Source organism: Cellulomonas sp. RIT-PI-Y (genome assembly GCF_025642745.1).
GTDB lineage: Bacteria > Actinomycetota > Actinomycetes > Actinomycetales > Cellulomonadaceae > Cellulomonas.
The window spans coordinates 53,637-96,333 of the sequence record NZ_JANZKP010000007.1; the positions used below are offsets into that span (position 1 = coordinate 53,637).

The window sequence follows — 42,697 nt, forward strand, 5'->3', positions numbered from 1 at the left end:
TGTGATAGTTTTACAACATGTCGGAGCCGGGCGTCAACGATCGCGACGACCTGGTGTTCAAAGCCCTCGCCTCGCCGGTCCGGCGCCGGATGCTCGACACCCTCAAGGCGGGGTCCTGCACCACGGGTGAGCTCTGCGCGGCCTTCCCGGACCTCGACCGCACCACGGTCCTGCAGCACCTGCGGGTGCTCGAACGGGCCGAGCTGGTGACCGGTCGGCGGATCGGCCGGGAGCGGCACCTCACCCTGGCCCCGCTCCCGATCAAGCGCCTGCACGACCGGTGGATCGGCGACTACGCGCGCGCCGCCGTCGACCTGCTCGACGAGCTGGACCGCGAGGGCTGACGCCGGCCGGCGCGGTCCGGCCCGCCACGCCGTTCACCCGACGCCGGACCGTCAGCGGGGCTCGGCGGGCACGGCGGCGCGCCGCATCCGGTCCGCGGTCTCCCGCATCAGGTCGCGCAGCTCGTCCGGGGTCTCGACCACCACCTCGCACCCGAGGGCCGCGATGACCGCGGGGATCCAGTCCAGGCGCTCGGCGTGGATCTCCGCGCGGTGCCAGCGCCGGTCCGGGTCGGGCTCCCCCGGCCCGGCCGCCAGCGGTTCGATCCGGGCCACGCTCGACGGGAGGTGGTCGCGCAGCCGGGCCGCACTCGCGTCGACGTGCAGCACGACCCGCCAGCGGTAGTCGGCGTCGGCGAAGCGATCGGTCAACCCGGCCTCCGAGACGGGCTCGGCGCGGGCGGGGAACGTCGTGCAGCGGGCGCGGGCCGTGCGGATCCGGTCCACCCGGAACGTCCGGTCCTCCCCCGCGTCCGCGTCCGTGGCCACCAGGTACCACCGGCCCACGTTCGCGGCCAGGCCGTGCGGGTGGATGTCACGTCGAGAGGGTGCGCCCCGACGGTCCTGGTAGCGCAGGTCCACCACCCGACGGGATTCGACCGCCTCGGCCAGGGTCAGCAGCACGCCGGGATCCGGCAGCCCGTCGCCCGTGCCTGGGCGAGCCCGAGGAACACCGCGACCGTCTCCTCCGCGGTGAACACGATCGGCAGCACCCGCGACCCCGTCGCGAGGCGATAGCCGCCGTACCTGCCCCGGTCGGACTCCACCCGCACACCGGCCGCGGTCAGCCGCTGGACGTCGCGCCGGATCGTGCGTTCGTCGACGCCCAGCCGCTCCGCCCGCTCGGCGACACCACGCCGCTCGGCGGACTGCAGCAGATCGAGCAGGCGCAACGTCCGTGCGGTCGGATCGGCCATGACCACCATGATCCTCCTCTACCGGACGGATTCCGCCCGGTATCCGCCCTAGCGTCCGCGACGACCGCCCCCGCGACCAGCGCGGGAGGTGACCAGCGGAGGAGACACACCATGCAGCTGTCGGCCACCCGGCTCTTCACCGACGACGTCGACGCCCTCGTCGCGTTCTACGAGGCCACCACCGGCCTGCGAGCCACCCGGCTGCACCCGATGTTCGCCGAGCTGCGCACCCCGGCCGGCACCCTCGCGATCGCGAGCACCGCGACGGTGCCCGCGCTCGGTGCCGGGGTCGCGCAGGCCCGGGCGAATCGCAGCGTCGTCCTCGACTTCCTGGTCGACGACGTCGACGCGACCTTCGCCGTGCTCCGCGAGATCGTCCACACCGTCGTGGGCGAGCCGGCCGACATGCCGTGGGGCAATCGCTCCTTGCTGATCCGGGACCCGGACGGCACCCTGGTCAACTTCTTCACGCCCCTGCACCACGACGCCTGACGCGCGTCGCCAGCGCACCGCGTCCCACGGAGTACAGTGCTCGGCGAAGGCAAAACGCCGGATCCGTCCGGCGCGCACACGCGCACTCGAGGGAGTCGCCACTTCTTCCCCCGGAGGAGTGCCCCTCGTGCGCCACGCCTGGATCGCCCTGACCGGCCTGTCCGCTGTCTTCCTGGTCGAGATGCTGGACAACTCGATCCTCACGGTCGCCCTGCCGACCATCGGGCGGGACCTCGACGCGTCGGCCGACCAGCTCCAGCTGGTCACCAGTGCCTATGCCGTGCTGTTCGGCGGCCTGATGCTGACCCTGAGCGCCCTCGCCGACCGGGTCGGCCGCCGGCGGATCATGCTGGTCGGACTGGTGCTGCTCGGCGTGGCCGGTCTCGCGACCGCGTTCGTGCGGTCGGCGGACCAGCTGATCGGGGTCCGGGCGCTGATGGGGGTGGCGGCCGCGATGACCACGCCGGGATCGATGGCGCTGGCGTTCCGGCTGTTCGACGACGACGAGCGACGGGTGCGGGCCACCACGCTGATCTCCACCGTCGGCCTGGTGGGGCTGGCGATCGGCCCGACCGCCGGTGGATTCGTGCTCTCCTTCGCGCCCTGGCAGGTGCTGCTGCTGGTGAACGTACCGGTGGCGGCGCTGGCCTTCGGCTGCATCCGGCGCGGGGTCGCGGTCGACGACCCGGAGCAGCTGCACCGCGATCCGGTGGACGTGCCCGGCGGCCTGCTCGGCACCGTGGCGGTCGTGCTGGCGCTGGTCGCGCCCGCCCGCGGATCGTGGTGGTGGGCCGGGGCCGCGGGGCTGGCCGTGATCGCCTTCGTCCTGCGGGAACGGACCGCGCGGCACCCGCTGCTGGACCTCGGTCTGGTGCTCCGTCCTCTGGTCGCCAGCGGGCTGGCCTACAAGGCGGCGACCGGACTGGTGACCGCGGGGATGGGCTACCTGGTCACGCTCCAGTTCCAGCTCGCCTGGGGGTGGAGTCCCGCGCGGTCGGCGCTCGGGATGCTGCCCCAGGTCGCCGTGCTGATCGCGGGGGGCTCGCTGATCGGGCCGCTGATGCGCCGACTCGGTCTGGAGCGCGCCGCCTGGCTCAGCGCGCTGACGGTGGTGCTCGGGATCGCCGTCTACACGGTGCGCGGCTCCACGGGCTACGGCTGGGTCGTGGCGGCGCTGGTGCTGGTCGCCGCCGGGATGCGGGTCAACGGCGTGGTCGCGGGCACCAACGTGCTGCGGGGACTGCCCGCCGACCGGACCACCATCGGCGCGGCCCTGGTGGACACCTCCGCCGAGGTCGCGACCGCGGTGGGTATCGCGATCGCCGGGACGGCACTGGCCCGGCGGTTCCCCGGCGAGCTCGCCGACTGGGGCCCGGCTCAGGTGGACGCTTTCGGCCGGGTGGTGACCGTCGCCGGGTCGGTGCTCACGGCCCTGGCCGGCGTCCTCGTGCTGGTGGGCCTTCTCCGGGCACGGCACCGGACCGCCTAGGCTGCGAGCCATGTCCACCGCAGCCCAGCCGGTCTCCACGCGCAACGCGCGCTTCCAGCAGTGGCAGGCGCTGCTCACCAACCGCACCAAGCGCCAGCGACTCGGCGCGTTCCTGGTCCAGGGCGTCCGGCCGATCACCCTCGCACTGGAACAGGGCTGGACGGTCCGGTCCCTGCTGTTCGACGGCGACCGTGAGCTCTCCGGCTGGGCGCGGGACGTGCTCGGGTCGGTCGACGCGCACCGGTACGCGCTGACCCGGGAACTGATGGCGGAGCTGGGCGAGAAGAACACGGACGCACCGGAACTGATCGCCGAACTGGCCCTGCCGGACGACGACCTGGCACGGATCCCGGTGCCGGCGGACTTCCTCGGGGTGGTCTTCGACCGGCCGACCAGCCCGGGCAACCTCGGCTCGATCATCCGCTCCGCCGACGCGTTCGGCGCGCACGCGGTGATCGTGACCGGCCATGCCGCCGACCCCTACGACAGCGCGGCCGTCCGGGCCTCCACCGGATCGCTGTTCGCCCTGCCCACCGTGCGCCGGTCCTCCCCCGCGGACGTGCTCGACTGGCTGCGGGACCAGGACGTCCCGGTCCGGGTGCTCGGCACCGACGAGCGAGGCGACGCCGACGTCTTCGACACCGATCTCACCGGACCCACGCTGCTGCTGGTCGGCAACGAGACCACCGGCCTCAGCGCGGGCTGGCGAGAGGCGGTGGACCGGATGGTCAGCATCCCGATCACCGGATCGGCCAGCTCGCTCAACGCCGCCAACGCGGCGAGCGTGGTGCTGTACGAGGCCGCGCGTCAGCGGCTGCGGGCCGCCACCCGCGGCTGAACGCAGCGCTCAGGCCGGCACCATCGCGGCACGGACCTGGTCGACCAGGGCGTCCGGCACCTCGACCAGACCGTGGTCCTGCCGTGCGTGCTGGTCCACCTGGGCCAGGATCTCGTCCTCGGTGCCGGTGAACGCGCGCGCGCAGCCGGGAACGACGTCGCCGCAACGGAATGCCTTCATCAGTCTGTCCTCTCGTCGGTGTCCACGACCCGGACCGGGTCGTTCCTAGCTCCCCGCTGCGTCGCAGAGTGCGAGCATCAGGACGTCCATCGCCACGGTGCCCACCACGGAGCCGTTCATGTCGGTGCAGACCAGGGGGTCCCAGCGGCGCTGCTCGGGGCGGAGCATCGCCCGGCGTGCCACCTCGGTCAGCGACGAGCTGGGCGCCACCGTCATCGCGGGCACCCACCGTCCGGCACCGTCCCGCACCTCGACGGCCTTCCCGTTGTCCGCCAGCAGCACCTCGCACCCGTCGCGGTGGCGCCCGGCCCGCGCCGGCCGGACCACGCTGGCGATGTTGCCGGTCAGGGAGGTGCGCAAGGCCGTGGCACGGATGTGTGCGGCGTCCTCGGCGGGCAGCGCGGTGAGCATCTGCGCCTGCGGCCGGCCCAGCGCCCAGCCCTGTCCGAGCGGGACACCCATGGAGATCAGCGCCTCCAGCTCGGGCCGGGTCTCGATGCCCTCGGCGAGCAGCCACCCGTCCATCCGGCCGACCAGATCGCCGAAGACCTCGACCAGGGTGCGCTTGACCGGGTCGGTGTCGATCCCGGTGACCAGGGCACGGTCCAGCTTGACGATGTCCGGCCGCAGATCCAGCAGCAGCTGGAGCCCGGCGTACCCGGTGCCCGCGTCGTCCATCGCGATCAACGCCCCGGCGGACCGGACGCGGTCCAGCACCGCCAACGCACGGCCCGCCTCGTCCACCCGGGTGTGCTCGGTGAGCTCCAGGACCAGCCGGGACAGATCACCGGTGGACAGCAGCGCCTCCGCGACGACGTCGTCCGCCAGCAGATGCGGGTCGACGTTGACGGTCAGGAAGGTGTTCGGCGGCAGGGTGTCCCGGGTCGCGATCGCCTTGTGCAGCACCCGGGCCTGCAACGACGGGTTGTGCCCCCACCGGTGCGCCGCGGCGAACCAGACGTCCGGCGCGGCCCGCCACGGACCGGCGAACCGGGACAGCAGCTCGTAGCCGGTGACGAATCCCGTGACCAGCTCGACGATCGGCTGGGCGTGCAGCGTGTGCGTCGAGGGGTCGTCGAGCGCGCCCCGCAGCACGGCCTCCCAGCGAGGGTCGTCCACCGGGGGCGCCTGCAGCTCGACGTCGATGGTTCCCCCTCGGCTCTCCGGACGCCCGGGTGCTCCCGGGCATCCACCCCATCGACCGGCACCCCGGTCGTCTGTAGCGAAACAGGGCGAATCGCCCAGCCTTTCACCCGGCTCCGGGCTCCTCGGCCTGCCACAGCTCGATCCGGCGGCCCTCCGGGTCCAGCACCCAGCCGAACCGCCCGATGCCCGGCAGGTCCTGGACCCCGGGCAGCACCCGGGTCCCCGCGGCACGCAGCTGCGCCAGCATGGCGTCCAGGTCCCGCACCCGGAAGTTCAGCATCACCTGTTGGTCCGCGGAGCCGAAGTAGTCGGTGTCCTGGTCGAAGCCCGCGACCACCGTGGGCCCGGCCGCCTGCGGCCAGGCCGGGTCGCCGTCGACGCCGAGCGCCTCGCGGTACCAGGCGGTCAGTGCCGTGGGGTCGGCCGAGCGGACGAAGTAGCCCCCGATGCCCTCGACCCGCTCGGTCATGCCTGCGCCGACCGGTCGAGCCGGGTCCGGAGCAGGCAGAACGCGTTGCCCTCCGGATCCTGCAGGACGTGCCAGGACTCGTCGCCGGTCTGGCCCACGTCGGCGTGCCGGGCACCGAGCGCCAGCAGCCGGTCGAGCTCCTGGTCGTGGTCGCGGTCGGTGGGACTGAGATCCAGGTGCAGGCGGCCCTTCCCCGGCTGCGGGGCGTCGTGCCGGCTCAGGATGATCGTGGGTTGCAGTCCGCCGAAGCCCGTCCGCGGGCCGATCTCCAGGGTGCCGTCGTCCTCCCGGTCGAGGACCACGAAGTCGAGCACCGCGCACCAGAACTCGGCGAGGGCGGCGGGGTCACGGGTCTCCAGCACGAGCTCGCTCAGTCGACTGGCCATCGGGACGCACCTCCGGGTCGGGAGTCCGACGGTACCCGCGCGCGCCCTGGGCGCACGTCGGGTTGACTCGGGCCGTCCCCGACCGGAAGTGAGCAGATGCGCCTCGACGGATCCGACCCGTCCCTGATCGACGACGTCCGTGCCCGGGCCGCCCGGGACGACCCGCCGCGGTCCTACCCCTACGACCTGGCCGCCGTCGGCGCCCTGGGGCGGGCCGGGCTGCGTGCGATCGGGGCGATCGCGGCGATCGACCTGGTGCTGATCGCCCTGATCGTCTGGCGTCGCAGCCTGTTCGTGTCGATCGTCGGCGGGCTGGCCCTGCTGGTCGGGGTGGTCTACCTGGTGCTGATGGTCCGGCTCCGCGCCGCCACGCTCCGCCAGGTGGACCCGCACCGGCCCGTGGTCGCCGTCGGTCCGGTGGCGCTGGAGGCCCACGGCGTCGGCGCGGTGCCCTGGTCGTCGGTGGTCGGCGTGTTCGTCACCGACGTGACCGAGCGCGAGCTCGAGACGACCGCCCGGACCCGGGGCGTGGCCGCGCTCGGGCGCCGATTGACCCGCTCCGGGTCGAACGGCTGGGTCGGGATCCATCTGTTCTTCCGCGAGCACCCGGTCCGGAGCGCACCTGCGGTGAGCAGCCTTCCCCGCTGGACGCCGGGCGGCAAGGACCGCAAGGAGCGCCCGGTCGAGCACTGGGGCACCGCGGTGCTGCAGATCGACCGGATCATGGCGCCGGAGCACCAGCGCGACCTGGCCCGCGACCTGGAGGCCCGAGCCCACCGGCACGGCGTCGCATGGGCGGAGCTGCCGGAGTACGGGCCGGTCGCGGACTGGTTGCAGTCGAACGGCCTGGAGGCGCTGAACCCGGCCCGGATGGGTGCGTGGATCGCCGACGAGTACGTGCCGCCCGCCCCGACCGTCCCGTTCCCGACCGGGGTGACCGTTCCGTCCTGGGCAGAGGTGATCGCCGGTCGGCGCGAGCGCGCGGGCAAGCCGCCGCTGTGACTCACCAGTCGTGCACGCTCCCGTCCAGCAGCCGGTTCACCGGCAGATAGGCGGGTGCGTAGGGGTGCGCGGCGGCCAGCTCCTCGTCCAGCTCCACCCCCAGACCGGGCTGCTCCCCCGGGTGCAGGTGGCCGTCGGTGAAGGTGTACGCGTGCCGGAACACCCGGTCGGTCAGCGCGGTGTGCCCGCTGAACTCCTGGATGCCGAAGTTGTGGATCGCCAGGTCCAGGTGCACGGCGGCGGCCATCCCCACCGGGGAGATGTCCTCCGGTCCGTGGATGGCGCTGCGGATCTGGTGCTGGGCGGCGTAGTCGAACAGCTTGCGCAGCGGTGACACCCCGCCGAAGTGCGTCACCGCGGAGCGCACGTAGTCGATCAGGTGCTCGTCGATCAGGGTCTGGTAGTCGAAGACCGTGTTGAAGACCTCGCCGATCGCCAGGGGGGTGGTGCTGTGCTGACGGACCAGACGCAGCGCGGCCTGGTTCTCCGCCGGCGTGACGTCCTCCAGCCAGAACAGGTCGTAGGGCTCGACGGTCGCGGCCAGGCGCGCGGCCTCCTGCGGGCTCAGCCGGTGGTGCGCGTCGTGCAGCAGCGGCAGCTCGGGTCCGAACTCCGAGCGGACCGCCTCCAGCACGGTCGGCACGTGCCGGAGGTAGGCGGCGGTGTCCCAGTCCTCCTCGACCGGCAGCGCACGCTGGTCGAGCCGCACGCCGCCGTCCTCGGCGGCGATGGCGGTGCCCTGGTGCACGCCGTACACCCGCTGGAGCCCGGGCACGCCGGTCTGCACCCGGATCGCGGTGTAGCCCTCCGCCAGCCGGGCGCGCACCGAGTCGAGCAGCTCCGGGATGTCCGCGCCGTTCGCGTGCCCGTAGGTCCGCACCCGGTCGCGGGAGGCCCCGCCGAGCAGCTGGTAGAGCGGCAGCCCGGCGGTCTTCGCCTTGATGTCCCAGAGCGCGACGTCGACCGCGGCGATCGCGGCCATGGTCACCGGACCCCGCCGCCAGTACGCGCCGCGGTAGAGCGACTGCCAGGTGTGCTCGATCCGCTGCGGGTCGGTGCCGATCAGCAGCGGCACCACGTGGTCGCGCAGGTAGGAGACCACGGCGAGCTCCCGGCCGTTCAGCGTGGCGTCGCCGAGCCCGGTCACCCCCTCGTCGGTGGTGAGCTTCAGGGTGACGAAGTTGCGGCCGGGGCTGGTGACGACGACATCGGCGCTGACGATCCTCATGGCGTCATCATGTCAGCGCGCCGGGGTCCTCTCTCAGTCGTTCACCGCGGCCAGCAGCGCGTGCAGTTCGACCGACGTCGGCACCGCCTTGAGCCGTTCGACGTCGTCCTGGTCGGAGAACAGCACGGCGATCCGGGCCAGCAGGCCCAGGTGGTCGTCACCTCTCCCGGCGATGCCGACCACGAACCGCACCGTCTCGCCGCCCCAGTCCACCCCGCCGTCGTAGCGGTGCACCACCAACGCGGACCGCTGCACCGTCCCCTTCGCCGCCGTGGTGCCGTGCGGGATGGCCAGCTCGTTGCCCATGTAGGTGGACACCGTCCGCTCGCGCTCCAGCATCGCCGCGAGGTAGTCCCCGGTCACCGCACCCACGGACTCCAACAGGGCGGCGGCCTCGGCGATCGCCTCCCCCTGCGTGACGGATCCCGGACGGATCCGGACCTGGTCCGGGCCCAGCACATCGGCGGTCATCGGCTCTCCTCGGGAGGGATTGGTATGTACCACCAGTCAATCGGGTCTGGTGCTCGCTCGCAAGTGGGCTATACCATTCTGCCTACTCTCCCGCTCCGATCCCGTGAGGTGCGTGCATGTCATCCTTCGAGAGCTTGATCGAGCTCATCACGAACAACCTGTTCAGCCAGGTCGCCGTCCTGATCGGCATCATCGCCATCGTCGGCCTGGCCCTGCAGCGCAAACCTTTCGAGCAGGTCGTGGCGGGAGGGCTGCGCGCCACCATCGGCGTGGTGGTGCTGAACATCGGCGTCGAGATCTTCGTCGGCGGCCTGGTCAGCTTCCAGACCATCGTGGCCAGCGCCCTCGGTCTGGACCCGCCCACCTCCGACGCCACCCTGGCGGACTTCGGCTCCGGCAGCGGGTCGGTCGTGCCGCTGATCATCGCCGGTGGATTCGTGATCCACCTGATCATGGTCCGGCTGTTCACGGCCGCCCGCTTCGTCTACCTCACCGGCCACCTGATGTACTGGATGAGCGTCGTGATCGCCGCCAGCCTGGTCGAGGCGTTCGGCGACGTGAACCGCTGGGTGCTCGCCGCGGTCGGCTCCCTGCTGATTGCCTGCTACTGGGTGCTGCAGCCGCTGTGGACCGCGCCGCTCATGCGCAAGGTGATGGGCGACGACGAGGTCGGCTTGGCGCACACCGATTCGACGATCGCGATCGCCGCGGGCTACGGGGCGAAGGCGCTCAAGCTCGGCGACCCGGAGAAGCACGATTCCGAGCACCTCAAGCTGCCCCGCGCGCTGTCGTTCTTCAAGGACATCAACGTGTCCACCGCCTTCGTGATCGGCGTGATCATGCTCATCGCGGTGCTCTTCGCCGATGCAGGGGTGGTCGAGGCACAGATGGCCGACGCCACCGTGCTGCCCTGGGTCTGGGCGCTCCTGCAAGCACTGCGCTTCGCCGCCGGGATCGCGATCCTGCTGTTCGGTGTCCGGATGTTCCTGGCGGAGATCGTCCCCGCGTTCAAGGGGCTGTCCGAGCGGGCGCTCCCCGGGTCGAAGCCGGCGCTGGATCTGCCGGTGACCTTCACCCGCGCGCCCACCGCGGTGATGATCGGATTCCTCACCTCCACCGTGGTGTTCCTGGTGCTGATGGGCGTGTTCGCGGCCACCGGCTGGTTCGTGCTGGTGCCGCCGATGATCATGCTCTTCTTCGGCGGTGGTGCCGGTGGAGTCTTCGGCAACGCGGTCGCGGGGTGGCGTGGGGCGGTTTTCGGAGGCGTCGTGAACGGCGTGGTCCTCGCCTTCGGCCAGTGGATCGGCTGGAGTGTCTGGGGGCACACCGCGCCGGAGCTGGCGACACTGGCCGACTCCGACTGGTTCGCCGTGGGCTGGGCCCTGCGCTGGGTCGGCGAGCCGCTCTCCGCCCTCGGGGAGGGTGGTCTCTGGGTGCTGGCCGCCGTGGTGGTGTCGATGACGGCCGCGATCCTGATCCTGGTCGGGCGGCGACAGCCGGCCGTCCCCGTCCGGGAGACCGCGATCGTCGACGACGAGCCGGTCGCCGCCCCTCGCTCCGCCACCGCGACCCTGACCCGCCCGGCCACCCTCTCAGTGCTGGCGGTGTGCGGTGCCGGGATGGGGTCCAGCCTGATCCTGCGGACCACCGCCGAACGCGCACTGGTCCAGCTCGGCGTCCCCGCGGAGCTCGACCACGCCGACGTGGGCTCTGCTCGCGGCCAGCACCCGGATGTGGTGATCGGCCAGCCGACCTACCTGGCCGAACTCGGCGACATCGCCCCGCTCGTCGTGCCGATCACCAGCTTCGTCGATGTCACGCACGTCCGCGAACGGCTCGAGGCCGCGCTGACCGAGCGGGGCTGGCTGTGAGGGACAGCCTCGGCGGCTACGTCGACCGGGTGGCGGAGCGGAACCAGGCCGCGATCGAGGACGCAGCGGCCGCGATCGCGCGGAGTGCAGCCGACGGCGGGCTGGTGCGGCCGGCCGGAGCCGGGCATTCGCTGGCCGCCGTGCTCGAGACGTTCTTCCGGGCCGGTGGACTGGCCTTCGTCCGACCGATCTGGCACCCGGCGGTGCTGCCGTTCCACGGGGCCCGGGCCGCCACCGACGCCGAACGGGAGCCCGGACTGGGTGCGGCAGCCGCCGCGGAGGCCGGGATCGAGGCGGTGGACACCGTGGTGGTGTTCTCGAACTCGGGGGCGAACCCGTTCCCGGTCGAGATCGCGCAGGCCGGTGCCGCGGCAGGTGCCACCGTGATCGCGGTGACCTCGCGTGCGGCCAGCCGCTCGGCACCCCGCCGGGCCACGGCGTCGCTGGTCGAGGTGGCGGGAGTGGTGATCGACACCGACGTCCCGCCGGGCGACGTCACCTGGCCGCCGGACGATCCGGTCACCGCACCGGTGTCCAGCCTTGCCACGAACACGATCTGGACCCTGATCCTGCGTCGGGTGCACGACCTGGCGCCGGACGCGCCTCGGTGGCGCAGCGCGAACGTCGCCGGCAACGACGACTTCAATCGCGCACTCGTAGCGCGCTTCGCAGGACGGATCCCTGAACTGTGATCGGCTGGATCTGCGCCGACAGCTCGAAGCGCGACGCCGGATAGGTGGAGATCGTCCACTCCACCACCGACCCCTGCGAGGCGGTGGTGCGCACCAGTTCGAGGACGGGGACGCCGGTCGGCACACTCAGGGTGACGGCGTCCTCGTCCCGGACGATCCCGGCCCGGATCACCTGCTCGCCTGCGTCGAAGCGCACCCCGTAGTCCTCGCCGAGCACCCGGTACAGGGATTCCCGCTCGAAATCGTGTGCCTCGAGTCCCGGGAACACTGCGGTGCGCAGATGACTGCGTTCGATCGCCATCGGCGCTCCGTCGGCGAGCCGCAGCCGGGACAGCAGCGTGATCGGCTCGCCCGGATCCATCCCGAACAGCCGGGCGAGGTGGTCGCTCGCCGGGATCACCTCGAGCCCGAGGACACGGCTGGTCGCGACCAGCCCGCGCGCCGCCATGTCCTCGGTGAAGCTGGACAGTTGCAGCGGCACGCTCATCGTCGGCCGGGCCACGAAGGTGCCCCGGCCCACCTCGCGGGTGAGCTGCCCGGAACGGACCAGCTCGTCGATCGCCCGCCGCGCGGTCATCCGGGACACGCCGGTCCGGTCGGCCAGTTGCCGCTCGCTCTCGGTCGGGGTGCCGATCGAGGCGTCCGCGATCTGTCGTCTGAGCTCGTCGGCGAGCTCCTGGTACTTCGGCGTGGTCACCGCTCGATCATCCCATCGAACGCTCACCGTCCGCAGTCGCCCATCCGCTGGCCCGGACCATGTCGGCGGCGATCTCCGGCACGCGGCGCCCGTCGGTGGCGATCCGCACCGTCCGGGCGGGCGCTCCGTCGGCGAGCAGCCGGGCCACCCGCGCACTGCTCACCAGGTGCCCGTCGAGTCCGCCGCCGATCTCCCGGGCACCGAGGCGCGCCGCCACCGTGGCGTCCTCCCCGGTGAGCTCGACCAGACAGCCGCCGGGCGCGGTGGCCAGGGGTTTTCGGGCAGGATCGGGCCATGCCGATCGACGACGCGACGCAGACCACGGTGCGCGAGCTCTGGGCCGCCGGACAGGCGGTGGACCGCGCTCCGGCACCGGTGCCGGAGTCCGACCCGTGGCGCGAGGCCGATCAGGGCGCACCGCCGGACGAGACGGTGGTGTCCTTCCCCGGCACCCCGGAGGTCGAGGTCCGGCTGCACGCCGACGGCCGGGACACCGTGCTGGTGGAGACCACCGCCGACTTCGACGTCCCGCGCACGGACGTCGTGGCCCTGGTCACCGAGGTGCTCGCCGGGCGGGTGCTCCGGCGCCCCCGGGTCCGGGGGTTCCTGGGGAACATGGCGTCCGCGCTGCTGGGCAGTCCGGCACCGGCGGACGCGGAGATCCGGGTCGGCGACCGGGTGTACGCCACGCCGATCACCGCCCAGCAGCCGTTGTCCACCTGGCTGATGGCCAGGCCGCTCACCGAGGACTAGGGCGCCGTCGGCGACGGTGCCGTCGGCGGGCTCGGTCAGGGGGCCTGGTCCGGCCAGGCGGGCGCGGCCTCCGGGCACCCGGGTCCGGACAGGGAGGAGACGTCGGCCGGGCCGGGCGACGTGTACGGCGCGTCGGCGTCGACCGGCAGCCCCACCGACCCGGCCCGCGCCCCGTTCGCGTAGATGTCGACCATGCCGACCGGGACCTCGACCGTCACGGCCGTCCCCGTGGACAGGGTGGCGGCGCCGACCACCTCGTCGCCCTGGCGGCACTCGACCTGCACCGGGTCCCCGGTCGTCGAGGTCCCGGGGCAGAACGCGACGTGCTGGACCCGCGGCTGGTCCGCACCCCCGCAGGCCGCCAGTCCGAGGACCAGCACCGGCAGCAGGAGCCGGCGCCTCACGGCTGGGGCGGCTGCTGCTGACCCGGGTATCCCGGATAGCCACCGGTGGGGTAGCCGCCGGTGGGACGGCCGTAGCCCGGGTGCTGGCCCGGCTGCTGCTGGGCCGGCTGCGCGGCGGTGGGCTGGGTCGCCGGGTACCCGCTCGGCGCCTGGTACCCGGGGTAGGGCTGACTCGGCGCGGCGGCCGGTGACAGGGACTTGACCACCAGTCCGCCGGCCAGGATCGCGCCGCCGGTGAACCCCGCCATCGTGATGATCGTGCTGAACAGGCTCAGCGCGCTCCAGCCGAAGGTGTTGCCGCCGTAGTAGCTGCCCAGGGCGACGCCCTGCACCAGCAGGTAGACGAGTTGCAGCACCAGAGAGCCGCCCAGCAGGCAGAGCCCGGTGGTGATCAGTGCCTTGGCGGACGGACGTCCGGACATGCCGACTCCTCAGGGCTCGGTGAGACCGGGGTGAGGCCGGTCCGCGGTCACCGTAGCGCGCGGGTCAGCCCAGGTCGAAAGACTCGCCCACCGCCAGCCGCCGGTACTCCGCCGCCCCGCCGAGCCCGCCGACCATCCGGTCCGAGAGCCCCTTGCCCGCGTCGGACAGGATCGCGTCGTGGATCGGCACCGCGATCCGCGGCCGGACCGCCCGCACGTAGTCGATCGCCTCGCCGAGCTTCAGCCAGGGCGCGGACACCGGCACGAACAGCACCTCCACCGGGACACCGGGCTCGGTCAGCGCGTCGCCGGGATGGAAGACGACGTCGTCGACCAGGTACCCGACGTTCTCCGGTCGCGGCACGTCGCTGTGGATCAGCAGGTGCTCACGCCCGATCGTGCGCACCGCGAACCCTGCGGCGGACAGCACCTCGCCCTCGGTGACGGCGTGCACCCGGTCGAACGGCGCCCCGGCGTCGACCAGCTGGGTCGCCACCGACTCCGGGCCCCAGACCTGCAGGCCGTCCCGCTCGGTCACGGCGGCGGCCAGCGGGTCGACGGCGAGGTGGTCGACGTGGTCGTGCGTGACCAGGATCGCGTCGGCGGCGTCGAGCACGGAGAGGTCGGAGAAGGTGCCCGGGTCGATCACCAGTCGTCGTCCGTCGCGGTCGAAGGACAGGCAGGCGTGGCCCCAGGAGGTGATGGTCGTCATGCCCCCAGCATCGCCCCGTGCGGTCCACCCGTCGAATGCTCCGCACACTCCCCCGGCCAGGGCCGATACGGTACGGGGGTGCTGGTGCTCGGAGTGTGTTCACTGAAGGGCGGCGTCGGGAAGACGTCCGTGACGCTCGGACTGGCGTCCGCCGCGCTGGAGCGCGGGCTGCGGACCCTGGTGGTCGACCTCGATCCGCAGGGCGACTCGACGCTGGCGCTCGCCCCCGCACCCGCCGCGGGCACGGTGTCCGAGGTGCTGGACTCCCCCGGTCTGGAGACCCTGACCCAGGCGATCGCGGCCAGTTCCTGGGCCGACGAGGGCCTGGACGTCCTGGTCGGTTCCGCTGACTCCGCCCGGCACGACGGCTACGGCCACGACGGCAGCACCCGCGAGCTGGATCGGCTCCGGTTCGCACTCGCCTGGCTGCACTCCTACGACCTGGTGCTGGTGGACTGCCCGCCGTCGCTCGGCGGTCTGACCCGCACCGGGCTGACCGCGTGTGACCGCGCCGTGGTGGTCACCGAGCCCGGACTGTTCGCGGTCACCGCCGTGGGCCGCGCGATGCGGACCATCGACGAGCTGCGCCGCGGTCCCGCCGGACAGCTCCAGCCCCTGGGCGTGGTGGTGAACCGGGTGAAGGCGCGCTCGGTGGAGCAGGCCTTCCGGCTGGAGGAGCTGAGCGGTCTCTACGGGCCGCTGGTGCTGACCCCGTTCGTGCCGGAACGCGCCGCGTTGCAGCAGGCACAGGGTGCCGCACAGCCGGTGCACGCCTGGCCGGGTCAGGGCGCCCGGGAGCTGGCGGCCACCTTCGAGCACCTGCTGGACCGGGCGCTGCGGGCGCCGAGGGCCTAGGACCCGACCAGGACATACCCGAGGCCGAGGGCGACCGCGGGGATCAGCCAGCCCGCCGACACCATCCCGGTGAGCATGCCGGTGAGCACCAGGCGGCGTTCGGACCGCCGGGAGGCCGGCTGGTGCGCCCGCTGGACCCGTTGCCGCCGGGCCCGCCGTCGCACGCGGCGCCACCACCACCCGCCGCAGGCCAGCGCACCCACGCCCGCCAGGACCCCGGCGGTGACCAGGGTGACCGCCACCCCGTAGCGGGCCTGCCCCCGGACGACCTCGATCAGCCCGAGCGCGATCAGCTGCACACCGATCCCGCCCACGCCGAGAGTGGCGGACCAGCGGGCGGACCGGGGGGCGCGCAGCGGCGCGAGATCGGGGGCGGTGGCGACGGACATCGGCGGTTCCAGGACGGAGGGGACGAGCGGATGCCGGCGACGCTAGGTCCGGAGTCTGGGAGTCCGCCCGGAACGCGCTGTCCGTCACGGAGCGTGCACCAGGTCCGCACACGACGGAGGACCCGCCCCCACACAGGGACAGGTCCTCCGGTTCGTCGTGTTCAGCCCGCGTTGCGGCGGGCGGCGCGGCGCGCGGCCAGCTCGTCCTGCGGCGAGTCCATCACCGGCTCGTCCTCGACCCGCTCGGTGGGCAGCTCGGCCAGCGAGCCCTCGACCTCGCGCCAGACCCGGCCGACCGCGATGCCGAACACGCCCTGACCGCCCTGCACCAGGTCGATGACCTCGTCCGCGGAGGTGCACTCGTAGACCGAGGCGCCGTCGGACATCAGGGTGATCTGGGCCAGGTCGTCGACGCCCCGCTCGCGCAGGTGGCCGACCGCGGCCCGGATCTGCTGCAGGGACACCCCGGTGTCGAGCAGGCGCTTGACCACCTTGAGCACCAGGATGTCCCGGAAGGAGTAGAGCCGCTGGGTGCCGGAGCCGTGGGCGGGGCGGACCGTGGGCTCGACCAGTCCGGTGCGGGCCCAGTAGTCCAGCTGGCGGTAGGTGATCCCGGCGGCACGGCAGGCGGTCGGCCCGCGGTAGCCGGAGGCGGTGTCCAGGTCCGGCAGCTCGTCGCCGAACAGGAGGCCCTGCGCCCGCTGCGGGATGCTGCCGGCGGCGTCGGCCGTCTGTTCGGTGCCGGTCACGGGTGCCTCCGAGGTGTGCGAACCGCGGCTGTCGCGGTGCGGGGATCTGATGTCAACGCTAGGCCGGTGGACTGACACGGTCAACGACCGCCGACCTCCCGGCCGAAAGCGTGTCGCGGTCGGCGTGTCTTACCTTCGACCTGAGGTTGAAGCTAGCGGTTCTCGGCGCCGGATGCAGGCGACGCGCCGCCGTCACCGAAATCTTCCGGCTCGACCTGGTCCAGGAACTCCCGGAACCGTTCGACCTCGTCCTCCGACTCGGTCCCGTCGGTGCCGGGACCGTCGGTGACCTGGGCCTCCACCCCCACCTGGGCCAGGACGTCGACCGCGCACCACACCGGGCAGTCCATCCGCACCGCCAGCGCCAGCGCGTCGGAGGCCCGCGCGTCCACCCGCTCCTCCTCCCCCAGCACCAGCGCGGCGTGGAAGATCCCGCCGGTCAGCTCCGTGATCTCCACCCGGGTGAGCCGGGTGCCAAGGGTGTCCAGCACCGAGCGGAGCAGGTCGTGCGTCATGGGCCGCGGCGGCACGATCCCGGCCTGCGCGGTGGCGATGGCGGCGGCCTCCACCGGTCCGATCGAGATCGGCACGACGAGTTCTCCGATCGGCTCCAGCAGGAGGACGACCAGCTCCTCGTCATCAGGGTGCCGGCGGACACCGAGCACCTCCACCTCGACCAGATCGTCGTGCATGACGCCACGCTACGGCCGGGGCGGCCCGGACGCGCGACGCGAACCGCTCAGTCGGTCAGGCCGGCGACGCCGCCGCGGACCAGCGCGGTGTGCAGCCGGGTGCACAGCTCGCCCACCTCGGCGGCCGTGGTGCTGGCGCGGCCCTGGGCGGAGGGCGAGTTCTGGCCGCGCCACGGGGCGACCACGGTCTCCACCAGATCGATCTGCCGGTCCGCGGCCGTCCGGAACGTCCTCAGGTGCCGGGCCTGCACGCCGTGCTCGGCCAGGGCGGCGGCCGCGATCACGACCTCCTTGGCCCAGGCGTCCAGATGGCCCGAACCGGAGGGCCGCAGCACGCCGGCGGTCACCAGCTCGGCGACCACCGACGGGTCGACGCCCGCCTCGGCCGCCAGCTCGGCCGGGGTGTACCGGCCGTCGCCGGGACCCTGGCGGACCACGCCGTCCTCTGCCACCACCCGGGCCGCGGGGGCGGGCTCGGTCGCGGTCCCGGCGTCCAGCTCGGCCAGCCGCTCACCGATCACCTTCAGCGGCACGTACCGGTCCCGCTGCTCGCGCAGCACGAACCGCAGTCGCTCCAGATCCGCCGGGCTGTACTGGCGGTACCCCGCGGGCGTGCGCACCGGGTCGACCAGACCCTGTTCCTCCAGGAAGCGCAGCTTGGAGTTGGTCACCGCGGGGAACTCGACCCGCAGCGCCGACAACACGTCGGAGATCCGCATCGTGGCCGCGCGGGAGAGCCCCCGCGGCCAGGCACCCGTGACCGCGACGGCGGGCTCGACCGCGGACTCGGGCTCCGACTCCGGGACCCGGATCGGGCGTGCCGCCATCAGGCGTCGGCCGTAGGCGTACCGCGGTGCGCCGACGGGCTCGGGTGGAAGGTCATCCGGAACTTGCCGATCTGGACCTCGTCACCGGAGCGCAGCACGACCGAGTCGATCCGCTCCCGGTTCACGTAGGTGCCGTTCAACGAGCCGATGTCCCGCACCACGAAGTCGTCCAGCTCGCGCACGAACTCGGCGTGCTTGCGGGAGACGGTCACGTCGTCCAGGAAGATGTCGGCGTCCGTGCTGCGACCGGCCACGGTCCGCTCGTCGTCGAGCAGGAAACGCGCCCCGGATCCCGGGCCGCCCCGCTGCATGACCAGGAGCGCGGAGGTCCGCGGCAACGCCTGGACCGCGGCGGCCTGCTCGGCGCTCAGACCCGCGGGGGCGACCGGGTCGCCGTCCAGCGGGCCGAGGTGGCCAAACGCGAGCGTGGTGTCCTCGGGCCGGGGCCCGCCCTGTGCGCCGGACCCGGATGCCCCGGGCACCTGCTGCTCCTCGCTCATGCCACCTCCCAGCGTGGATGCGTCCCGCCGGTCCGCCGGACCGTGGGACGTCGCTTCCCTGCCCCGACCTGCGCCGGGGTCCTCCCGACAGCCTATGCGGCGCGGACCGGTTCAGCACACCCCGTCGGCCGGATTCAGCCCTGTGAATCGGGCTCCGGCGTGGCGAACTGCGGCGTCGTGAGCTCACGCAACGCCGTGATCTCGACCAGGTCCTGCGTGTCCACCTGGGCGGTCCCGCCGTCGATCTGTACCTTGGCGACCGCGCCGCCGGGGATCGCCATCGCGGTGGCCATCGTGTCCGGATCGCCGATCGCCAGCCAGTGGTACGGCGGGCTCTGCGCGACGCCGTTCACCGCGATCCCGGCGTCGGTCGCCACGATCGAGCTGGTCGCGGTGAGCCGCTGGTCGTTGAACTGCACGGCCTCCGCCCCGGCGTTGCGCAGCTCCTCCAGCAGGTTGAGCAGCGTCAGCGCCGACACCGAGCGGCTCGGGTCGTTCACGGTGATCGCCACCCCGGGGCCCTGGGCCGGCAGCCGGCCGGACAGGATGCCCTGCGCGACGGCGGACCGGGTCGCGCTCTCCAGCGCCGCCTCCCGGCTGGTCGACCCGGAGCGCAGGTCCTGTCGGGTCCGTTCCAGATCGGCCACCTGGTCGGCGAGCTGGTCGGCCTGCCGGGTGGTCTGGTCGAGCAGGCTGACCAGCTCGGACTGGCGCATGGTGGACAGCGAGTCCTCGCCGGTGGAGCGCACCTGCAACGCGATCGCGAACCCGAGCAGGGCGCACAGCAGTCCGGTGATCACCTGGGCCCGGGTGGCACGGGGGCGCAGCGCGTGCGCCAGGGTGCGCCATCCGTCCCCGGCCGACCGGGTCGCGACCTCCGGGGCGGGCTGCGGCGGAGTGTCCTGGTCCGGGGTGCTCATGCCTTGAACAGGTGCCGCCGGATCGCGGCCACGTTGGAGAAGATCCGGATACCGAGGACGACCACCACACCGGTCGACAGCTGCGAACCGACGCCGAGCTGGTCGCCGAGGAACACGATCAGCGCCGCGACCACCACGTTCGACAGGAAGGACACCAGGAACACCCGGTCGTCGAAGATCCCGTCCAGCACCGCGCGCAACCCGCCGAACAGCGCGTCCAGGGCGGCCACCACGGCGATCGGCAGATACGGCTGCAGCTCGGTGGGGATGGTGGGCTCGAAGACCAGGCCGGCGATCACGCCGAGGGCCAGGCCGATGACCGCGATCACTCAGCTCTCCTCCGGGTCGGGGGTGTCCAGTGTGGCAGCCGGGTCGTCGATCACGGGGACGCCCCCCGGCAGCGTCGCCGACCGGAGGGTGGGCGTCGCGGCACCGGGCAGGTGCAGGTCCTGCTGCGCCCCGAGGTGCACGCCGATGCCGTAGGTCGACTGCAGCACCGCCATCAGCTGACCGGCGGTGGTCCGGGCCAGCGCGGTCTGCATGCCCTGCGGGTCACCGACCGCCTCGACCGTGTACGGCCCGACCAGTGGCACGACGTCCACCAGGATCGCGTCGCCGGCGGTCCGGATGGCGGTGGTGGTGGTCAGGCGCTGGCCGTTGACCGCGATCGCCTCGGCGCCGGCCGCCCACAGTCCGTTCACCACGCTCTGCAGATCGGAGTCGCGCACCCGGGAGTCCGGGTCGGCGTCGGCGGCGTCGACCTCGGCGTCGCTCAGGGTGATCCGCAGACCCTCACCGGTGACCGCGACCGCGCCGGTCGCCAGCTGGTCGGCGGCGAGCTGGTCCAGCAGCGGCGAGTCCGACGCCGACAGCGCCGCGGACTGCAGGCCGTCGATCTCGGACTGCAGGGTCGTGCTCGCGGTGCGCAGTCGGTCCAGCTCGGCGGTGCGCTCGGTGATCTGCTGAGCGAGCACCTCCCGGGCCGCCAGGGCACCGGGCTGCGGAGCACGCAGGGCGCCGACCGACCACGTGAACGCCGCACCGAGCACCACGGCCAGCAGGGTGACGGCGGCGGTGCCCCACCGGGTGTGCCGGGTCGGATGACCCTCCCGGGCGCGACGGTCCGCGGCGACCCGGTAGCCGGGGTCCAGCGGATTGCGCATGACGTCGGTGAGCACCGACATCGAGGCATCCCTGCGTCGCTGCGCCGCCACGATCAGACGGTCGCCGGGTGCGCGTCGTCCCGCATGATCAGCGGCCATGCCTGCCGGACGTACAGCAGCCCCGCGAACCAGTAGAGGACGATCCCCCACCAGGCGAACGCCCAGCCGAAGACCGACGCCAGGTCGCCGACCACACCGCCCCAGTGCGCCAGCAGCAGCAACGGGAAGGCGTAGAGCAGCGCGAAGGTCCCTGCCTTGCCCGCCAGGTGCACCTGCAGCGGGCCGTAGCCGCGCCGCGCCAGCAGGAGCAGCAGCACGAACAGCATCAGCTCACGGGCCAACAGCACGCCGACCATCCACCACGGCACCACGCCGCGCACGGCCAGGCCGAGCAGCGTCACCAGGATGAACAGCCGGTCGGCGGCCGGGTCGAGCACCTGCCCGAGCCGGGAGACCTGGCCCAGCCGACGCGCCAGCACCCCGTCCAGCCAGTCGCTGGCACCGGAGCCGGCCAGGACGATCAGCGCCCACCCGTCGTGTCCCCGGAAGATCAACACGGCGAACACCGGCACCATCAGCAACCGGATGAAGCTGATCACGTTGGGGATCGTCCACACGCGGTCGCTGATCTCGGGCTGCGACACGGACACCTCCCCTTGTCTGCTCCGGCGTGACCAGCACCCATCCTATGCGGGCTCAGAGCCTGTTCCGGGACCTCCGGGGGGCACGATCGGTGCGTGGCGTGCTTCTCTGGTCCGATGCGCAACGACCCGGCGATCATCCAGCGGCTGCTGACCACCACCGGCACCTGGGCCGTGGTCGGACTGTCCACGAACACGGCGCGCGCCGCGTACGGGGTCTCCGCGGTGCTGCAGGGCCTCGGGCAGCGGATCGTGCCGGTGCACCCGCGGGCCGAGACGGTGCACGGCTCCCCCGGCGTCCGGGCCCTGGCCGAGATCGACACGCCGGTCGACGTCGTCGACGTGTTCGTCAACGCGCGCCTGGCGGGCGACGTGGTCGACCAGGCGATCGCGATCGGCGCCCGCGCGGTCTGGCTGCAGCTCGGCGTGGTGGACGAGGCCGCGGCGACCCGGGCCGAGGCCGCCGGACTGGACGTCGTGATGGATCGGTGCCCGGCCATCGAGGCGCGCCGCCTGGGCCTGGGTGGCTGACGTCACGCTCGCTCGACGGCCCGACGGGAGTAGACTGGTGGCTCCTGACGGAGTCCGTCGCAAATCCCGTGTACGTGTGCTGAGGCCGGATGTGCCTCGATGTGGGTGTGGGGAAGACGCGACTGTGCCCGGCCGAACCCGGCCGCGCTGACGACGTCTCCCCCCATGAAGGCGTGATGCATGACTGTCATTGACCCTGCCCTGCCCACCGACTCCGACGTCGCCGTCGAGGCCCCCGTCACCTTCGCCGACCTCGGTCTGCCCGCCGCCCTGCTGGGCGCGGTGACCGACCTCGGCTTCACCACCCCCACGGCCATCCAGGCCGAGGCCATCCCGGCCCTGCTGTCCGGTCGCGACATCACCGGCGTCGCCCAGACCGGCACCGGCAAGACCGCCGCCTTCGGCCTGCCGCTGCTGGCCGCCGTCGACCCGGAGCTGCGCGAGGTGCAGGCCATCGTGCTGGCGCCGACCCGCGAGCTGGCCCAGCAGGTCGCCGACGCGCTGAGCTCCTTCGCCGAGGGCATCGACGGCCTGGAGGTCGTCGCGGTCTACGGCGGGTCGCCGTTCCTGCCGCAGGCCCGTGCGCTCAAGCAGGGCGCGCAGGTCGTGGTCGGCACCCCCGGCCGCGTGATCGACCACCTGGACCGCCGCACCCTCTCCCTGGACGGCGTGCGCTTCCTGGTGCTCGACGAGGCCGACGAGATGCTCCGAATGGGCTTCGCCGAGGACGTGGACCGGATCGCCTCCGCCGCGCCCCAGCAGCGCCAGGTCGCCCTGTTCTCCGCGACCATGCCGCCGCAGATCCGCCGGGTCGCCAACGATCACCTCACCGATCCGGTCGCGATCCAGGTCGACCGGCAGTCGTCCACCGTGGCCTCGGTCCGGCAGACCTACGCCGTCGTGCCCTTCCGGCACAAGGCGGGTGCGCTGGCCCGGGTGCTGGCGATCACCGAGGCCGACGCCGCGATCGTGTTCGTCCGGACCCGGTCCGCCGCCGAGGACGTGGCGGTGTCGCTGGTGGAGCGCGGGATCGCCGCCGCGTACATCTCCGGCGACGTGGCCCAGGGCGACCGGGAGAAGATCGTCGAGCGGGTGCGCTCCGGCGCGATCTCGGTGCTGGTCGCCACCGACGTGGCTGCCCGCGGTCTGGACATCGACCGGATCGGCCTGGTCGTGAACTTCGACGTGCCGGGTGAGCCCGAGGCCTACGTGCACCGCATCGGCCGCACCGGTCGTGCCGGGCGCACCGGCGAGGCGCTGACCTTCGTCACCCCGAACGAGAACGGCAAGCTGCGCGCGATCGAGCGCACCACCCGCCAGACCCTGGAGCAGGTGCAGATCCCCTCCCCCGCGGACGTCTCCGCGCACCGGGTGTCCCAGCTGCTGGAGCGCATCCCGGCCCGCCACGAGAAGGGCCGGCTGGAGCTGTACCGCACCGCCGCCGACCAGTTCCTGGCCGCGAACCCCGGCCTGGACGCGACCGCGCTGATCGCGACCCTGGCCGCACTGGCCGTCGGTGACGAGGGCCCGGCCCCCCGCGCCGAGCAGGGCGACGACCTGGACGACGCACTGTCCCGCGCCAGCCTGCGCGACACCGGTCGCAGCGAGCACTCCGACCGCCCCAAGGGCCGGAGCAACGCCTCGCGCCCGGCCAGCAACAGCGCGCGCTACCGGGTCTCCGTCGGTCGCAACCACGGTGTGCAGCCGGGGGCGATCGTCGGTGCGCTCACCAACGAGGGCGGCCTGACCGGCCAGGACCTCGGCAAGATCGACATCTTCAGCAGCTTCTCGCTGGTGGAGATCCCCGGTGGGCTCAGCCCGGAGGCATTCGACCGGATCGGCCGTGCCCGGGTCGCCGGCCGCCCGCTGCGCATCCAGGCCGACCAGGGCCCGCGTCCGAGCCGGGCCGGTGCGGGCGCCGGGTCCCGCGGCGGTGACGGTCCCCGTCGCGAGTACCGCGAGGGCGGTGCCCGTCGGCACGAGAGCGGCCCGCGCCGTTCCAACGACGACCGTCGTCCCGGCGGCAGCCGCGACCGGGTGCCCAGCCACCGCGACCGCTACTGATCGCACGCGGGAAGGGCCGCTACCCCACCGGGGCAGCGGCCCTTCCCGCGTTCACGGACCCTTCAGGCACCTGGTCCTCAAACCCGAGTGCGAAGAAGTTGGCGCCTGATGGGCGGTTTGGGCGACAAGTTCTCCGCACTCGGGCACGGAGCTGGCCCGGACCGGGTGCGGAGCAAGCGCGGGACAGGTCCGGCTAGCGCGCGGAGCGGGCTCGGAGCGGGGTCAGACCGCGGCGCGGACGGCGGCGGCGAAGGCGTCGACGTCCTGCTCGGTGGTGTCGAAGGCGCACATCCAGCGCACCTCCCCGGTGGCACGGTTCCAGTCGTAGAAGAACGCGGCCCGCTCGCGCAGCCGGTCCGCGACCCCCGCGGGCAGCGCGGCGAACACACCGTTGGACTGGGTGGGCTGGGTGATCCGGACGCCGGGGATGTCGGCCACCGACGCGGACAGCCGGGCGGCCATCGCGTTCGCGTGCCGTGCGGAGCGCAGCCACAGGTCGCCGTCGAACAGGGCCAGCAGCTGCGCGGAGACGAACCGCATCTTGGAGGCCAACTGCATGTCGACCTTGCGCTGGAAGTCGATGCCGGGGGTGGCCTCGGGGTCGAGGACCACGACGATCTCGCCGAACAGCGCTCCGTTCTTGGTGCCGCCCAGGCTGACGGTGTCCACACCGACGTCCGTGGTGAAGGCGCGCATCGGCAGGTCGAGGGCCGCGGCGGCGTTGGCCAGCCGGGCACCGTCCACGTGGACACGTAGGCCCAGGCCGTGCGCGTGGTCGGTGATCGCGGCGATCTCCACCGGGGTGTAGAGCGTGCCGACCTCGGTGGTCTGGGTGATCGAGACCACGCCGGGCTGGGCGCGGTGCTGGTCGCCGAACCCGTAGGCCTGGCGGTCGATCAGGTCGGGAGTGAGCTTGCCGTCCGGCGTGGGCACGGTCAGCAGCTTGAGGCCGCCGATCCGTTCGGGGGCGGCGTTCTCGTCGGTGTTGATGTGCGCGGTCTCGGCGCAGATCACCGCGCCCCAGCGCGGCAGCATGGTCTGCAGGGCGAGCACGTTCGCGCCGGTGCCGTTGAACACCGGGTAGCCTGCCGCCGCGGCACCGAAGTGCCCGCGCAGGACGTCCTGCAGCCGCTCGGTGTACACGTCCGCGCCGTAGGCCCGCTGGTGGCCGCCGTTCGCGGCGGCCAGCGCGGCGAGGATCTCCGGGTGCGCCCCGGCGTAGTTGTCGGAGGCGAAGCTACGGGCGTCGGGATCGTGCAGGGTGTCCACCCCGCCATTCTGCCGTCGCCGCCCGGGTGCTGACGACCAGCGTGCCAGCGGCGCCTCAGACGGTCGGGTCGATCCCGGCCGCGAGCTTGGCGCGGCAGTCGGCGCAGGTGCCGACCAGCTCGATGGTGTGCGCGACGTCGCTGAAGCCGTGGGTGGCCCCGACCTGGTCCGCCCAGGACTCGGCACCCGGGCCGTCGATCTCCACGGCGGTGCCGCAGTACCGGCACATCAGGTGGTGGTGATGGGTGCGTCGCGCACAGCGGCGGTAGACCGATTCGCCCTCCGGGGAGCGCAGGACGTCGACCTCACCCTGTTCGGCCAGGGTCTGCACGGCGCGGTAGACGGTGGCCAGACCGGTGCTGGAGCCCCCCGCACGGAGCAGGTCGTGCAGCTGCTGGGCGGAGCGGAACTCGTCCAGGTCGTCGAGCAGGGACAGGATCTCCGTCCGCTGACGGGTGTTGCGCTGCACGACAGCCATCGGGTTCCTCTCTCCTGCCACTGGAACGACCAGTCAGCATAGGCCACGAGCCGGGGACCCCGTGGGGTCCCCGGCTCGTGAACCGTGCGATCACGCCCGGGATTCCGGGCGCTGGATCACTTGGCGACGGCGCGCTTCAGGGCGGAGCCGGCGGTGATCTTCACCCGGAAGCCGGCCGGGATGTCCAGCGGCTCGCCGGTCTGCGGGTTGATGCCGGTACGGGCGGCACGCTCGGCGCGGGAGACCGCGAACAGACCCGGGATGGTCACCGACTCACCCGCGGAGAGCTGCTCGACCAGGACCTCCTGGAAGGCCTTGAGGGCCGCGTCGGCGGCGGTGTTGGTCAGACCGGCCTTGCCGGCGATGGCCTGGACGAGCTCAGTGCGGTTCACGCTCACGGATGTGCTCCTTGTGGATCGGACGAGGTGATCGGTGTCCGTCGTGGCCTGCGAGGCAGGATTCCGGCGGACCGACGGCCAAGACCATAACGGGAGCAGCCCCCTGCCGTGCAATGACGCGGATCGGCGTGTCTAGCTCCGGTCGGTCAGATGGGCGGTCAGCGCGTCCACCGGCCAGGTGTCCAGCACCCGGTCCGGACCGATCCCGTGCCCGGCCGCCCGCTCGCAGCCGACGCCCTGCCATGCCAGTTGTCCGGGGGCGTGCGCGTCGGTGTCGATGGTGAACAGGCAGCCCGCGTCGACCGCCAGGGCCAGCAGCTCGTGCGGCGGGTCGAGCCGGTCCGGGCGGCAGTTGATCTCCACCGCGACGCCGTGTTCCGCACAGTCCGCGAACACCGCATCGGCATCGAAAGCGCTGGCAGGACGCTTGCGCGAGCCGGTGAGCTGGCGTCCCGTGCAGTGCCCGAGCACGTCGACCCGGGGGTTCGCGACGGCGGCGCGCATCCGCCGGGTCATGGCCGGGGAGTCCATCCGGAGCTTGGAGTGCACCGAGGCGACGACGACGTCCAACCGGTCCAGCAGTGCGGGCTCCTGGTCCAGCGAGCCGTCGTCGAGGATGTCGACCTCGATCCCGGTCAGCACCCGGAACGGCGCGATCGCGGTGTTGAGGGCCTCGATCTGGTTCAGCTGAGCGCGCAATCGTGCCGGGGACAGTCCGGAGGCGATGGTGAGCCGGGGTGAGTGGTCGGTGATCGCCAGATAGGTGTGGCCCAGCTCCATCGCGGCCAGGACCATCTCCTGGATCGGGGTGGCACCGTCGGACGCCTCGGAGTGCGCGTGCAGGTCCCCGGTGAGTGCGGCGCGCAGGGCGGCGGCCGCCGGGGACAGCTCGGGGTCCGGGTAGGTGTCCGCCAGGCCGTCCAGGTACGGCTGGGGTCCTCCCGACGCTGCGGCGGTGGCGACCTCGGCGGTGCGGGCCCCGACCCCGGGCAGGTCGGTGAGCGTGCCCGCGTGCAGACGCCGGGCGAGCTCGTCCGCGGGCAGGGGCTCGAGCGCGGCCACGGCGGCACGGAACGCCTCCGAGCGGTACGAGGTCGCTCCACCGCGTTCCAGGAGGAAGGCTGCGCGGCGCAGGGCTGCGGCGACGGTGGCGGGCAGGCCGGGATCGGTGCGCGATGATCCGGTCACGGGTCAGGACGCGCGCTTGGCGGCGGGCTTGCGCGCGGCGGGCTTCTTCGCGGCGGATCCGGCCTTGGTCGTCGCGGCGGTCGTGGTCGCGGTCTTCGTTGCCCTGGACTTCGTGCCGGTCTTCGCTGCGGTTCCCGACTTCGCGGCGGTCCCGGTCTTCGTCGTGGTGCGGGACTTTGATGTGGTCCCGGACTTCCCGGTCGACGCCGCGGGATTGTCGTCCGTCGTCGTGCGGCGGCGGGTGCTCCGCCCGGGCGCCGGCTCCTCCTCCCCGCGTGCCGACCGTGCCTTCTCCACACTGCGCTGCAGGGCGGCCAGCAGGTCGACGACCTCCCCGGTGCGACCGCCCTCGCCGACCTCCTCCTCGCTGGGCTTCTCCTGCACGGTCCCGGAGCTCAGCTTGGCCTCGATCACGGACTCCAGCGCCGTGACGTACCGGTCCTCGAACCCGCTCGGGTCGAAGTCGCCGGCCAGCTGCTCCACCAGCGAGGACGCCATGGCGAGCTCCTGCGGCCGCACCTGCACGTCCCCGTCCAGGATCGGGAAGTCCGCGGCCCGGACCTCGTCCGGCCAGAGCAGGGTCTGCAGGCAGATCACGTCCTCCCGGACCCGGAGCACCGCCATCGACTCGCGCTGACGCAGGGCGACCTTCACCACCGCCATCCGGTCGGTCGCGGCCAGCGCCTCCCGCAGCAGGGCGTAGGGCTTGGCGGCGGTACGGTCGGGCTCCAGGTAGTAGGTCTTGGCCAGCAGGATCGGGTCGACCTGGTCGGCCGGGACGAACTCCAGCACCTCGATCTCCCGCTCGGTGGCCAGCGGCAGCTGGGCCAGGTCCTCGTCGGTGAGCACCACCAGCCGGCCGTCGTCGGTCTCGTAACCCTTGGCGATCTCGGACATCTCGACCGTCTCGTCCTCGATCGAGCACACCCGGCGGTAGCGGATCCGACCGCCGTCGGTGCGGTGCACCTGGTGCAGCGGCACCTCGTGCTCGCCGGTGGCGGCGTACAGCTTCACGGGGACGTTGACCAGACCGAAGGCCACCGCACCCTTCCAGATCGCGCGCATCGTCGTCTCCCTCCGGTGCGTGGTCGTCCACCGCGACGGATCACGGCGGTGTCGGCAGGATGGACCCGTGCAGCCCATGCTCGCCACCGCAACGACGACCGCCCGGCCACCGGTGGGCCCGGACTGGCGGTACGAGGTGAAGTGGGACGGCGTGCGGATCCTCGCGGACACCACCGCGGGACGCCTGCGCCTGCTGGGCCGCAACGGCCGGGACGCGGGACCGGCCTACCCCGAGCTGGACGCGCTGGACGCGTTGCCCGGGGCGGTGCTGGACGGTGAGGTGGTCGCGATGCGGGACGGTGTGCCGTCGTTCGCCGCCCTGGCGGAGCGGATGCACGTCCGGGACCGGGACCGCGCGTCGTGGCTGAGCACCCGGGTGCCGATCAGCTACGTGGTCTTCGACGTGCTGAGCCTGTACGGGGTGGACCTGACCCGCAGCCCGCTGGACGAGCGCCGCGCCACGTTGGAACGACTGGACCTCCCGGTGCCGGTCACCCTGTCGCCGGTGTACGACGACGGCACGCTGCTCTGGGACGCCACCCGGGAGCAGGGGCTCGAGGGCGTGGTCGCCAAGCGCGGCGGATCGACCTACCAGGCCGGGCACCGCTCGGCGGACTGGGTGAAAGCGGTGCACCGGGCCACCCGCACCGCCCTGGTCTGCGGTTGGCGACCGGAGAGCACCGGGTCGGGCCGACTGGGGTCGCTGCTGCTGGCCGCGCCCGGACCGGACGGCGGACTGCGGTACCTCGGTCGCGCCGGATCCGGCCTGACCGACGCGATGGGGCTGTCCGCACTGCTGGCCCCCCTGACCCGGCCGGACTCCCCGCTGGCCGAGGCCGTGCCGCCGGAGGATGCTCGCGGTGCCGTCTGGGTGGAGCCCGAGCTGCTGGTCGACGTGCGGTACCTGGCTCGCACCCCGACCGGTCGGCTCCGCCAGCCGGTGATCCGCGGACGACGCGAGGACACCACCGTCGACCCCTGGGAGCAGCGATGACCGAACAGCCGCAGGTGGTCGCGGTCGGCGGGCGGGAAGTCAGGCTGACCCACCTGGACAAGGTGCTGTACCCCGGCGGCTTCACCAAGGCCGAGGCGGTCGACTACGTGGTCCGGGTGGCGGAACCGCTGCTGGCCCAGCTGCGGGACCGACCGGTGACCCGGATCCGGTTCCCGCACGGCGTGACCGGACAGCAGTTCTTCGAGAAGAACACCCCGCGCGGTGCGCCGTCCTGGCTGCGCCGGCAGACCCTGCACGCCGCCCCGGGATCGGACGACGAGGGCAAGGAGTTGGACCTGCCGTTCCTGGACGACGTGGCCGGGCTGGTCTGGGCGACCAACGCCGGGGCGCTCGAGCTGCACACCCCGCAGTGGCGGGTCGGTCCGCGTGGCGGGCTGCGGAACCCGGACCGGCTGGTGATCGACCTCGATCCCGGCGCCCCGGCCGGGCTGGACGAGTGCGCCCGGGTGGCCCACCTGGTCGCCGACCGGCTGGCCGAGGACGGCCTGTCCGACACCGTGCCGGTCACCTCCGGGTCCAAGGGCCTTCAGCTGTACGCGGCCCTGGACGGCAAGCGGGACGTGCTGAGCATCCGCCAGTACGCCCGTGACCTGGCCCACGAGCTGGCCGCCGCGCATCCCGGCCAGGTGGTCGCCAGCCAGAAGAAGGACCTGCGCGGCGGGAAGGTGCTGCTGGACTGGTCGCAGAACCACCCGGCCAAGACCACCATCACGCCGTACTCGCTGCGGGGCCGGGAACGCCTGGCCGCCGCCGCCCCGCGCTGGTGGCCGGAGATCGAGCCGGGGCTGACCCAGCTCACCCCCGCCGAGGTGATCGCCCGGCTGAACGACCGGGGGGACCCGTTCGACCACGGATGACATGTCATCTACCATCGCGGGGCGTCCGGTCACCAGGGGTGGACCGCCAGCCGTGGCAGGGCCGAACCGGGCGCGACTCGTGTCGGAGGTTCCAGCCCCGTGATCCGGATCGGCATCGTCGAGGACGACCCGGCCAGTGCCCAGCTCCTGGTGGGCTACCTCCGGCGCTACCAGGACGAGCACGCCGACGAGTTCCAGGTGACCGTCTTCCACGACGGCGCGCAGGTGGTCCGGCACTACCGCCCCGACTTCGACATCCTGCTGCTGGACGTGCAGATGGCCGAGCTGGACGGCTTCGCCACCGCTGAGCGGATCCGGGCGGTGGACCGGGACGTGGTGATCGTGTTCATCACCAACATGGCGCAGTACGCGATCCGCGGCTACGAGGTGGACGCGCTGTCCTATCTGCTCAAGCCGGTCGCGTACTTCCCGTTCTCCCAGGAGATCGCCCGCTCGCTGGAGCGGATCCGGCGGCGCAGCTCGCAGTACCTGCTGCTGCCGGTCGACGGCGGAGTGGCCCGGGTCGACGTCGCGGACGTGGTCTTCGCCGAGAGCGTCAAGCACCGGATCGTGGTGCACACCACCCACGGCACGTACGGCCTGACCGGGGCGCTGAAGACGATGGAGGCGCAGCTGGCCGACCAGGGGTTCTTCCGGTCGAACTCCTGCTATCTGGTGAACCTGCGACACGTCCAGGGCGTCCGGCAGAGCAGCTGCCAGCTGGTCGGCGGACACGACCTGGTGATCAGCCGTCCGCGCAAGAAGGCGTTCCTGACCGCGTTGACCGACTACCTGGGCGGGCGGCCGCTGTGATCACCCAGCTGCTGCCGGACATCCCGCGCGAGCTGACCGGGATCGCGGAGTGGGCCGCCTGCCTGATCTACGTGCTGCTCCAGCGCAAGCGACTGCGGTGGCGCCGGCTGGTGCCGGTGCTGGCCCTGGCTCTGGGCGCCCAGGTCGGCGTGCAGATGCTGGCCGGGACCTTCCCGCTGACGCTGTGGTCGTTCGGGATGGCGCTCGCGGTCGGCGTCATGTTCGTGACGATCTGGTCCGCGGCCCGGATCACCGTGCGCGAGGCCGGGTACTTCTGCGCCCGGGCCCTGGTGCTGGCCGAGCTGGTGGCGGCCCTGCACTGGCAGCTGCACTGCTACTTCTTCGCCGACGGGGAGCACCCCCTGGTGCTGCGCGGCCTGGTGTTCGGTCTGGTCTACGTCGGGGCGTTCACCGTGGCGTGGCTGATCGAGTCCCGGCACTTCCGCCCGGACACGCAGCTGGACATCACCCGGCGCGACCTGGCGTCCGCCGCCGCGATCGCCGGAGTGACGTTCCTGGTCAGCAACCTGAGCTTCCTCACCGCCAACAGCCCGTTCAGCGGCCGGCTGGGGCTGGAGATCTTCTACATCCGCACGCTGGTGGACCTGTGCGGGTTCGTCGCGCTGTACGCCCAGCAGGGCCAGCACCTGCAGCAGCGGGCAGCGGCGGAGCTGCGGGCGATCGACGACATCCTGCGCACCCAGCACGAGCAGTACCTGGTCTCCAAGCGCAGCATGGACCGGATCAACCGCAAATACCACGACCTCAAGCACCAGATCGGCGTGATCCGGTCCGAGTCGGACCCCGGGCGCAAGGCCGAGTACCTGGACGAGCTGGAGGCCAGCGTCCAGACCTACGAGCAGCAGGCCCGGACCGGCAACGGCGTGCTGGACGTGCTCCTGACCACCAAGTCGATGGCGGCGGCGGAACGGGACATCGACCTGACCTGCGTCGCCGACGGCCAGGCGCTGGACTTCCTGTCCGTGATGGACATCTGCACCGTGGTCGGCAACGCGCTGGACAACGCGATCGAGGGCGCCCAGGCGGTGCCGGACCCGGAGAAGCGGCTGGTCAAGCTGGCGCTGCACAGCCGGAACGGGCTGACCGTCTTCACGGTGGAGAACTACTTCACCGGGGAGCTCAGCACCGAGGACGGCCGGATCGTCACCCGGCACGCGGACCGGGACAGCCACGGCTACGGGCTCAAGAGCATCCGGTACACGGCGGAGAAGTACGGCGGCTCGATGACCGTGCACGCCGCGGACCACTGGTTCGCGCTCCGGGTGCTGCTCCCGGCGCCCGACGGACGTCAGCGCTGAGCGCTCATCCGGTCCCACAGGCCCAGCGCGGACGCGATCGCCATGTGCATGTCCAGGTAGAGGTAGCTGCCCAGCCGCCCGCCGAAGTGCACCTCCGGCTCGTCCGCGGTGAGCGCGCGGTACGCCGTCAGCCGCTCCCGGTCCTGTGCGGTGCCCACCGGGTAGTACGGCTCGTCGTCCGCCCCGGCGGTGTGCGAGTACTCCCGCATGATCACCGTGCGCTCCTGGCTGTGCCGGTCCTCGCGCTCGGGGTGGAAGTGCCGGAACTCGTGGATCCGGGTCCACGGCACGTCCGGGTCGGCGTAGTTCATCACGCTGGTGCCCTGGAAGTCCCGGGTGTCGACCACCTCGGTCTCCAGCCGCAGTCCGCGCCAGCCGAGCACCCCCGCGCTGTGGTCGAAGTACCGGTCCAGCGGCCCGGTGTAGACGATCGGCAGCTGACCGCGGGCGGCGGCCTTGCTCAGCGGCTGCGCGGGGTCGAAGAAGTCCACGCCGAGCGTCACGTCGATCCGCGGGTGCGAGGCCATCGCCTCGAACCAGGCCGGGTAGCCGTGGGCCGGCAGTCCCTCGTAGGTGTCGGAGAAGTACCGGTTGTCGTACGCGTAGCGGACCGGCAGCCGGGTGATCACCGAGGCGGGCAGCTCCCGCGGGTCGGTCTGCCACTGCTTGGCGGTGTAGCCCTTGATGAACGCCTCGTACAGCGGGCGCCCGATCAGCGAGATCGCCTTCTCCTCCAGGTTCGCCGCACGCGCGCCGTCGACCTCCGCCGCCTGCTCGGCCACCAGTGCCCTGGCGGCGTCGGGGCCGAGCGCGGTGCCGAAGAACTGGTTCAGGGTGCCGAGGTTGATCGGCAGCGGGAACACCGTGCCGCGGTGGGTGGAGTACACCCGGTGCCGGTAGTCGGTGAAGGCGGTGAACCGGCTGACGTACTCCCAGACCCGCTCGTTCGAGGTGTGGAAGATGTGCGAGCCGTAGCGGTGCACCTCGATGCCGGTGCTCGGCTCGACCTCGGTGTACGCGTTGCCGCCCAGGTGGTCCCGCCGGTCGATCACCTGCACCCGCAGCCCGGCCTGCGCGGCACGCTCCGCCACCGTGAGCCCGAACAGCCCGGCGCCGACGACGAGCAGATCCATGCGAGCAGGGCCTTTCGAACCGGGGACCAGGGAGTCCGGGCGAGTGTAGCCAGTGCTGCCGGGCCGACAGATCGTGCACCGGAACCGACAGATCGTGCGCCGGGCCCGGCCCCGGTTCGCGGCCTCGGGTGTGCTGTGCCCGAGCCGTCACGCACCCCTGTCCTGACGGCGCGCAGACCGACGACGCCCGGTGACGACCGCCGTGCGCGCCCACTCGAAGGAGAGCTGTGACGGAAGCGGCGGCAAAGAAGCCGATGAGCAACAAGAAGTTCCTGGCGATCTGGGTGCCCGTGCTCAGCGTCGTCCTGGTCCTGGTGGTCGGCGCCAACATCGCGCTCGGCGTCTTCTCCAACTGGGTCAGCTCCCAGCTGGGCACCGGCACCTACACGATCACCAATGCCGACGGCACCGAGGACTGGGACACCGCGTACTCGACCGCCGACTACGCCACGGCCGACGAGGCCGAGGACGCGGCCGACGCGCTGGTCCGGGAGATCGCCGCCGAGGGCATCGTCCTGCTGAAGAACGAGGGCGACGCGCTCCCCCTGGGCGACGGCGACCTCGAGGTGACCCTGCTCGGCCGTGCCGCCGCCGACCCGATCTACGGCGGATCCGGCTCCGGCTCCACCGACACCAGCTCCGCGGTGGACGTGCGCCGGGGCCTGGAGGAGTCCGGCATCGCGGTGAACGACACCGTCTACTCCGAGCTGAGCGACTTCGCCGCGGCCACCCCGCGGACGAACATCGTGATGGACCTGCCCGCCGACTCGGTCTACGACATCGGCGAGATGCCGGCCGCCGACTACTCCGACGAGGCCGTCGCCTCGTTCAGCGACTACGGCGACGCCGCGGTGGTCGTGCTGGGCCGTGCCGGTGGCGAGGGCGGCGACCTGGCCACCAGCATGGAGGGCTGGGACGCGAACTACGTCCCCGGTCAGCACCAGCTGGAGCTGAACCAGGACGAGAAGGACACCCTCGCGCTCGCCGAGGCGCACTTCGACACCGTCGTGGTCGTGATCAACGCCTCCACCAGCATGGAGCTCGGCACCGTCCAGGAGGACGCGGGCGTCGACGCCGTGCTGCAGGTCGGCTCCCCCGGCCAGAGCGGATTCGCCGCGCTCGGTCAGGTGCTGACCGGTGCGGTGAACCCCTCCGGGCGGACCGTGGACCTGTACGCCGCGGACTTCGCCCAGGACCCGACCTTCCAGAACGTCGGCTCCTACCAGTACTCCAACATCTCCGGCCTGCCGACCGACGCGGCCAAGGGCGTGGACGGCGGTGCCTACTTCGTGCAGTACGAGGAGGGCATCTACGTCGGCTACCGGTACTACGAGACCGCGGCCGAGGAGGGCTTCCTCGACTACGACCAGGCCGTCGTCTACCCGTTCGGCTACGGCCTGAGCTACACCGACTTCCGCTGGGAGATGCTGGGCTCCACCGAGTCCGAGGGCACGCTGAGCACCCAGGTCCGGGTGACCAACACCGGCGACGTCGCGGGCAAGGACGTGGTGCAGCTGTACTACTCCGCCCCGTACACGCCCGGCGGCATCGAGAAGTCGTCCGTCGTGCTGGGGGCCTTCGACAAGACCGACCTGCTGGCCCCCGGCGAGTCCCAGACCCTGACCCTGGACCTCGCGGTCGAGGACATGGCGTCCTACGACGAGGCCGGCGCGCAGGCCTACGTGCTGGACGCCGGCGACTACCGGCTCACGGTGCGCTCCGACTCGCACACCGTGGTCGCCGACGCGCTGACCTACACCGTGGACAAGACGATCGTCTACGACGGCGACGACCACCGGGCCTCGGACCAGGCCGCGGTCACCAACCGGTTCGACGACGTCACCGCCGCGTTCACCGGCGAGGAGGGCGCGCCGCACACCATGAGCCGGGCCGACTTCGCCGGGACGTTCCCGACCGCACCGACCGACGCCGACCTGGTGGCCTCCGAGGAGACCGTCGCCGCCTTCGGCGGGTACGACGCGGCAGCTGCGGCCGAGGCGTCCGACGCCGAGATGCCGACCACCGGTGCCGAGGGCGACCTGACCCTGATCGACGTGCGCGGTCTCGACTACGACGACGAGCAGTGGCAGTCGCTGCTGGACCAGCTGACCGTCCCGGAGATGACCTCGGTCATCCTGAACGGCGCGTACAACACCGGGGCGATCGACTCGATCGTCAAGGAGGTCACCGGCGACTACGACGGTCCGGCCGGGTTCAGCTCCTTCATCAACGACGCGATCTCCGGGGTCAGCTACCCGTCCGAGGTGCTGCTCGGCCAGACCTGGAACGTCGACCTGGCCGAGAAGATGGGCGTGTCGATCGGCAACGAGGGCCTGACCCTGGGCGCCAACGGCTGGTACGCCCCCGCGGTGAACCTGCACCGCTCGCCGTTCGCGGGCCGGAACTTCGAGTACTACTCCGAGGACCCGCTGCTGTCCGGCACGCTGGCCACCGGGGTGGTGAACGGGGCGGCGTCGAAGGGCGTGTACTCCTACCTCAAGCACTTCGCGATGAACGACCAGGAGACCAACCGGGTCAACAACGGCATCGCGACCTGGGCCAACGAGCAGACCATCCGGGAGATCTACCTCAAGGCCTTCGAGATCCCGGTCAAGCAGGCCTCCGCCGAGATGTCGTACCTCGCCGACGACCAGGGCACCGTCGCCACCCGGGAGATCGGCGCCACCGCGGTGATGAGCTCCTTCAACCGGATCGGCGCCACCTGGGCCGGTGGCTCGCACGCCCTGATGACCGACGTGCTCCGCGAGGAGTGGGGCTTCGACGGCATCGCGATCACCGACTTCAACCTGTACGACTTCATGGACCCGGACCAGGCGATCATGGCCGGCACCGACCTGATGCTGACCTTCCAGCCGATGAAGTCCCTGGCCGACATCAGCTCGGCCGAAGCGGTGCAGAACATCCGGACGTCGACCCACGACATCCTGTTCGCCGTCGCCAACTCCAACGCCATGAACGGCGTGGCCACCGGTGCGGAGCTCAGCTACACCCCGCCGGCCTGGCGCTACTGGCAGATCGCCATCAGCTCGGTGCTCGGACTCGGCCTGCTGGCCGCTGTCTGGGGTGTGACCCGACGGGTCCGCACCCACCAGGTCGCGGCCGCCCAGGACTGATCCCGCTCACCCCGGCCGGTCGACCCGACGTCGACCGGCCGGGCTGGTGCATGCCCGGACGTCCCGACCGCGACGGTCGGCCGCGCGCTATCGTTCGAGGCCTCATCCCCCTCCACACAGTCCCTGTCCGCCAGCAGCCCGGAACCCGGGCCGACGACTCACAGGAGCCGGTCGACGTATGAGCACGCCCGTGCTGGGCGGCGCCCTCACCGCCACCGCCACAGCCGTCACCGGTGACCCGGTCCTCACGGTGGTGGTCCCGGCCTACAACGCCGCCGACTACCTGGGCCGGGCGCTCGACTCCCTGCTCGGCCACGGCGCCGTGGTGGAGATCCTGGTGGTCGACGACGGATCGACCGACGGCACCGCCGCACTCGCCCGGCGCTACGTCGACCGGGGTCTGGTCCGGCTGATCCGCCAGCCCAACGGGGGCCACGGCGCCGCGATCAACACCGGGCTGCGGCACGCCACCGGCCGCTACCTGAAGGTGGTGGACGCCGACGATTGGCTGGACCGCGACGCCTTCGCCACCACGCTCGACCGGCTGGCCACCATCGGAGACGTCGACCTGCTGGTGGCGAACTTCGTGTACGAGAAGACCGGCAAGCGACGCAAGCACGTGATCCGCTACGGCAACGTGCTCCCTCGCGACCGGGTCTTCACCTGGCGGCAGACCGGGCGGATGCGGTCCCGGCAGTACCTGATGATGCACGCGCTGATCTACCGCACCGCCCTGCTGCGCGAGGTCGGGCTGCGGCTGCCCGAGCACACCTTCTACGTGGACAGCCTCTACGCCTGCGTCCCGCTGGCCCGGGTGCGTAGCGCCTACTACCTGGACGTCGACCTGTATCGCTACTACATCGGGCGGCCCGGCCAGTCGGTGCAGGAGTCGGTGATGGTCCGCCGGCTCGACCAGCAGCTGCGGGTGAACGGGCTGCTCCAGGACCACCTGACCCGCGCGGACGTCGCCCACGCCGACCCGCACCTGCGCCGGCACCTGGTGCACTACTTCCGGGCGATCTGCGTGGTCTCCTCGATCATCGCGCTCAGCGCCGGGACCCCCGAGGCGCTGGCGCACCGCGACCGGCTGTGGTCGACCCTGCGGGCCGAGGACCCGGCGCTCTACCGGCAGGTCCGGTTCAGCACGATCGGGATGACCGCGACCCTGCCGGGTGCGGTCGGCCGACGGCTCTCCCTGCTCGCCTACCGGGCGGCCCGCGGCGTCATCGGATTCAACTGACCTGCGGTTGCGGGGTGTGCGCGGGAGCGGCACGGTGGGACTTGAACAGTTCCAGATCCTCAGGAGGATGACCATGGCCCGTGCCGAACTTCCGAAGTACACCGTTCCGTCCCTCACCGTCGAGGACGGCGCGAAGGTCGCCGCCATCCTGCAGCAGCGGCTGAACGCCCTCAACGATCTGCAGCTGACCCTCAAGCACATCCACTGGAACGTCACCGGTCCGCACTTCATCGCGGTGCACGAGATGATCGACCCCCAGGTGGACCAGGTCCGGGAGATGGTCGACGCCATCGCCGAGCGGATCGCCACCCTGGGCGTCGCCCCGGTCGGGACCCCCGGCGCGCTGGTCAAGGCGCGGAGCTGGGACGATTACTCGATCGGCCGTGCGGGTGCGATCGAGCACCTCGGCGCGCTGAACGAGGTCTACGTCGGCGTGATCGGCGACCACCGCCAGGCGGCCGCCGACACCGAGGAGCTGGACACCGTCACCAACGACCTGCTGGTCGGGCACCTGCACGAGCTGGAGCTGTTCCACTGGTTCGTCCGGGCCCACCTGGAGTCCGCGGGCGGCGCGCTCAGCACCGAGGGCGCCGACACCGAGAAGGAAGCCGCCTCGGCCGCCTCGCACGGCTGACGGCTCGCACGCAGAAGCCCCCGGGACCAGGTGTCCCGGGGGCTTTCGCCTGCTCAGAGCCGCTCGGGCTCGTCCCAGTCGTCGGTGGCGGCGATCTCCTCGTCGTCCGGCAGCAGCTCGGCGTCCTGGAGCGAACGCGGACCGCGCTGCGGGTCGCCGCCGCTGCGGGCGTCCCGGGTGCGCAGCTCCGCCTCGGACAGGCGGTGGTCGGCCAGGTGCTCGGCGGCCGGGTCGGAGGTGAGGTCGCGGGGGTTGGTGCTCATGGCACGGTTCTACCCTCCCCCGGTCCGCGGGACCACTTCACAGCCCCGTGACCACCCGCAGCCAGTCGTAGATCGGGGAGTCGGCGATCAGCAGCAGGATTCCCCAGCCGAGCGCGATCTGCAGCAGCGCCGACGCGAGGATGATCCGGCGACGGGTCCGGCTCGGGCGCCGGGCCACCAGCAGCAGCACGTACAGCGCGGTGAGCAGCACATAGGTCTGCCCGCCGGCCTGGCGCAGCCCGGCCCACAGGGACAGGTACAGACCGGCGATCGCGATGATCGGCGCGATCAGCGACCAGCGGTCCCGGACCAGACGGAAGCCGAAGGCCACCAGGAACAGCGGCACCGCGAGCATCCCCTGCGCGATCAAGGCCGCGGCCGCGTCGGCCCCGATCGGGAACCATCCCTGGGACGCCGTCGACTCCAGGCCGCCCCACGGGTCGGAGGAGAACCACCAGGACGCGTAGAGCCAGAACGCGATCGCCCCCACCGCCGGGAAGATCAGCACCGTGATGGTCGCGCGGTTCGACGCCCGGCCGCGCTGTCCGGCCCGGCTGGCGAAGAACGGCGCGAGGGCGCCGAGCACGATCGCGTAGAACCACGCCCCGGGGTCGACCATCACGGCCACCCCGAGGGAGATCCCGGCCCGGAAGCCCGCCTCGGTGTTCTGCTCCTCCACGAAGGACGCGATCCCGTCCAGCGCCACGACCACCAGGGCCAGGCCCAGCAACGACTGCAGGTCCGACGCCGCGAGGTAGTACAGCGGCGGGGTCAGCACCAGGGTGCCGAGCACCGCGGCAGTCCCCCACAACCCGACGCCACGGCGGGCCAGCACCCCGGCCAGCCGTTGCAGCACGAACCCCAGCACCACCGCCGCGACCAGGTTCAGCGCCAGATCGCTGCCGCCGACGATCGAGGACAGCGCGGCGGACAACGGCGGGAAGATCTCCGCCATCCAGCCCAGGCTCGTGTCGCCCCACTGGATCAGGTCACCGCGCGCGGACAACGCCCGGTTCGCGGTCGGCACGAATCCGCTGCCCTGGGTCAGCAACGCCACCAGGGCGAACGGGAACGCCAGAGTCAGCCGGAGCAGCCAGCGCTGCGACGGCTGGATCGGCCAGGTGTCAGGCGCCAGCCCCTTGGATCCGAAGCGCGGGCTGGGGCGCGGGATGGGCGGTGACGCCGGTGAGGCCATGGGCGGTCTTCTCCCAGTAGTGCGGCTTGGTGATCAACTGCCACAGCGCCTTGTACGCGGCGACCGAGTGCAACAGCCAGTAGAACGGATTGACCAGCCCCCACAGGACCAGGCTGTACCGGCGCCGTTTGAAGGCGCCCATCATCGACACGTAGATCATCAGGGCGGAGCCGACACCCAGGTTGAACAGCGACAGCCAGAGCACCCACCCCGGGAACAGGAAGTCGAGCTGGTCCGGCTCCAGCAGCAGCGAGGCCAGGAACACCGCGTACAGGACCGGCACCGCCAGGAACGTCGCGGGGGTGCCGCCCACCAGGAACAGGAAGGACAGGGTCTGGCGCAGCCCCGCCACCCGGACCAGCCGGAACGGCTGCCGCAGGTGCACCAGGGTCGTCTGCATGTAGCCCTTGATCCAGCGCGACCGCTGCCGGATGAAGTTCGGGTACGAGGTGTTCGCCTCCTCGTAGGTGGTGGAGTCGATCACCCCGACCCGCAGCCCCTCGGCCGACGCCCGGATGCCCAGGTCCGCGTCCTCGGTGACGTTGAACGGGTCCCAGCCGCCGAGCCGGCGCAGACCGGAGATCCGGAAGTGGTTGGACGTGCCGCCGAGCGGGATCGCCAGCCGGTTGTACTCCAGGCCGGGCAGCATGTAGTCGAACCAGAACGAGTACTCCAGCGTGAACATCCTGGTGAGCGGGTTCTCCTCCGCGTTGAAGTAGTTCAGCGCGGCCTGCACGCAGACCAGGTCCTCGCCGGCCTCGCGGAAGGCCAGGACGGCCTTCTTCAGCTGGTCCGGCTCCGGCTTGTCCTCCGCGTCGTAGATCACCAGCAGCTCACCGGTGGCGAACTCCAGGCCGACGTTGCACGCCTTGGGCTTGGTCTGCGGCGCACCGGCCGGCACGGTGATGAACCGGAAGTGGCTCGGCGGATGCGCCGCCTCGGCGGCGGCCCGGGTCTCGGTGTCGTCCTCCTCGACCAGGATCAGCACCTCCAGCTTGTGCGCCGGGTAGTCGATCGCGCCGAGGTTCTCGATCAGGTTGGCGACGATGTTCGCCTCCTTGTACACCGGCACCAGCACGGTGTACCGCGGCAGCTCGTCGTCGCGCAGCGCCGCCAGCCGACCCGGGTCGGTGCGCGCCACCCGTTCCATCCGGGCACCCCGGATCGAGGCCCAGAACTTGAATCCGGTGCCGATCAGGAAGGCCAGTCCGACCAGCACCGACAGGGTCACCACCACGAGCCGCGGGCTGGCCCAGAACGCCAGCGCGACCAGCACCAGCGCGATCACCAGCGCCACCTGCTGCCAGCGCACCAGCACGGTCCGTGCCGACTGGGCCGGCGACCGGCCCCACAGCCCCAGGCTCGCCTTGTCCCGCAGCTGCGGGCCGTAGCGGTCGAGCACGGCCTGCTGGAACTCCCATCGGTCCGCGAGCACCAGGTACGGCTCCTCGCCCAGCGCGGCCGCGATGGTGTCGCGCTCCGCCTCGCCGGGCTCGTCGATCACCGCCACCACCCGCGACCCGTCCGCTCGGCGCTCCATCGGCAGCCAGCCCTGCTGCAGCACGGTGTCGACGTCCGCGGCCGCCAGCTCCGCACTGGTCAGGACCCCGGTGGTCCGAGAGGGGTCGACGAAGGGCATTCCCCACAGGTCGGCCAGCGCCCGGGTCAGCGACTGCGAGTCCACCGCACCGATCGCGACCAGGACGCCGCCGATCTGGGTTCCGGAGCTGCGCGCCACCTCGGCGGCCGAGTCCAGGACCTGACGGTCGACCAGCCCCCGCTCCACCAGGTAGTCCCCGACCCGGAGGGCGTTCTCGTGTCGTCCCACGTTCTGGCTCGCCTTCGTGCCGAGTGCCTGACACACCGGCGGACCCTGCTCCCGCCCGGCATTCGGACGGCGATACAGGACCAGGCCCGCGCCGTCCCGTCCACCCTAAGCGACAGGTCACCCACTGTCGCCGCTCAGCCGGAGAACAGCCCAGATCACGGCTCCAGCGACCGCGCCTGACCCTCGGCGAACGCCGCCTGCGCCGCCCGGGTCACCGGGCCCGGGCCTCCCCCGCCCACCGGACGGCCGTCCACCGCGACCACTGGCTGCACGTCCCGCGCGGACGACGTCAGGAACACCTCGTCCGAGTCCACCAGCGCGTCGTAGGGCAGATCGACCTCCCGCGCGCCGATCCACTCCAGCACCAGCGCCCGGGTGATCCCGGCCAGGCAACCGGAGGACAACGGCGGGGTCAGCAGCTCGCCGTCCCGGACCACGAACACGTTGGTTCCGGTGCCCTCGCACAGCTCGCCCCGGGTGTTCGCGAACACGGCCTCGCTCGCACCGGCTGCGTGCGCCTGCGACAGGGCGAGCACATTCTCCCCGTAGGACGTGGTCTTCAGACCGGTCAGCGCGCCCACCTCGTTCCGGCGGTACGGCACCGTGATCACCCCCACCTCCGGGTCGGGGTCGTGCCCCGGCGTGAGACCGAGGATCAGCGTCGGTGTGCTCGCGCCCGGGTCCAGACGCCCGGAGCCCAGCACGCCCGGCCCCGCGGTGAACGTGATCCGGAGCAGGTCGTAGGCGCTGGTCAGGAGACCACGGTTCGCCTCGATCACCGCGTGCGCCGCCGCGCGGACCGCCGCCGGGTCGAAGCCGGACAGTCCCATCCCCGCCGCCGACCGGGTCATCCGCTCCAGGTGCCGGTGCAGCGCGAAGGTCTCGCCCTGCACCACCTTGACGGCCTCGAACACCCCGTCACCGACCACCAGCCCGTGGTCCCGCGCCGACGCGGTCGCCCGCTCCGCCGGCACCAGATCGCCGTTGACCCAGAACACCGTCCCGCTCACGTCCATGCCCCGCACGC

The 42,697-nt window shown here is 72.3% G+C and carries 51 protein-coding genes (1 of these 51 running past the window's edge); 18 read left to right on the forward strand and 33 right to left on the reverse strand.

Annotated features, from left to right (window positions below; genetic code table 11):
- Position 1 carries a 1-nt sliver of an SRPBCC domain-containing protein gene (locus tag OGL89_RS04170; RefSeq protein ID WP_263118614.1) on the reverse strand. 482 nt of this gene lie to the left of the window's left edge, so just 1 of its 483 coding nucleotides falls inside the window; only part of the start codon is in view: it crosses the left edge, with 1 base visible at position 1; its stop codon lies off the left edge, out of view.
- Positions 2 to 17: 16 nt separating this feature from the next.
- Between OGL89_RS04170 and OGL89_RS04175 the strand changes: the two genes are divergently transcribed.
- Complete coding sequence (locus OGL89_RS04175; RefSeq protein ID WP_263118615.1) at positions 18 to 344, forward strand: metalloregulator ArsR/SmtB family transcription factor; 327 nt, start codon at positions 18 to 20, stop codon at positions 342 to 344.
- 51 nt (positions 345 to 395) lie between these two features.
- Here the strand turns inward: OGL89_RS04175 and OGL89_RS04180 are convergent, their stop codons facing one another.
- Both OGL89_RS04180 and OGL89_RS04185 read right to left on the reverse strand, forming a co-directional pair.
- Positions 396 to 965 (reverse strand): WYL domain-containing protein, encoded by a 570-nt coding sequence (locus OGL89_RS04180; protein ID WP_263118616.1) that lies wholly within the window; start codon positions 963 to 965, stop codon positions 396 to 398.
- Complete coding sequence (locus OGL89_RS04185; protein ID WP_263118617.1) at positions 956 to 1,258, reverse strand: HTH domain-containing protein; 303 nt, start codon at positions 1,256 to 1,258, stop codon at positions 956 to 958. Before OGL89_RS04185 ends, OGL89_RS04180 begins: the two co-directional genes overlap by 10 nt.
- Before the next feature lie 111 nt (positions 1,259 to 1,369).
- Between OGL89_RS04185 and OGL89_RS04190 the strand changes: the two genes are divergently transcribed.
- The 3 genes from OGL89_RS04190 (at position 1,370) to OGL89_RS04200 (ending at position 4,077) form a co-directional block, all read left to right on the forward strand.
- Entirely contained in the window at positions 1,370 to 1,750 is a 381-nt protein-coding gene (locus tag OGL89_RS04190) for a VOC family protein (RefSeq protein ID WP_263118618.1), read from the forward strand.
- 127 nt (positions 1,751 to 1,877) lie between these two features.
- Complete coding sequence (locus OGL89_RS04195; RefSeq protein WP_263118619.1) at positions 1,878 to 3,239, forward strand: MFS transporter; 1,362 nt, start codon at positions 1,878 to 1,880, stop codon at positions 3,237 to 3,239.
- A 10-nt stretch (positions 3,240 to 3,249) separates the two neighbouring features.
- A complete protein-coding gene (locus OGL89_RS04200) occupies positions 3,250 to 4,077 on the forward strand; it encodes a TrmH family RNA methyltransferase (protein WP_263118620.1) in 828 nt (275 codons plus the stop codon).
- A gap of 9 nt (positions 4,078 to 4,086) precedes the next feature.
- On the opposite strand, the gene OGL89_RS04205 is transcribed toward OGL89_RS04200, so the two are convergent.
- The 4 genes from OGL89_RS04205 to OGL89_RS04220 form a co-directional block, all read right to left on the reverse strand.
- On the reverse strand, positions 4,087 to 4,257 hold the full coding sequence (locus tag OGL89_RS04205; protein WP_263118621.1) for a DUF1059 domain-containing protein: 171 nt from the start codon (positions 4,255 to 4,257) through the stop codon (positions 4,087 to 4,089).
- Between the two features lie 45 nt (positions 4,258 to 4,302).
- Positions 4,303 to 5,376: an EAL domain-containing protein gene (locus tag OGL89_RS04210; protein WP_263118622.1), complete on the reverse strand. Its 1,074-nt coding sequence runs from the start codon at positions 5,374 to 5,376 to the stop codon at positions 4,303 to 4,305.
- Positions 5,377 to 5,506: 130 nt separating this feature from the next.
- Positions 5,507 to 5,872 carry a VOC family protein gene (locus OGL89_RS04215; RefSeq protein WP_263118623.1) on the reverse strand — a complete coding sequence of 122 codons (366 nt, stop codon included), beginning with the start codon at positions 5,870 to 5,872 and terminating at the stop codon, positions 5,507 to 5,509.
- Complete coding sequence (locus tag OGL89_RS04220) at positions 5,869 to 6,258, reverse strand: VOC family protein (protein WP_263118624.1); 390 nt, start codon at positions 6,256 to 6,258, stop codon at positions 5,869 to 5,871. The genes OGL89_RS04215 and OGL89_RS04220 overlap by 4 nt, the downstream gene beginning before the upstream one ends.
- Positions 6,259 to 6,354: 96 nt before the next feature.
- On the opposite strand from OGL89_RS04220, the gene OGL89_RS04225 reads away from it, so the two are divergent.
- On the forward strand, positions 6,355 to 7,260 hold the full coding sequence (locus OGL89_RS04225; RefSeq protein WP_263118625.1) for a hypothetical protein: 906 nt from the start codon (positions 6,355 to 6,357) through the stop codon (positions 7,258 to 7,260).
- A 1-nt stretch (position 7,261) separates the two neighbouring features.
- Here the strand turns inward: OGL89_RS04225 and manD are convergent, their stop codons facing one another.
- Positions 7,262 to 8,488: a D-mannonate dehydratase ManD gene (gene manD / locus OGL89_RS04230; protein WP_263118626.1), complete on the reverse strand. Its 1,227-nt coding sequence runs from the start codon at positions 8,486 to 8,488 to the stop codon at positions 7,262 to 7,264.
- A 33-nt stretch (positions 8,489 to 8,521) separates the two neighbouring features.
- Positions 8,522 to 8,959 carry a PTS sugar transporter subunit IIA gene (locus OGL89_RS04235; protein ID WP_263118627.1) on the reverse strand — a complete coding sequence of 146 codons (438 nt, stop codon included), beginning with the start codon at positions 8,957 to 8,959 and terminating at the stop codon, positions 8,522 to 8,524.
- A 116-nt stretch (positions 8,960 to 9,075) separates the two neighbouring features.
- Between OGL89_RS04235 and OGL89_RS04240 the strand changes: the two genes are divergently transcribed.
- Positions 9,076 to 10,830, forward strand: a complete 1,755-nt coding sequence (locus OGL89_RS04240; RefSeq protein ID WP_263118629.1) for a PTS transporter subunit IIC — start codon at positions 9,076 to 9,078, stop codon at positions 10,828 to 10,830.
- Positions 10,827 to 11,522 carry a sugar isomerase domain-containing protein gene (locus OGL89_RS04245; RefSeq protein WP_263118630.1) on the forward strand — a complete coding sequence of 232 codons (696 nt, stop codon included), beginning with the start codon at positions 10,827 to 10,829 and terminating at the stop codon, positions 11,520 to 11,522. Before OGL89_RS04240 ends, OGL89_RS04245 begins: the two co-directional genes overlap by 4 nt.
- On the opposite strand, the gene OGL89_RS04250 is transcribed toward OGL89_RS04245, so the two are convergent.
- Together OGL89_RS04250 and OGL89_RS04255 are read right to left on the reverse strand one after the other, a co-directional pair.
- Complete coding sequence (locus OGL89_RS04250) at positions 11,473 to 12,219, reverse strand: GntR family transcriptional regulator (RefSeq protein WP_263118631.1); 747 nt, start codon at positions 12,217 to 12,219, stop codon at positions 11,473 to 11,475. The two genes, OGL89_RS04245 and OGL89_RS04250, sit on opposite strands and share 50 nt — an antisense overlap.
- 7 nt (positions 12,220 to 12,226) lie before the next feature.
- Positions 12,227 to 12,436, reverse strand: a complete 210-nt coding sequence (locus OGL89_RS04255) for a hypothetical protein (protein ID WP_263118632.1) — start codon at positions 12,434 to 12,436, stop codon at positions 12,227 to 12,229.
- Between the two features lie 77 nt (positions 12,437 to 12,513).
- On the opposite strand from OGL89_RS04255, the gene OGL89_RS04260 reads away from it, so the two are divergent.
- Positions 12,514 to 12,972: a hypothetical protein gene (locus tag OGL89_RS04260; protein ID WP_263118633.1), complete on the forward strand. Its 459-nt coding sequence runs from the start codon at positions 12,514 to 12,516 to the stop codon at positions 12,970 to 12,972.
- Between the two features lie 35 nt (positions 12,973 to 13,007).
- Here OGL89_RS04260 and OGL89_RS04265 read toward each other — a convergent pair whose 3' ends face one another.
- From OGL89_RS04265 to OGL89_RS04275, 3 genes are all read right to left on the reverse strand, one after another.
- The gene (locus tag OGL89_RS04265; RefSeq protein WP_263118634.1) at positions 13,008 to 13,376 is read right to left on the reverse strand and encodes a hypothetical protein; all 369 of its coding nucleotides are present in this window, start codon (positions 13,374 to 13,376) and stop codon (positions 13,008 to 13,010) included.
- Positions 13,373 to 13,798: a hypothetical protein gene (locus tag OGL89_RS04270; RefSeq protein ID WP_263118635.1), complete on the reverse strand. Its 426-nt coding sequence runs from the start codon at positions 13,796 to 13,798 to the stop codon at positions 13,373 to 13,375. The genes OGL89_RS04265 and OGL89_RS04270 overlap by 4 nt, the downstream gene beginning before the upstream one ends.
- A gap of 64 nt (positions 13,799 to 13,862) precedes the next feature.
- Positions 13,863 to 14,510, reverse strand: a complete 648-nt coding sequence (locus OGL89_RS04275) for an MBL fold metallo-hydrolase (RefSeq protein ID WP_263118636.1) — start codon at positions 14,508 to 14,510, stop codon at positions 13,863 to 13,865.
- 78 nt (positions 14,511 to 14,588) lie between these two features.
- Between OGL89_RS04275 and OGL89_RS04280 the strand changes: the two genes are divergently transcribed.
- The gene (locus OGL89_RS04280; protein ID WP_263118637.1) at positions 14,589 to 15,365 is read left to right on the forward strand and encodes a ParA family protein; all 777 of its coding nucleotides are present in this window, start codon (positions 14,589 to 14,591) and stop codon (positions 15,363 to 15,365) included.
- Here OGL89_RS04280 and OGL89_RS04285 read toward each other — a convergent pair.
- The 9 genes from OGL89_RS04285 to OGL89_RS04325 form a co-directional block, all read right to left on the reverse strand.
- On the reverse strand, positions 15,362 to 15,754 hold the full coding sequence (locus OGL89_RS04285) for a hypothetical protein (RefSeq protein ID WP_263118638.1): 393 nt from the start codon (positions 15,752 to 15,754) through the stop codon (positions 15,362 to 15,364). The genes OGL89_RS04280 and OGL89_RS04285 overlap by 4 nt on opposite strands.
- Positions 15,755 to 15,915: 161 nt before the next feature.
- Positions 15,916 to 16,503 carry a MerR family transcriptional regulator gene (locus tag OGL89_RS04290; RefSeq protein ID WP_346770673.1) on the reverse strand — a complete coding sequence of 196 codons (588 nt, stop codon included), beginning with the start codon at positions 16,501 to 16,503 and terminating at the stop codon, positions 15,916 to 15,918.
- 152 nt (positions 16,504 to 16,655) lie between these two features.
- Positions 16,656 to 17,195, reverse strand: a complete 540-nt coding sequence (locus tag OGL89_RS04295) for a bifunctional nuclease family protein (protein ID WP_263118639.1) — start codon at positions 17,193 to 17,195, stop codon at positions 16,656 to 16,658.
- 47 nt (positions 17,196 to 17,242) lie between these two features.
- Positions 17,243 to 18,022 carry a MerR family transcriptional regulator gene (locus tag OGL89_RS04300; RefSeq protein WP_263118641.1) on the reverse strand — a complete coding sequence of 260 codons (780 nt, stop codon included), beginning with the start codon at positions 18,020 to 18,022 and terminating at the stop codon, positions 17,243 to 17,245.
- Positions 18,022 to 18,522, reverse strand: coding sequence for an FHA domain-containing protein (locus OGL89_RS04305; protein ID WP_263118642.1), 501 nt, complete (start codon positions 18,520 to 18,522; stop codon positions 18,022 to 18,024). The genes OGL89_RS04300 and OGL89_RS04305 overlap by 1 nt, the downstream gene beginning before the upstream one ends.
- A gap of 134 nt (positions 18,523 to 18,656) precedes the next feature.
- Complete coding sequence (locus OGL89_RS04310; RefSeq protein WP_263118643.1) at positions 18,657 to 19,442, reverse strand: DUF881 domain-containing protein; 786 nt, start codon at positions 19,440 to 19,442, stop codon at positions 18,657 to 18,659.
- A complete protein-coding gene (locus OGL89_RS04315) occupies positions 19,439 to 19,771 on the reverse strand; it encodes a small basic family protein (protein WP_263118644.1) in 333 nt (110 codons plus the stop codon). Before OGL89_RS04315 ends, OGL89_RS04310 begins: the two co-directional genes overlap by 4 nt.
- Positions 19,772 to 20,626: a DUF881 domain-containing protein gene (locus tag OGL89_RS04320; RefSeq protein ID WP_263118645.1), complete on the reverse strand. Its 855-nt coding sequence runs from the start codon at positions 20,624 to 20,626 to the stop codon at positions 19,772 to 19,774. It lies immediately after the preceding gene.
- Positions 20,627 to 20,658: 32 nt separating this feature from the next.
- The gene (locus OGL89_RS04325) at positions 20,659 to 21,249 is read right to left on the reverse strand and encodes a CDP-alcohol phosphatidyltransferase family protein (protein ID WP_263118646.1); all 591 of its coding nucleotides are present in this window, start codon (positions 21,247 to 21,249) and stop codon (positions 20,659 to 20,661) included.
- Positions 21,250 to 21,363: 114 nt separating this feature from the next.
- Here OGL89_RS04325 and OGL89_RS04330 point away from each other — a divergent pair, with 114 nt between their 5' ends.
- Both OGL89_RS04330 and OGL89_RS04335 read left to right on the forward strand, forming a co-directional pair.
- Complete coding sequence (locus tag OGL89_RS04330; protein ID WP_263118647.1) at positions 21,364 to 21,777, forward strand: CoA-binding protein; 414 nt, start codon at positions 21,364 to 21,366, stop codon at positions 21,775 to 21,777.
- Between the two features lie 180 nt (positions 21,778 to 21,957).
- Positions 21,958 to 23,841, forward strand: a complete 1,884-nt coding sequence (locus OGL89_RS04335; protein WP_263118648.1) for a DEAD/DEAH box helicase — start codon at positions 21,958 to 21,960, stop codon at positions 23,839 to 23,841.
- A 222-nt stretch (positions 23,842 to 24,063) separates the two neighbouring features.
- Here OGL89_RS04335 and OGL89_RS04340 read toward each other — a convergent pair whose 3' ends face one another.
- The 5 genes from OGL89_RS04340 to OGL89_RS04360 form a co-directional block, all read right to left on the reverse strand.
- Positions 24,064 to 25,110: a beta-eliminating lyase-related protein gene (locus tag OGL89_RS04340; protein WP_263118649.1), complete on the reverse strand. Its 1,047-nt coding sequence runs from the start codon at positions 25,108 to 25,110 to the stop codon at positions 24,064 to 24,066.
- Positions 25,111 to 25,165: 55 nt separating this feature from the next.
- The gene (locus OGL89_RS04345) at positions 25,166 to 25,588 is read right to left on the reverse strand and encodes a Fur family transcriptional regulator (RefSeq protein ID WP_263118650.1); all 423 of its coding nucleotides are present in this window, start codon (positions 25,586 to 25,588) and stop codon (positions 25,166 to 25,168) included.
- 116 nt (positions 25,589 to 25,704) lie between these two features.
- Positions 25,705 to 25,986 (reverse strand): HU family DNA-binding protein, encoded by a 282-nt coding sequence (locus OGL89_RS04350; RefSeq protein ID WP_263118651.1) that lies wholly within the window; start codon positions 25,984 to 25,986, stop codon positions 25,705 to 25,707.
- A 132-nt stretch (positions 25,987 to 26,118) separates the two neighbouring features.
- Positions 26,119 to 27,174, reverse strand: a complete 1,056-nt coding sequence (locus tag OGL89_RS04355; protein ID WP_263118652.1) for a PHP domain-containing protein — start codon at positions 27,172 to 27,174, stop codon at positions 26,119 to 26,121.
- A gap of 3 nt (positions 27,175 to 27,177) precedes the next feature.
- Positions 27,178 to 28,239 (reverse strand): Ku protein, encoded by a 1,062-nt coding sequence (locus tag OGL89_RS04360; protein WP_263118653.1) that lies wholly within the window; start codon positions 28,237 to 28,239, stop codon positions 27,178 to 27,180.
- 76 nt (positions 28,240 to 28,315) lie between these two features.
- Here OGL89_RS04360 and OGL89_RS04365 point away from each other — a divergent pair, with 76 nt between their 5' ends.
- From OGL89_RS04365 to OGL89_RS17105, 4 genes are all read left to right on the forward strand, one after another.
- A complete protein-coding gene (locus OGL89_RS04365; protein WP_276581980.1) occupies positions 28,316 to 29,233 on the forward strand; it encodes a DNA ligase in 918 nt (305 codons plus the stop codon).
- The gene (ligD, locus tag OGL89_RS04370; RefSeq protein WP_263118655.1) at positions 29,230 to 30,111 is read left to right on the forward strand and encodes a non-homologous end-joining DNA ligase; all 882 of its coding nucleotides are present in this window, start codon (positions 29,230 to 29,232) and stop codon (positions 30,109 to 30,111) included. The genes OGL89_RS04365 and ligD overlap by 4 nt, the downstream gene beginning before the upstream one ends.
- A 99-nt stretch (positions 30,112 to 30,210) precedes the next feature.
- On the forward strand, positions 30,211 to 30,924 hold the full coding sequence (locus tag OGL89_RS17100) for a LytTR family DNA-binding domain-containing protein (protein ID WP_263118656.1): 714 nt from the start codon (positions 30,211 to 30,213) through the stop codon (positions 30,922 to 30,924).
- Positions 30,921 to 32,243 (forward strand): ATP-binding protein, encoded by a 1,323-nt coding sequence (locus OGL89_RS17105; RefSeq protein ID WP_263118657.1) that lies wholly within the window; start codon positions 30,921 to 30,923, stop codon positions 32,241 to 32,243. The genes OGL89_RS17100 and OGL89_RS17105 overlap by 4 nt, the downstream gene beginning before the upstream one ends.
- Here OGL89_RS17105 and glf read toward each other — a convergent pair.
- Positions 32,234 to 33,376 carry a UDP-galactopyranose mutase gene (glf, locus tag OGL89_RS04385; protein WP_263118658.1) on the reverse strand — a complete coding sequence of 381 codons (1,143 nt, stop codon included), beginning with the start codon at positions 33,374 to 33,376 and terminating at the stop codon, positions 32,234 to 32,236. The genes OGL89_RS17105 and glf overlap by 10 nt on opposite strands.
- A 254-nt stretch (positions 33,377 to 33,630) precedes the next feature.
- Between glf and OGL89_RS04390 the strand changes: the two genes are divergently transcribed.
- From OGL89_RS04390 to OGL89_RS04400, 3 genes are all read left to right on the forward strand, one after another.
- Positions 33,631 to 36,510, forward strand: coding sequence for a glycoside hydrolase family 3 N-terminal domain-containing protein (locus OGL89_RS04390; protein ID WP_263118659.1), 2,880 nt, complete (start codon positions 33,631 to 33,633; stop codon positions 36,508 to 36,510).
- Between the two features lie 178 nt (positions 36,511 to 36,688).
- Positions 36,689 to 37,750 carry a glycosyltransferase family A protein gene (locus tag OGL89_RS04395; protein WP_263118660.1) on the forward strand — a complete coding sequence of 354 codons (1,062 nt, stop codon included), beginning with the start codon at positions 36,689 to 36,691 and terminating at the stop codon, positions 37,748 to 37,750.
- A gap of 73 nt (positions 37,751 to 37,823) precedes the next feature.
- Positions 37,824 to 38,384 (forward strand): DNA starvation/stationary phase protection protein, encoded by a 561-nt coding sequence (locus OGL89_RS04400; RefSeq protein WP_263118668.1) that lies wholly within the window; start codon positions 37,824 to 37,826, stop codon positions 38,382 to 38,384.
- Positions 38,385 to 38,437: 53 nt separating this feature from the next.
- Here the strand turns inward: OGL89_RS04400 and OGL89_RS04405 are convergent, their stop codons facing one another.
- From OGL89_RS04405 to OGL89_RS04420, 4 genes are all read right to left on the reverse strand, one after another.
- Positions 38,438 to 38,647 carry a hypothetical protein gene (locus OGL89_RS04405; protein ID WP_263118661.1) on the reverse strand — a complete coding sequence of 70 codons (210 nt, stop codon included), beginning with the start codon at positions 38,645 to 38,647 and terminating at the stop codon, positions 38,438 to 38,440.
- Between the two features lie 37 nt (positions 38,648 to 38,684).
- Entirely contained in the window at positions 38,685 to 39,842 is a 1,158-nt protein-coding gene (locus tag OGL89_RS04410) for a hypothetical protein (protein WP_263118662.1), read from the reverse strand.
- A complete protein-coding gene (locus OGL89_RS04415) occupies positions 39,772 to 41,670 on the reverse strand; it encodes a glycosyltransferase (RefSeq protein ID WP_263118663.1) in 1,899 nt (632 codons plus the stop codon). The genes OGL89_RS04410 and OGL89_RS04415 overlap by 71 nt, the downstream gene beginning before the upstream one ends.
- Positions 41,671 to 41,825: 155 nt before the next feature.
- Positions 41,826 to 42,697: aminotransferase class IV (locus OGL89_RS04420; RefSeq protein ID WP_346770674.1), on the reverse strand; the 872-nt coding region annotated here is incomplete at its 5' end.

Excerpts from the sequence above, each read along its gene's own strand:
- OGL89_RS04175 (WP_263118615.1), top strand. The coding sequence starts at position 18 with ATGTCGGAGCCGGGCGTCAACGATCGCGACGACCTGGTGTTCAAAGCC.
- glf (WP_263118658.1), bottom strand. The coding sequence starts at position 33,376 with ATGGATCTGCTCGTCGTCGGCGCCGGGCTGTTCGGGCTCACGGTGGCG.
- OGL89_RS04240 (WP_263118629.1), top strand. The coding sequence starts at position 9,076 with ATGTCATCCTTCGAGAGCTTGATCGAGCTCATCACGAACAACCTGTTC.
- OGL89_RS04320 (WP_263118645.1), bottom strand. The coding sequence starts at position 20,626 with ATGTCGGTGCTCACCGACGTCATGCGCAATCCGCTGGACCCCGGCTAC.
- ligD (WP_263118655.1), top strand. The coding sequence starts at position 29,230 with ATGACCGAACAGCCGCAGGTGGTCGCGGTCGGCGGGCGGGAAGTCAGG.
- OGL89_RS04300 (WP_263118641.1), bottom strand. The coding sequence starts at position 18,022 with ATGGCGGCACGCCCGATCCGGGTCCCGGAGTCGGAGCCCGAGTCCGCG.
- OGL89_RS04285 (WP_263118638.1), bottom strand. The coding sequence starts at position 15,754 with ATGTCCGTCGCCACCGCCCCCGATCTCGCGCCGCTGCGCGCCCCCCGG.
- OGL89_RS04185 (WP_263118617.1), bottom strand. The coding sequence starts at position 1,258 with ATGGCCGATCCGACCGCACGGACGTTGCGCCTGCTCGATCTGCTGCAG.
- OGL89_RS04395 (WP_263118660.1), top strand. The coding sequence starts at position 36,689 with ATGAGCACGCCCGTGCTGGGCGGCGCCCTCACCGCCACCGCCACAGCC.
- OGL89_RS04410 (WP_263118662.1), bottom strand. The coding sequence starts at position 39,842 with ATGGCCTCACCGGCGTCACCGCCCATCCCGCGCCCCAGCCCGCGCTTC.
- OGL89_RS04235 (WP_263118627.1), bottom strand. The coding sequence starts at position 8,959 with ATGACCGCCGATGTGCTGGGCCCGGACCAGGTCCGGATCCGTCCGGGA.
- OGL89_RS04405 (WP_263118661.1), bottom strand. The coding sequence starts at position 38,647 with ATGAGCACCAACCCCCGCGACCTCACCTCCGACCCGGCCGCCGAGCAC.
- manD (WP_263118626.1), bottom strand. The coding sequence starts at position 8,488 with ATGAGGATCGTCAGCGCCGATGTCGTCGTCACCAGCCCCGGCCGCAAC.
- OGL89_RS04400 (WP_263118668.1), top strand. The coding sequence starts at position 37,824 with ATGGCCCGTGCCGAACTTCCGAAGTACACCGTTCCGTCCCTCACCGTC.
- OGL89_RS04270 (WP_263118635.1), bottom strand. The coding sequence starts at position 13,798 with ATGTCCGGACGTCCGTCCGCCAAGGCACTGATCACCACCGGGCTCTGC.
- OGL89_RS04360 (WP_263118653.1), bottom strand. The coding sequence starts at position 28,239 with ATGCGCGCGATCTGGAAGGGTGCGGTGGCCTTCGGTCTGGTCAACGTC.
- OGL89_RS04365 (WP_276581980.1), top strand. The coding sequence starts at position 28,316 with ATGCTCGCCACCGCAACGACGACCGCCCGGCCACCGGTGGGCCCGGAC.
- OGL89_RS04345 (WP_263118650.1), bottom strand. The coding sequence starts at position 25,588 with ATGGCTGTCGTGCAGCGCAACACCCGTCAGCGGACGGAGATCCTGTCC.
- OGL89_RS04215 (WP_263118623.1), bottom strand. The coding sequence starts at position 5,872 with ATGACCGAGCGGGTCGAGGGCATCGGGGGCTACTTCGTCCGCTCGGCC.
- OGL89_RS04310 (WP_263118643.1), bottom strand. The coding sequence starts at position 19,442 with ATGAGCACCCCGGACCAGGACACTCCGCCGCAGCCCGCCCCGGAGGTC.
- OGL89_RS04205 (WP_263118621.1), bottom strand. The coding sequence starts at position 4,257 with ATGAAGGCATTCCGTTGCGGCGACGTCGTTCCCGGCTGCGCGCGCGCG.
- OGL89_RS04260 (WP_263118633.1), top strand. The coding sequence starts at position 12,514 with ATGCCGATCGACGACGCGACGCAGACCACGGTGCGCGAGCTCTGGGCC.
- OGL89_RS04190 (WP_263118618.1), top strand. The coding sequence starts at position 1,370 with ATGCAGCTGTCGGCCACCCGGCTCTTCACCGACGACGTCGACGCCCTC.
- OGL89_RS04225 (WP_263118625.1), top strand. The coding sequence starts at position 6,355 with ATGCGCCTCGACGGATCCGACCCGTCCCTGATCGACGACGTCCGTGCC.
- OGL89_RS04305 (WP_263118642.1), bottom strand. The coding sequence starts at position 18,522 with ATGAGCGAGGAGCAGCAGGTGCCCGGGGCATCCGGGTCCGGCGCACAG.
- OGL89_RS04275 (WP_263118636.1), bottom strand. The coding sequence starts at position 14,510 with ATGACGACCATCACCTCCTGGGGCCACGCCTGCCTGTCCTTCGACCGC.
- OGL89_RS04295 (WP_263118639.1), bottom strand. The coding sequence starts at position 17,195 with ATGCACGACGATCTGGTCGAGGTGGAGGTGCTCGGTGTCCGCCGGCAC.
- OGL89_RS04335 (WP_263118648.1), top strand. The coding sequence starts at position 21,958 with ATGACTGTCATTGACCCTGCCCTGCCCACCGACTCCGACGTCGCCGTC.
- OGL89_RS04200 (WP_263118620.1), top strand. The coding sequence starts at position 3,250 with ATGTCCACCGCAGCCCAGCCGGTCTCCACGCGCAACGCGCGCTTCCAG.
- OGL89_RS04390 (WP_263118659.1), top strand. The coding sequence starts at position 33,631 with ATGAGCAACAAGAAGTTCCTGGCGATCTGGGTGCCCGTGCTCAGCGTC.
- OGL89_RS04330 (WP_263118647.1), top strand. The coding sequence starts at position 21,364 with ATGCGCAACGACCCGGCGATCATCCAGCGGCTGCTGACCACCACCGGC.
- OGL89_RS04220 (WP_263118624.1), bottom strand. The coding sequence starts at position 6,258 with ATGGCCAGTCGACTGAGCGAGCTCGTGCTGGAGACCCGTGACCCCGCC.